Annotated in this window: 45 protein-coding genes and 2 tRNA genes (2 of these 47 cut by a window edge); 31 read left to right on the plus strand and 16 right to left on the minus strand. The window is 71.3% G+C overall.

Annotated features, from left to right (window positions below):
- From EXU48_RS18740 to EXU48_RS18770, 7 genes are all read left to right on the plus strand, one after another.
- Window positions 1–906: the 3' portion of a DUF58 domain-containing protein gene (locus EXU48_RS18740; protein ID WP_133109222.1), read on the plus strand. Its footprint begins 351 nt before the window's first position; only the last 906 of its 1,257 coding nucleotides appear in the window; its start codon lies off the left edge, out of view; it ends in the stop codon at window positions 904–906.
- Complete coding sequence (locus EXU48_RS18745) at window positions 903–3,173, plus strand: transglutaminase family protein (RefSeq protein WP_133109223.1); 2,271 nt, start codon at window positions 903–905, stop codon at window positions 3,171–3,173. Before EXU48_RS18740 ends, EXU48_RS18745 begins: the two co-directional genes overlap by 4 nt.
- Before the next feature lie 46 nt (window positions 3,174–3,219).
- Complete coding sequence (locus tag EXU48_RS18750) at window positions 3,220–4,536, plus strand: lactate racemase domain-containing protein (protein ID WP_133109224.1); 1,317 nt, start codon at window positions 3,220–3,222, stop codon at window positions 4,534–4,536.
- Entirely contained in the window at window positions 4,482–6,146 is a 1,665-nt protein-coding gene (locus EXU48_RS18755; RefSeq protein ID WP_133109225.1) for an FHA domain-containing protein, read from the plus strand. The genes EXU48_RS18750 and EXU48_RS18755 overlap by 55 nt, the downstream gene beginning before the upstream one ends.
- Before the next feature lie 156 nt (window positions 6,147–6,302).
- On the plus strand, window positions 6,303–8,042 hold the full coding sequence (gene leuA, locus EXU48_RS18760; RefSeq protein WP_235857135.1) for a 2-isopropylmalate synthase: 1,740 nt from the start codon (window positions 6,303–6,305) through the stop codon (window positions 8,040–8,042).
- 887 nt (window positions 8,043–8,929) lie between these two features.
- Window positions 8,930–9,661 carry a DNA repair protein RecO gene (gene recO / locus EXU48_RS18765; RefSeq protein WP_235857136.1) on the plus strand — a complete coding sequence of 244 codons (732 nt, stop codon included), beginning with the start codon at window positions 8,930–8,932 and terminating at the stop codon, window positions 9,659–9,661.
- Complete coding sequence (locus EXU48_RS18770) at window positions 9,658–10,461, plus strand: isoprenyl transferase (RefSeq protein ID WP_133109227.1); 804 nt, start codon at window positions 9,658–9,660, stop codon at window positions 10,459–10,461. Before recO ends, EXU48_RS18770 begins: the two co-directional genes overlap by 4 nt.
- A 160-nt stretch (window positions 10,462–10,621) precedes the next feature.
- Here EXU48_RS18770 and EXU48_RS18775 read toward each other — a convergent pair whose 3' ends face one another.
- The 5 genes from EXU48_RS18775 to EXU48_RS18795 are packed head-to-tail and all read right to left on the minus strand — an operon-like array spanning window position 10,622 to window position 14,354.
- Window positions 10,622–11,272: a DedA family protein gene (locus EXU48_RS18775; protein ID WP_133109228.1), complete on the minus strand. Its 651-nt coding sequence runs from the start codon at window positions 11,270–11,272 to the stop codon at window positions 10,622–10,624.
- Window positions 11,265–11,666 (minus strand): Fur family transcriptional regulator, encoded by a 402-nt coding sequence (locus tag EXU48_RS18780; RefSeq protein ID WP_133109229.1) that lies wholly within the window; start codon window positions 11,664–11,666, stop codon window positions 11,265–11,267. Before EXU48_RS18780 ends, EXU48_RS18775 begins: the two co-directional genes overlap by 8 nt.
- Before the next feature lie 2 nt (window positions 11,667–11,668).
- On the minus strand, window positions 11,669–12,595 hold the full coding sequence (locus EXU48_RS18785) for a metal ABC transporter permease (protein WP_133109230.1): 927 nt from the start codon (window positions 12,593–12,595) through the stop codon (window positions 11,669–11,671).
- Window positions 12,592–13,377, minus strand: a complete 786-nt coding sequence (locus tag EXU48_RS18790; RefSeq protein WP_133109231.1) for a metal ABC transporter ATP-binding protein — start codon at window positions 13,375–13,377, stop codon at window positions 12,592–12,594. Before EXU48_RS18790 ends, EXU48_RS18785 begins: the two co-directional genes overlap by 4 nt.
- Complete coding sequence (locus EXU48_RS18795) at window positions 13,374–14,354, minus strand: metal ABC transporter substrate-binding protein (RefSeq protein WP_235857137.1); 981 nt, start codon at window positions 14,352–14,354, stop codon at window positions 13,374–13,376. Before EXU48_RS18795 ends, EXU48_RS18790 begins: the two co-directional genes overlap by 4 nt.
- A gap of 219 nt (window positions 14,355–14,573) precedes the next feature.
- Here EXU48_RS18795 and EXU48_RS18800 point away from each other — a divergent pair, with 219 nt between their 5' ends.
- The 10 genes from EXU48_RS18800 to dusB all read left to right on the plus strand — a co-directional run bounded on the left by EXU48_RS18800 (window position 14,574) and on the right by dusB (window position 26,474).
- Entirely contained in the window at window positions 14,574–15,962 is a 1,389-nt protein-coding gene (locus EXU48_RS18800; RefSeq protein ID WP_133109233.1) for a glycine--tRNA ligase, read from the plus strand.
- 13 nt (window positions 15,963–15,975) lie between these two features.
- The gene (locus tag EXU48_RS18805; RefSeq protein WP_133109234.1) at window positions 15,976–17,316 is read left to right on the plus strand and encodes a YibE/F family protein; all 1,341 of its coding nucleotides are present in this window, start codon (window positions 15,976–15,978) and stop codon (window positions 17,314–17,316) included.
- 190 nt (window positions 17,317–17,506) lie between these two features.
- Window positions 17,507–18,532, plus strand: coding sequence for a LacI family DNA-binding transcriptional regulator (locus EXU48_RS18810; protein ID WP_133109235.1), 1,026 nt, complete (start codon window positions 17,507–17,509; stop codon window positions 18,530–18,532).
- On the plus strand, window positions 18,529–19,812 hold the full coding sequence (locus tag EXU48_RS18815) for an extracellular solute-binding protein (protein ID WP_133109236.1): 1,284 nt from the start codon (window positions 18,529–18,531) through the stop codon (window positions 19,810–19,812). Before EXU48_RS18810 ends, EXU48_RS18815 begins: the two co-directional genes overlap by 4 nt.
- 1 nt (window position 19,813) lies before the next feature.
- Window positions 19,814–20,719, plus strand: coding sequence for a carbohydrate ABC transporter permease (locus tag EXU48_RS18820; protein WP_235857138.1), 906 nt, complete (start codon window positions 19,814–19,816; stop codon window positions 20,717–20,719).
- A gap of 1 nt (window position 20,720) precedes the next feature.
- Window positions 20,721–21,560, plus strand: coding sequence for a carbohydrate ABC transporter permease (locus tag EXU48_RS18825; protein ID WP_133109238.1), 840 nt, complete (start codon window positions 20,721–20,723; stop codon window positions 21,558–21,560).
- A 9-nt stretch (window positions 21,561–21,569) separates the two neighbouring features.
- Complete coding sequence (locus EXU48_RS18830) at window positions 21,570–22,562, plus strand: glycoside hydrolase family 130 protein (protein ID WP_133109239.1); 993 nt, start codon at window positions 21,570–21,572, stop codon at window positions 22,560–22,562.
- Complete coding sequence (locus tag EXU48_RS18835; protein WP_235857139.1) at window positions 22,562–24,559, plus strand: hypothetical protein; 1,998 nt, start codon at window positions 22,562–22,564, stop codon at window positions 24,557–24,559. Before EXU48_RS18830 ends, EXU48_RS18835 begins: the two co-directional genes overlap by 1 nt.
- A 166-nt stretch (window positions 24,560–24,725) precedes the next feature.
- A complete protein-coding gene (locus EXU48_RS18840; RefSeq protein ID WP_133109240.1) occupies window positions 24,726–25,178 on the plus strand; it encodes a hypothetical protein in 453 nt (150 codons plus the stop codon).
- Between the two features lie 102 nt (window positions 25,179–25,280).
- On the plus strand, window positions 25,281–26,474 hold the full coding sequence (gene dusB / locus EXU48_RS18845; protein WP_133109241.1) for a tRNA dihydrouridine synthase DusB: 1,194 nt from the start codon (window positions 25,281–25,283) through the stop codon (window positions 26,472–26,474).
- Window positions 26,475–26,737: 263 nt separating this feature from the next.
- Here dusB and EXU48_RS18850 read toward each other — a convergent pair whose 3' ends face one another.
- On the minus strand, window positions 26,738–27,760 hold the full coding sequence (locus tag EXU48_RS18850; RefSeq protein ID WP_133109242.1) for a LacI family DNA-binding transcriptional regulator: 1,023 nt from the start codon (window positions 27,758–27,760) through the stop codon (window positions 26,738–26,740).
- Window positions 27,761–27,972: 212 nt separating this feature from the next.
- On the opposite strand from EXU48_RS18850, the gene EXU48_RS18855 reads away from it, so the two are divergent.
- The 3 genes from EXU48_RS18855 (at window position 27,973) to EXU48_RS18865 (ending at window position 31,905) form a co-directional block, all read left to right on the plus strand.
- On the plus strand, window positions 27,973–29,229 hold the full coding sequence (locus tag EXU48_RS18855) for a sugar ABC transporter substrate-binding protein (protein ID WP_133109243.1): 1,257 nt from the start codon (window positions 27,973–27,975) through the stop codon (window positions 29,227–29,229).
- A gap of 167 nt (window positions 29,230–29,396) precedes the next feature.
- On the plus strand, window positions 29,397–31,031 hold the full coding sequence (locus tag EXU48_RS18860; RefSeq protein WP_133109338.1) for an ABC transporter permease subunit: 1,635 nt from the start codon (window positions 29,397–29,399) through the stop codon (window positions 31,029–31,031).
- A 1-nt stretch (window position 31,032) separates the two neighbouring features.
- Complete coding sequence (locus EXU48_RS18865) at window positions 31,033–31,905, plus strand: sugar ABC transporter permease (protein ID WP_133109244.1); 873 nt, start codon at window positions 31,033–31,035, stop codon at window positions 31,903–31,905.
- A 41-nt stretch (window positions 31,906–31,946) separates the two neighbouring features.
- On the opposite strand, the gene EXU48_RS18870 is transcribed toward EXU48_RS18865, so the two are convergent.
- The gene (locus EXU48_RS18870) at window positions 31,947–33,674 is read right to left on the minus strand and encodes a glycoside hydrolase family 13 protein (RefSeq protein WP_133109245.1); all 1,728 of its coding nucleotides are present in this window, start codon (window positions 33,672–33,674) and stop codon (window positions 31,947–31,949) included.
- 94 nt (window positions 33,675–33,768) lie between these two features.
- Here EXU48_RS18870 and EXU48_RS18875 point away from each other — a divergent pair, with 94 nt between their 5' ends.
- From EXU48_RS18875 to EXU48_RS24825, 3 genes are all read left to right on the plus strand, one after another.
- A complete protein-coding gene (locus tag EXU48_RS18875; protein ID WP_133109246.1) occupies window positions 33,769–35,058 on the plus strand; it encodes a deoxyguanosinetriphosphate triphosphohydrolase in 1,290 nt (429 codons plus the stop codon).
- A 43-nt stretch (window positions 35,059–35,101) separates the two neighbouring features.
- The gene (gene dnaG, locus EXU48_RS18880; protein ID WP_133109247.1) at window positions 35,102–37,216 is read left to right on the plus strand and encodes a DNA primase; all 2,115 of its coding nucleotides are present in this window, start codon (window positions 35,102–35,104) and stop codon (window positions 37,214–37,216) included.
- 353 nt (window positions 37,217–37,569) lie between these two features.
- Window positions 37,570–38,571 (plus strand): hypothetical protein, encoded by a 1,002-nt coding sequence (locus EXU48_RS24825; protein ID WP_207947822.1) that lies wholly within the window; start codon window positions 37,570–37,572, stop codon window positions 38,569–38,571.
- A gap of 304 nt (window positions 38,572–38,875) precedes the next feature.
- On the opposite strand, the gene EXU48_RS18890 is transcribed toward EXU48_RS24825, so the two are convergent.
- Both EXU48_RS18890 and EXU48_RS18895 read right to left on the minus strand, forming a co-directional pair.
- Window positions 38,876–38,951: transfer RNA gene (locus EXU48_RS18890), tRNA-Asn, on the minus strand.
- A gap of 63 nt (window positions 38,952–39,014) precedes the next feature.
- Window positions 39,015–39,515 (minus strand): hypothetical protein, encoded by a 501-nt coding sequence (locus tag EXU48_RS18895; RefSeq protein WP_133109248.1) that lies wholly within the window; start codon window positions 39,513–39,515, stop codon window positions 39,015–39,017.
- 48 nt (window positions 39,516–39,563) lie between these two features.
- On the opposite strand from EXU48_RS18895, the gene EXU48_RS18900 reads away from it, so the two are divergent.
- Together EXU48_RS18900 and EXU48_RS18905 are read left to right on the plus strand one after the other, a co-directional pair.
- Window positions 39,564–39,637, plus strand: a tRNA-Ile gene (locus tag EXU48_RS18900).
- A 229-nt stretch (window positions 39,638–39,866) separates the two neighbouring features.
- On the plus strand, window positions 39,867–40,646 hold the full coding sequence (locus tag EXU48_RS18905; RefSeq protein WP_165962893.1) for a DNA/RNA non-specific endonuclease: 780 nt from the start codon (window positions 39,867–39,869) through the stop codon (window positions 40,644–40,646).
- Window positions 40,647–41,531: 885 nt separating this feature from the next.
- On the opposite strand, the gene EXU48_RS18910 is transcribed toward EXU48_RS18905, so the two are convergent.
- Entirely contained in the window at window positions 41,532–42,236 is a 705-nt protein-coding gene (locus tag EXU48_RS18910; RefSeq protein ID WP_133109250.1) for a hypothetical protein, read from the minus strand.
- Window positions 42,237–42,344: 108 nt separating this feature from the next.
- Here EXU48_RS18910 and EXU48_RS18915 point away from each other — a divergent pair, with 108 nt between their 5' ends.
- The 6 genes from EXU48_RS18915 to EXU48_RS18940 all read left to right on the plus strand — a co-directional run bounded on the left by EXU48_RS18915 (window position 42,345) and on the right by EXU48_RS18940 (window position 52,089).
- Entirely contained in the window at window positions 42,345–43,859 is a 1,515-nt protein-coding gene (locus EXU48_RS18915; protein WP_133109251.1) for an HD domain-containing phosphohydrolase, read from the plus strand.
- A 43-nt stretch (window positions 43,860–43,902) separates the two neighbouring features.
- Window positions 43,903–45,111, plus strand: coding sequence for an MFS transporter (locus EXU48_RS18920; protein ID WP_133109252.1), 1,209 nt, complete (start codon window positions 43,903–43,905; stop codon window positions 45,109–45,111).
- A gap of 40 nt (window positions 45,112–45,151) precedes the next feature.
- Window positions 45,152–48,778: a methylmalonyl-CoA mutase family protein gene (locus EXU48_RS18925; protein WP_133109253.1), complete on the plus strand. Its 3,627-nt coding sequence runs from the start codon at window positions 45,152–45,154 to the stop codon at window positions 48,776–48,778.
- Between the two features lie 411 nt (window positions 48,779–49,189).
- The gene (locus EXU48_RS18930; protein WP_133109254.1) at window positions 49,190–50,920 is read left to right on the plus strand and encodes a hypothetical protein; all 1,731 of its coding nucleotides are present in this window, start codon (window positions 49,190–49,192) and stop codon (window positions 50,918–50,920) included.
- A 63-nt stretch (window positions 50,921–50,983) separates the two neighbouring features.
- On the plus strand, window positions 50,984–51,469 hold the full coding sequence (gene def / locus EXU48_RS18935; RefSeq protein WP_133109255.1) for a peptide deformylase: 486 nt from the start codon (window positions 50,984–50,986) through the stop codon (window positions 51,467–51,469).
- A gap of 119 nt (window positions 51,470–51,588) precedes the next feature.
- Window positions 51,589–52,089 (plus strand): DUF3145 domain-containing protein, encoded by a 501-nt coding sequence (locus tag EXU48_RS18940; RefSeq protein WP_133109256.1) that lies wholly within the window; start codon window positions 51,589–51,591, stop codon window positions 52,087–52,089.
- Between the two features lie 145 nt (window positions 52,090–52,234).
- Here the strand turns inward: EXU48_RS18940 and EXU48_RS18945 are convergent, their stop codons facing one another.
- The 6 genes from EXU48_RS18945 to EXU48_RS18970 all read right to left on the minus strand — a co-directional run.
- Entirely contained in the window at window positions 52,235–53,479 is a 1,245-nt protein-coding gene (locus EXU48_RS18945) for a beta-ketoacyl-[acyl-carrier-protein] synthase family protein (protein ID WP_133109257.1), read from the minus strand.
- A gap of 89 nt (window positions 53,480–53,568) precedes the next feature.
- Window positions 53,569–53,817, minus strand: coding sequence for an acyl carrier protein (locus EXU48_RS18950; RefSeq protein WP_133109258.1), 249 nt, complete (start codon window positions 53,815–53,817; stop codon window positions 53,569–53,571).
- A 118-nt stretch (window positions 53,818–53,935) separates the two neighbouring features.
- A complete protein-coding gene (locus EXU48_RS18955; protein WP_133109259.1) occupies window positions 53,936–54,991 on the minus strand; it encodes a beta-ketoacyl-ACP synthase III in 1,056 nt (351 codons plus the stop codon).
- 68 nt (window positions 54,992–55,059) lie between these two features.
- On the minus strand, window positions 55,060–56,001 hold the full coding sequence (locus tag EXU48_RS18960; RefSeq protein ID WP_133109260.1) for an ACP S-malonyltransferase: 942 nt from the start codon (window positions 55,999–56,001) through the stop codon (window positions 55,060–55,062).
- 79 nt (window positions 56,002–56,080) lie between these two features.
- A complete protein-coding gene (locus tag EXU48_RS18965) occupies window positions 56,081–57,337 on the minus strand; it encodes a PucR family transcriptional regulator (protein WP_133109261.1) in 1,257 nt (418 codons plus the stop codon).
- A gap of 48 nt (window positions 57,338–57,385) precedes the next feature.
- Window positions 57,386–57,671, minus strand: partial view of a LuxR C-terminal-related transcriptional regulator gene (locus EXU48_RS18970; RefSeq protein ID WP_165962894.1) — the 3' portion only. 2,423 nt of this gene lie beyond the right edge of the window; 286 of the gene's 2,709 nt are visible here — the last part of the coding sequence; its start codon lies beyond the right edge, outside the window; its stop codon occupies window positions 57,386–57,388.

Below are 57,671 nucleotides of genomic sequence, written 5' to 3' on the forward strand. Positions count from 1 at the left end.
TCCCACTCGTCCGTGCTCCCGGCACGTATCGAGCTGCCGGTCGGCAGCACCCGCGCGAGCTTCGCCCTGCCCGGGCTGCCCCCCGAGGGAGAGCACGACGAACTGTTCGCGATCCCGACCACCCGCCGCGGCGTCATCGTGGTCGGCCCGGTGTCCTCGGTGCGCGGCGACCCGCTCGGGCTGATCCGCCGGTCGGTCCTGTGGACCGACCCGGAGGAGCTCTACGTCCACCCGCGCACGATCCGGATGGGCGGGTCGGCAGCGGGGTTCCTGCACGACCTCGAGGGCCGGGAGACCCGCGAGATCACGAACGCGGACCTGTCCTTCCACGCCCTGCGCGAGTACGTCCCCGGCGACGACCGCCGCTACGTGCACTGGCGGTCCTCGGCCCGCACCGGCACCCTCATGGTGCGCCAGTTCGAGGAGACCCGCCGCTCCCACCTGGTCCTGGCGATCTCGGCCCAGGACCGCGACTACGCGGACCCGGACGAGTTCGAGCTGGCGATCTCCGCCGTCGGATCCCTGGGCCTGCAGGCCCTCAACAGCGAGAAGCAGCTCACCGCGATGTCCTCGCACGAGGTGCTCCGCACCGCGGCGCCGCGGCCGTTCCTGGACGAGCTGACCCGGCTCGAGACCGTGAAGTCGCCCACCACGGTGGTGGAGATGGCCCGGACGATCACCAGGGACGTGCTCCGCGCGACGGTCGCCGTGATGATCTGCGGCTCCAGCGTGAGCGCCCGGGACATCCGGGCCGCCGGTGCGGTGCTGCCGGTCGGGGTGCGCGCCCTGGCGATCCAGACCCGGATCGGCGCGGAGCCGTCGGTGCACCGGCTCGGTTCGGTCACCGTCCTCGAACTGGGGGCGCTGGAGGACCTGCCCCGCGGCTTCCGGAAGCTGGAACGATGAGCGCCCCGGTCGCGGCCGTGGACCCGGTGGTCGACGCACCCGAACCCGCGCCGAGCGCCCCCCGCCCGACGTGGCTCACCTGGTTCACCCGGGCCAGGGTGGTCAACGCCGTCGTCCCGGTGGTGCTGCTCGCGATGGCGCTGGCACCCCTGCAGCAGGTCTACCTGACCCGGCACCTGTTCATCACGATCATCGGCGGCCTGCTCCTCGGCGGCGGCATCGCCGTCCTCGGCGCGATGCGCCGGCTGAGCACCCTGACCGTGCTCGCCGTCTCCCTCGTCGTGTTCTTCCTGTGCGGGGCCCTGGCCGCGCCGACCACCGCGATCGCCGGGATCCTGCCCACCCCGACCACGTGGCGGGTGATGGGCCTGGGCGTCGTCACCGTCTGGAAGTCCGTGCTGACGCTGGACCCGCCGCTGGGCACCGGGGGCGGACTGCTCCTGCTGCCCTACCTGCTGGCCTTCTTCGGCGCACTGATCTCGGTCACGGTCTCGCTGCGCGCCAAGCACTTCACGCTCAGCCTGATCCCGCCGGCCCTGGTCCTGATCGCCTCGATCCTGTTCGGGACCCGGCTGTCGGTCCTGGCCGGGGTGCTCGGCATCGCCGGGGTGCTGATCTCGCTGACCTGGGTGGCCTGGCGGGCGGACCGGCTGGAACCGAACCGCATCCTCGCCGCCTCGATCGTGCTCGGCCTCGCCGCGCTCGGCGGCACCACCGCGTCGGTGTTCGCGGCCCCGGACAACCCGCGCGTGGTGCTGCGTGACTTCGTCGACCCGCCGCCGGACCCGCAGGACTACTCCAGCCCGCTGGCCGGGTTCCGCAACTACGTCGACGAGCAGGCCGAGGAGACGGTGTTCACGGTGACCGGGCTGCCCGCCGGCACCGAGCGGATCCGCCTCGCGGCGCTGGACTCCTACAACGGCACGGTCTGGAACGTCGCCGGCGGCGACAACCCCGGCACCGGCGCCTTCATGCGGACCGGCGAGCGGATCGCCGTCGACGTCCCGGAGAACGCGGTGAGCACGTCGGTGAGCGTCGACGGATACCGCGGGGTGTGGCTGCCGAACGTCGGCAACACCCTCGACGTGGACTTCACGACGGGCGACGTCGACGCCCTCACCGACTCCTTCTACTACAACGCGACCACGGACACCGGCTTGGTCACCCGCGGGCTCGCCGAAGGTGACGGGTACGAGCTGGTCTCGGCCCCGGCCGCCGAGGCTCCCAGCGACGTCACCCAGCTCGTGGCGTCCCGGGTCGCGCAGCCGTCGCCGCGGTCGGTGCCGGACATCGTCGGCTCCCTCGCCGGGCAGTGGGCCGCGGACGCCAACTCCGACTACGCCAAGGTCGAGGCGCTCGCCAGCGCGCTCAGCACGCAGGGCTTCTTCTCCCACGGGCTCGTCGGTGAGGTGCCGTCCCGGCCCGGCCACGGCGCCGCCCGGCTGCTGAGCATGTTCGAGGGCGATCAGATGGTGGGCGACGCCGAGCAGTACGCCGCCGTGATGGCCCTGATGGTCCGCGAGCTCGGCTACCCGGCCCGGGTCGTGATGGGCTTCGAGGTGCCCACCGGTGCCGACGCCGGCGCGGTCGCGATCACCGGCGAGAACGTGACCGCCTGGGTGGAGGTGCCGTTCGACGGGGTCGGCTGGCTGCCGTTCTTCCCGACCCCGGACGAGGACCAGATCCCGCAGAGCGAGGACCCGGACCCGGTGGACCGGCCCCAGCCGCAGGTGCTCCAGCCGCCGCCGCCCCCGCAGGAGCCGCCGGACGTGCCCCCGCAGGACCGCGACGACGCCGACGTCGAGGACCAGCAGACGAAGGACGAGGAGTCGTTCGTGCGCTGGCTGCTCATCGGCGCCGCCGTGGGCGGGCCGATCCTGCTGCTGCTCAGCCCGTTCATCGTGATCGCGGCGATCAAGGCCCGACGGCGTAAGCGACGCCGGGTGCGCGGCGTACCCGTGCAGCGCATCGCCGGGGGCTGGTCCGAAGTCGAGGACCAGGCGGTCGACCTGGGGGTCACGCACGGGCCGGGGGCCACCCGGCGGGAGGCTGCCGGCGCCTTCGACGAGGCGTTCCCGGCAGCGGGCACCGCGGTCCTGGCCCGGCGCGCGGACGCGAGCGTGTTCGCGCCGGATCTGGCCGGCGAGGACGAGGCGGTGGCGTACTGGCGGGACGTCCGTGGCGCCACGGACCGCCTGCGTCACGGCGTGAACCGGCGTCGCCGGTTGCGGGCCAGGTTCTCGCTCCGGTCGCTGCGCCGTCGATAGGCGGATCTGTCAGACCGGGTACCGCGCGTCCGACTATGGTGTGCCCATGGTGTGGTTCCAGGAGGAGAAGCGGTGGATCTCGCGGCCCGAGATCGAGTCACTGTGTGACCGGTTGCTGGACGAGGCGAAGCCGCGGTTGCAGATCACGTCCTACCAGCGGGTGCTGCTGCTGCCGCCGGACATCACCCGCGCCCACGCCGGCGTCGGCTGGATGACCGAGTACCTCTACCACCGCCTCGACGAGGCCGGCGCCGAGGTCCACGTGATCCCCACGCTCGGCCAGCACGTGCCGCACACACCGCAGGACAACACCTGGATGTTCGGGTCCATCCCCGAGGAGCGCATCCACGCCCACGACTGGAAGAACGGCGTCACGAACGTCGGCACGGTGCCGGCGGAGTTCGTCGCCGAGCGCACCCACGGCGCCGTGGACTGGGAGATCCCGGTGGACCTGAACACGATGACGGTCACCGAGCAGTGGGACCTGATCATCAACATCGGGCACGTGGTGCCGCACGAGGTGCTCGGGTTCGCGAACCACAACAAGAACTACTTCATCGGGCTCGGGGGCAAGCGCACCCTCGGGGCCTCCCACATGGCCTCGGCGGTGTACGGGATCGAGAACAACCTCGGCAACCTGCTCACGCCGGTGCGGGCCTGCTTCAACTACGCGGAGGAAAACTTCCTCGGCCACCTGCCCGACGTCTACCTGCAGGTCGTCATGGACTACGACTCCAGCGGCGCTCTGGCGCACTCCGGCGTGTTCGTCGGCGACGACGTGGAGACCTACGTCGCCGCCGCCCGGTCCAGCCTGAGCCAGAACATCACCCAGTTCGACGAGCCCGTGGACAAGATCGTGGCCGTCATGCAGGAGGACGAGTTCCGGGCCACCTGGGTCGCGAACAAGGCGGTGTACCGCACCCGGATGGCGATGGCCGACGGCGGCGAACTGCTGGTCATCGCGCCCGGTGTGGAGCGGTTCGGCGAGCAGCCCGAGGTGGACGCGCTGATCCGCAAGTACGGCTACCTCAGCAAGGACGAGGTGCTGGAGCTGTACAAGACCGAGGCGGACATGCAGGACATCCCGCACGGCACGGCGCACCTGGTGCACGGCTCGTCCGAGGGTCGGTTCCGGATCACGTACGCGCCCGGGCACCTGACCAAGGAGGAGATCGAGTCGGTCGGGTACGGCTACCTCGACCTGTCCGAGGCACTGGCCCGGTACGACCCGGCGGTGATGAAGGACGGCTGGAACACGATGCCCGACGGTGAACGGGTCTTCTACATCTCCACACCGTCGGCCGGCCTGTGGGCCACGCGGGAGAAGCTGTCCCAGCGCGCCGAACACGAGCAGCACTCCTGAACGGCGGACCGACCCTGCATCCCGCACCCGCTCACCAGCGCGCCCGTTTCAGCCTGACCGCAGGCGCGGCCGAGTACCTCGCCGCGCCCGCGGACCGGAGTCTGTGGCCGGACACCTGGACGCTGCAGCGGATCCGGCGGGACGCCCTCGGCGCGCTCGTCCGGGTCTACTGCGGCTGGCCCCGCACCATCGCCGCCGCCGCCGCGGTGCTCCTCGGGGCCGGCGGTGGCTTCCTCCTGATCCAGGGCCACGACGCGATGGACGTGACCGGGCTGATCTCCCGGATCGCCGGTCTCGTGCTCGTCGTGGCCGCCGTGGCCTTGGGGGGCTACGTGCTGTTCACCGGCGCGCGTCTGGTCGCGGCCATGTCCGCCTGGGGGCGGATCCGGCCCCAGGACCGCGTGGTCACGACCGGGACCCTGTTCACGCCCGCGTTCGTGGTCCGGGTGGTCGGGGCCGTGGCTGCGCTCGCCGGCGCGACCGTGCTGATCGTCCGCCAGCTGGACCCGGAGACCGCCCTGCCTGCGTTCGGGGCCGTGGCCATCATCGCGACCGGGATCATCGCCGGGCTCGGGTTGCTCGGCTCGGTGCTGGCCGTGCTGCTCGGACAGCGGGCGCCCAGCGGACCGGGGACCACGTCGCCCCGCGGCGCCGCGGCGGGCAGCCAGTACGAGCCCGGCGCGAGCCAGTACGCGCCCGGGGCCGGCCAGTACGCGCCCGGTGCGAGTCAGTACGGTCCCGGCGGGTACGCGTCGGCCGGAGCGGGCGCGTCGGCCGACCCGCCCCAGTGGCAGCCCGGGCCGGACCAGCCCGTGGGGCCGTCGGACCCCGCCGACCAGCAATGGGCGCAGCCGCCGCAGCCGGGCATGCCCGACCAGCCTGGCGGGTATCAGGGCGCAGCCGAGCCGTGGGCACAGCCGCCGCAGCCGGGCGTGCCCGACGGGCCGGACGGGTATCAGAGCGCGGCCGAGCCGTGGATGCAGCCGCCACAGCCGGGCATGGCCGACCAGCCGGGTGGGTATCAGGGCGCGGCCGAGCCGTGGGCGCAGCCGGGACAGCCCGGCCCGTCGGACGCCGAGCCGTGGGCGCAGCCCCCGCCCGCGCACCCCATGACCACCGGACACGATCCCGCGACGGCCGGACCTGCGCCGTCGGCGGCCGTAGCGCCAGCGGAACCGGCCCTTGACGGCGACGACGACATCGAGCACACCCGCCTCGTGCACCGGAACCTGCCCCCGCCGGCCAAGGAGGACGTGACCCGCGCCGTCCGGGCACCGGAGATCCAGGTGCTCCTCTCCGACGGCCGGCACCTGCCCCTGAACGCGACCACGCTCCTCGGCCGGGCACCGCAGGCACGCACGAGCGAGCAGGTGGAGGGACTGCTGGAGGTGGACGATCCCGCCGTCTCGAAGACCCACCTGTCGGTGCGGATCGAGGGCAACAAGGTCTGGGTGACGGACCGCGCGTCCACGAACGGGACCATCCTCAAGGGCCCCGGCGGGGACGAGACCGAACTGGAGCCGTGGCTGGAGACCGCCGTCGCCATCGGCGCCACCGTGCACTTCGGGCACGTGGTGCTCTCGGTGCTGCTGGACGAGGCCACTGGCTGAGCCGTCCGGTTCCCGCGCCCGCGGGGTGGGTTACACTGCCAGACATGCGCGCAGTCCGCTTGCTCCTTCCGTGCCGCGGCGAGGCCCTCTAGGCCGATCCTCGTCGCGGAGTTGTGGTGCCCGGCCCCCACAGCCGAACCAGCGACAAGGACGATCATGAGCAAGCGCACCACCTACGGGATGCCCGTAGCGAAGTACATCCCGTTCCACGACACGAACGCCGTGGACCTGCCGGACCGCACCTGGCCGGGTAAGCGGATCCAGGTGGCCCCTCGGTGGCTGTCCACCGACCTGCGCGACGGCAACCAGGCCCTCATCGAGCCGATGGACCCCGAGCGCAAGCGGAAGATGTTCGACCTCCTGGTCCGGATGGGCTACAAGGAGATCGAGGTCGGGTTCCCGTCGGCGTCGCAGACGGACTTCGACTTCGTCCGGTCGATCATCGAGGATGACGCGATCCCCGAGGACGTGACGATCTCGGTCCTGACCCAGGCCCGCCAGGAACTGATCGAGCGGACCGTGCAGTCCGTGATCGGCGCCCACCACGCCACCGTGCACCTGTACAACGCGACCGCGCCGGTGTTCCGGGACATCGTGTTCCGCAACGACAGGGACGCCACGAAGGAACTCGCCACCGCGGGCACCCAGCACGTCATGGACTACGCGGAGAAGCTGCTCGACCCGGGCACCGAGTTCGGGTACGAGTACTCGCCGGAGATCTTCATCGACACCGAGATCGAGTACGCCCTCGAGGTGTGCGAGGCGGTCATGGACGTCTGGAGCCCGGAGGAGGGGCGGGAGATCATCCTGAACCTGCCGGCCACCGTGGAGCGTGCCACCCCGAACGTGTACGCCGACCAGATCGAGTGGATGAGCCGGCAGCTGAGCCGCCGCGAGAACGTGTCGCTGTCCGTGCACCCGCACAACGACCGGGGCACCGCAGTCGCGGCCGCCGAACTGGCCGTGATGGCCGGTGCGGACCGGATCGAGGGCTGCCTGTTCGGTCAGGGGGAGCGCACCGGGAACGTGGATCTGGTCACCCTCGGCCTGAACCTGTACTCCCAGGGCGTGGACCCGGGCATCGACTTCTCCGACATCGACGAGATCCGCCGCACGGTCGAGTACTGCACCCGGATGGACGTGCACCCGCGTCATCCCTACGGCGGCGACCTCGTCTACACCGCGTTCTCCGGCTCCCACCAGGACGCGATCAAGAAGGGCTTCGCGGTCCGGGAACAGGAGATCGAGCAGGCCGGCGGGGACGACGCGGACGTCGTCTGGACCGTGCCGTACCTGCCCGTGGACCCCCAGGACGTCGGCCGCAGCTACGAGGCCGTGATCCGGGTGAACTCCCAGTCCGGCAAGGGTGGCGTGGCGTACCTGCTGCAGAGCTCGCGCAACCTCGACCTGCCGCGTCGGCTCCAGATCGAGTTCTCCCGGATCGTGCAGCGGCACACCGACGCCTACGGCGGCGAGATGAGCGCCGAGCGGCTCTGGGAGATCTTCTCCGACGAGTATCTGCCCGCCACCGAGGACAACGGCCTGACGGCGTGGGGCCGGTTCGCGCTGCACGCCACCCAGGTCTCCTCGGCCGGCGACGGCAGCGACGACGTGCTCACCGCCACCCTGCGTGACGGAACCGACGACGTCACCGTCCAGGCCCGGGGCAACGGCCCGGTCGACGCGTTCGTGAGCGCCCTGTCCCAGCGGGACGTGGCGGTCTCGGTGCTCGACTACGCCGAGCACGCCCTCTCCGGCGGCGGTGACGCCGCCGCGGCCGCCTACGTCGAGTGCGAGGTGGACGGCCAGGTGATCTGGGGCGTCGGCATCGACCCCTCGATCACCACGGCCTCGTTCAAGGCGATCATCTCGGCGGTCAACCGCGCCGTGCGCTGACCCGCTTGCTGCCGGTCCGGGGACGGAGGGTTTCGCCGCACGGTGCACGCGGTGATCCCTTCGGCCGCCGCCGCGCGACGGCCACCTCGGTCGGCTGACGCCGTTTCCCTCGGTCGGCTGACGACGGCCACCTCGGTCGGCTGACGCCGTTCCCCTCGACCACGTGCCGACCGTCCACCCCGTCGGTCGGCCGTCACCAGCCGCCGGCGCCCGCCTCACCACGGCGGGCGACCGGTACGGGCCCTCGCGTCGCGACCCACCACCCCCGCGCCGCACGCGAGGTACCCGCGTGAGAGCGCCGCCCCGGCCCATCCGGCCACCGGGCGGCGCTCTCGCCATGCCGTCGCCGAGCCCGCCCAGCCCTCGCCCTGGGTGAGGGTGCGATGGTGGTTGCCGTTTCGTCACTCTCGGCGGTGCCGCGGTGATCGAGCCCGTCGTCCGCGCGTCCGGAGGGATGCTGAGGCGGCGCTGCCGGCGGGCGCGCGGGCGGCGGGTGTGCGTCGTGGATGTGGTGTCAGCGCGTTGGTGCGGGTCAGCGAGTGTCTCCGGTGTGCTGTGCACGATCAGATCCGTCGTGGGCGCTGGGTGCGTTCGGCCCGATAAGGGGGTGTGGTGCGCGCTCGCAGCGCCACACCCCGCTTCACCCTCGGCCGGTGCCCGCCCGTTCGGGTCCCTTGTGGTGTGATCGCGACGTGTCGGGCGCGTCGTTGTCGCACCGTTACGGTGTCGCGGCCCTGGGGCGAGCGAGGAGGAGGGTGGGCCTGGGGTGCGGCGTGCCAGGGTCGAGGTGGGTGTGCGTCATCTGATGGCACCACCACACACCTGACGCACACCCCGGGCGCGCGTCGGGTCGGCCCGATGTCGGTGCGATGGGGGAGAATGTCCGGGTGAAGCTCTACCGGGACGAGGCCGTGGTGCTGCGTACCCGCAAGCTCGGGGAGGCGGACCGGATCCTCACGCTGCTCACCCGCGCGCACGGGCAGGTGCACGCGGTCGCGAAGGGGGTTCGGCGCACCTCCTCGAAGTTCGGCGCTCGCCTGGAGCCGTTCAGCGTCATCGACCTGCAGCTCTACGCGGGGCGAAACCTCGACGTCGTCACCCAGGTGGACACGCTCGCCCCGCATGGCCGGGCGATCAGCGGTGACTACGGCCTGTTCACCACGGCGACGGCGATGGTCGAGACCGCGGAGCGGCTCACCGAGATCGAGCGTGAGCCGGCCACCCAGCAGTACCTGCTGCTGGTCGGGGCACTGCGGTCCCTGGCCGAGAAGGTGCACGCCTCCAGCCTGGTGCTCGACTCCTACCTGCTGCGCGCCCTTGCGATCGCCGGGTGGGCGCCCACGTTCTCCGAGTGCGCCCGCTGCGACGCGCCCGGCCCGCACCGGGCCTTCGTGGCGCCGATGGGCGGGATCGTGTGCCCGAGCTGCCGACCGCCCGGTGCCGCGGCACCCGCCCCGGAGACGGTGGGCCTGCTCGGCTCCCTGCTCGCGGGGGACTGGCCGCACGCGGACATCAGCCACGAGCGGCACCGCAAGGAGGCCTCCGGACTGGTCGCGGCGTACACCCAGTGGCACCTGGAGCGACAGTTGAAGTCGCTGCGGCACGTGGAGCGGGCGTGAGGGCCGCCGAGCCCGTCGCCCCGCCGCCGCACCCCACCGGTGCCCGCCCGCCGGAGGTGCCCGCAGCCCTCGTGCCCAAGCACGTGGCGATCGTGATGGACGGCAACGGCCGGTGGGCGAACGCTCGCGGGCTGACCCGCAACGAGGGGCACGCCGCGGGTGAGGCCGTGCTGCTGGACATGGTCGCCGGGGCGATCGAGATCGGCGTCACCCACATCAGCGCGTACGCGTTCTCCACCGAGAACTGGAAGCGGTCGCCGTCCGAGGTCCGCTTCCTGATGGGCTTCAACCGGGATGTGCTGCGCCGGCGCCGGGACCTGATGAACTCCTGGGGGGTGCGGGTGCGCTGGGCGGGCCGGCGCCCGCGGCTGTGGCGCTCGGTGATCAACGAACTCGAGGAGGCCGAGCGGCTCACCACGGGGAACTCCACCTGCACGTTGACCATGTGCGTGAACTACGGCGGCCGCGCCGAGATCACCGACGCCGTGCGCGCGATCGGCCGTGAGGTCGCCGCCGGCCGGCTCGACCCGGAGAAGATCACCGAGCGCACCGTGGCCCGGCACCTCGACGAGCCGGACCTACCCGACGTGGACCTGTTCCTGCGCACCTCCGGGGAGCAGCGCGCCTCGAACTTTCTCATCTGGCAGTCCGCCTACGCCGAGATGGTCTTCATCGAGAAGACCTGGCCGGACTGTGACCGCCGGGACCTGTGGGACGCCGTGGTCACCTACGCACGCCGGGACCGGCGCTACGGCGGTGCGGTCGACCGGCCGGGGGAGGCCGGCGGGCCGAAGGCCTGAGGCGCACCGCGCCGGGCCGCGCCGCCGGACGGCGCCCGCGCCACCGGAGATGGCCCGCGTCCTGCCAGCCAGGGCCCGCGCTCCAGACGGCGCCTGCACTGAAGGGCGCCACCCGCGCTGACGGGCGCGGCCCGCGTTGCCAGATGCCCGGGGCCGAGGGTCAGCGACGCTCGGCGCCGGACCCCTCCTCGGCCGGCACCGCCGGCCGAGCCGGCTGCTGCGTCTCGGACCCGACCACCTCCTCGAAGGTGTCGATCACGCCGTCGTCGGCTCCGCCGTCGGGCAGCGCCCCCGCCGGCACCACGGAGCCGCCCGCACGGCGGCGCCGTCGCACCACGAGCGCGACCACACCGACCACGATCGCGACCACCAGGGCGCCGATCACGGCGAGGCCGAGTGGGCTGCCGGCGGCCGCGGCGAGGGCCGCCTCCCAGACCGCGAATCCGATCGTCGCGTAGATCGCGCCCCACGCGATGGCGCCGGGGATCTGCGCCAGCGTGTACTTCCACCAGGTGATCCGGAGCACGCCCGCGCCGGCCTGCACCATCGACTGGAACCCGACCGTCAGGTAGCACACGGGCACCGCGAACAGGCCCCAGCGGCGGATCGCGCGGATGCCGGCGTCCGCGCCGCCACCCTCCAGCCAGGTGTGCGCCCGCAGTGCCCAGCCCTGCGTGGGGTGGGTGCGCCGCAACGCCTGCTCGGTGACGATCCGGCCCGCCCAGTACATGCCCTGCCCGCGCAGCATCGCGCCGCAACTGAGGAGGGTCATGGTGAGCCAGAACGGGAGTTCGGCGAGGAAGTCAGGCATCGTGGGATCCACGGCGCGCGCACTGCGCGCAGGTGCCGAACAGTTCGGCGGTGTGCTCGACGTCGACGAAGCCGTGTGCCTGCCCGACTTCGGCCGCCCAGTGCTCAACGATGGCGGCGTCCAGCTCCACGGTCCGGCCGCAGTCCCGGCAGACCAGGTGATGGTGGTGCACCTGCTTGCGGCAACGACGGTACAGCGACTCGCCCTCGGCATTGCGCAGCACGTCCACGTCGCCGTTCTCGGCCAGGGTCTGCATGGTGCGGTAGACGGTGGCCAGTCCGACCGAGTGGCCGGCCTCGCGAAGCATCTCGTGCAGCTGCTGCGCGCTGCGGAAGTCGTCGGTGTCGGCGAGGAGCTCGCCCACGGCCGCGCGCTGGCGGGTCATGCGTTGCATCGTCACTCCCGAGCACCGGCCTTGCTGACGTTGACGTCGTCATCCATGTCCGGATGAGGATCGGCGGCGCGCCCCCGCCCGGCGCTCAGCAGCGGACGGACGGCCGCTACTACAGCGTAGACGCAGATCGCCAGGACAACGATCGTCGCTCCCGGCGCGAGCCGCTGGAAGAACGTGATCACGAGGCCGATGACGCACACCGCGGCCCCGACTCCCATCGCCGTGAACATGGTGCGCCGGAACGAGGACGTGACCAGTTGGGCGATGGCGACCGGCACGATCATCAGCGCGCTCACCAGCAGCAGCCCGACCACGCGCATCGAGACCGTCACGGTCAGCGCCGCGACCACGGCGATCAGGATGTTCAGGACCTGCACGGGCAGGCCGGTGGACCGGGCGAACTCCTCGTCCTGGGAGACCGCGAACAGGGCGGTCCGCAGCCCGATGCCGACGGCCATGATGACGGCGGCCATCACGATGGTCATGATCAGGTCGCCGGTGGTGATGGTCGCCAGGGAGCCGAACAGGTAGCCGGTCAGGTTCGCGTTCGTGCCGCCGGCGATGCTGATGATGACGACGCCGCCGGCGATGCCGCCGTAGAACAGCAGGGCGAGCGCGACGTCACCGCTGGTGCGCCCGCGGGAGCGGACCACCTCGATGAGGATGGCACCGATGACGGCCGCGACGACGGCGCCCAGCACCGCGTAGGCGTCGTTCGGTTCGGCGCCGGTCCAGGAACCGACGAGCCAGCCCATGGCGACGCCCGTGAGCGCGACGTGACCGACGCCGTCGCCCAGCAGGGACAGCCTCCGCTGCACCAGGTACGTGCCGATCACCGGCGCGGCCAGGCCGACCACGAGGGCGGCGAGCAGGGACCGCTGCAGCATCGGGCTGGAGATGACGGCGATCAGTTCGTCGAGCAGGTTCATGGCAGCGACCTCGGGGTGACGGCCTCGTGGACGTCGGCTCTCTCGTGGTGGCCGTGGTCGAGATGGACGTGTTCGTGGTCCGCGTCACCGTGGCCGGGCGCCGGCGCCGGGATGCCGCCGTCGTGTGCGACCTGGCCGTGGCGCAGCACGACGCACCGCTGGATGAGCGGACGGATCGGGCCGAGCTCGTGAAGCACGATGCCCACGGTGATGCCCTCGGACTGGAGGGTGGCCAGGAGCCTGGCGAAGGTCTGCTGGGTGGGGCGGTCCACCCCGGCCATCGGCTCGTCGAGGAGCAGCAGATCCGGGCGGCGCACGAGGGCGCGGGCGATCGCCACCCGCTGCTGCTGCCCGCCGGAGAGCTGGTGCAGAGGGCTGTTCGCGCGATCGCCGAGGTCGACGGACTCGAGTGCGGCCAGGCCCCGGGCGCGCCCGCCCCGGGGGACGTGCCAACGCCGGTCGTTGAGCAACCCGGTCAGGACCACCTCCAGGGCGGTGGCGGGGATACCGGAGCCGACGGCGGCGCGTTGCGGCACGTAGCCGATCCGCGGCCAGGGGATCTGCCGCCGTTGGGTGCGCACGGAGGTCCCGAACAGGCGGGCGTCGCCGCCGGTGATCGGGACCAGGCCGAGCAGGGAGCGCATCAGCGTCGACTTGCCGGAGCCGTTCGCGCCGAGGAGGGCGACGACCTCGCCCTCACCGACGGTCAGGTTGATGCCGCGCAGGATCGTCGCGGAGCCCAGGTCGACCCGCAGGTCCGTCACCGAGATGAGGTCGCTCATGCGCAGCCGAGCGCCCCCGTCAGTTCGTCCAGGTTGGTTCGCATCACCGAAAGATAGTCCTGTTCGGGATCGGTCAGCCCTTCGATGGGGTCGAGGACGCCGACGTCGATGCCGAGATCCTCGGCGAGGACCTCCGCGACCTTCGGGCTGACCAGGGTCTCGGTGAAGATGGTGGTCACGCCCGCGTCCTCGACGATGTGACCGATCTCGGTGAGTCGGGCCGGTGCGGGCTCGCTCTCGGGGTCCAGGCCGGAGATGCCCACCTGGGTCAGGCCGTACCGGTCGGTGAGGTAGCCGAACGCGGCGTGCGAGACCACGATGACGTCGCGCTCGCAAGTGCCCAGCGCGGCGGTGTACTCCTCGTCGAGGCCGGTCAGCTCCGCGGTGAGCGCCTGCGCGTTCGCGGAGTAGGTCTCGGCGTTGTCCGGGTCGGCCTCGGCGAAGGCGTCCGCGACGGCGTCGGTGACGGCCGCGAGCCGGGTCGGGTCGAGCCAGAAGTGAGGGTCCTCGCCCTCGAGGGAGTGGTCGTGCCCGTCATCGGCCCCGTGCTCCTCCGCGTGCTCGTCGTCGTGCTCCTCCGCGTGCTCGGACTCCTCGCTCCCGTGGATCACCAGGTCGGCCGTATCGGCCGCGTCCAGGAGCGACGGGCCGTCCGTCTCGGCCAGGGCGTCGTCGACCGCGGGCTGGAACCCGGACAGGTACACCACGACATCCGCGTCCTCCAGGCTGAGCACGTCGACGGGGGAGAGCTCCAGGTCGTGCGGCTCCGCGCCGGCCGGCGTCAGGTTCGAGACCTCGACCAGGTCACCGCCGACCTGCTCGGCCACGAACTGCAGCGGGTAGAACGTGGTCAGCACCGTCGGCACGCCCGCCGGGCCGCCTGTCCCGCTGTCCGATGCTCCGCCACAGCCGGCCAGCACCAGGGCGGTCACGGCGGTCAGGGCGGGCAGGGCGAGGGCTCGGCGAGCGATGTGCATGGGAACCATTCTCACTTGCGGTTCGCGATGGTGTCAAAGTGACCTGCGCCTCAGCCCGACGGCGTGCGGGACTGCCCGACGGCACAGGGGGCCTGCCCGAACGCGGCCGGGCGGCCACCGGCGGGTAGCCTGTCCGTGGGTCTCGCCCAGGCCAGCCAGGCCCGGGCCCGCACGTCCGGAGCCAGCCAGGCCCGGACACACATCCAGGAGTGAGTTCAGTTGGCCAAGGAGCCGTCCCGTCTCGATGCCGTCGTCAACCTCGCCAAGCGCCGGGGGTTCGTGTTCCCGTCCGGCGAGATCTACGGCGGTACCCGCTCCGCCTGGGACTACGGACCGCTCGGCGTCGAGCTGAAGGAGAACATCAAGCGGCAGTGGTGGCAGAACATGGTCCGCGGCCGCGACGATGTCGTCGGCCTGGACTCCATGGTGATCCTGCCCAAGCAGGTGTGGGTCGCCTCCGGCCACGTCGGGGTGTTCACCGACCCGCTCACCGAGTGCACCTCCTGCCACCGCCGGTTCCGCGCGGACCACCTCGAGGAGGAGTACGAGGAGAAGAAGGGCCGCGCCCCCGAGAACGGCCTGGCGGACATCGCCTGCCCGAACTGCGGCACCCGCGGCCAGTGGACCGAGCCACGCGACTTCAACATGATGCTCAAGACCTACCTCGGCCCCGTCGAGGAGGAGTCCGGCCTGCACTACCTGCGCCCGGAGACCGCCCAGGGCATCTTCGTGAACTTCGCGACCGTGATGGGCGCCGCGCGCAAGAAGCCGCCGTTCGGCATCGGCCAGATCGGCAAGTCCTTCCGCAACGAGATCACCCCCGGGAACTTCATCTTCCGCACCCGTGAGTTCGAGCAGATGGAGATGGAGTTCTTCGTCGCCCCCGGGACCGACGAGGAATGGCACCAGTACTGGATCGACGCGCGCACCGACTGGTACACCGACCTGGGCATCGCACGGGACAACCTGCGCCACTTCGAGCACCCCAAGGAGAAGCTCTCCCACTACTCCAAGCGGACCGTCGACATCGAGTACCGGTTCGGGTTCCAGGGCAGCGAGTGGGGCGAGCTCGAGGGCATCGCGAACCGCACCGACTTCGACCTGACCACCCACACCGAGCACTCGGGCCAGGACCTGTCCTACTTCGACCAGACCACCGGCGAACGTTGGGTGCCCTACGTGATCGAGCCCGCGGCCGGCCTGACCCGCTCGCTGATGGCGTTCCTGGTCGAGTCCTACCACGAGGACGAGGCGCCGAACGCGAAGGGCGGCGTCGACAAGCGCACCGTGCTCCGGCTGGACCCGCGGCTGGCCCCGGTCAAGGCCGCGGTGCTGCCGCTGTCCCGCAACGAGCAGCTCTCCCCGGTCGCCAAGGACCTCGCCGCGGAGCTGCGCAAGAACTGGAACGTCGACTTCGACGACGCCGGCGCGATCGGTCGCCGCTACCGCCGCCAGGACGAGGTCGGCACCCCGTTCTGCATCACGGTGGACTTCGACACCGCGGACGACCAGGCCGTGACCATCCGCGAACGGGACTCCATGACCCAGGAGCGGGTCGCGCTCGACCAGGTCTCCGGTTACCTCGCGGCACGCCTGATCGGCGCCTGAGCGCACGGGCCCGATGAGTCACCAGCACACCGAGCTCGACCCCGAGCGTGACCTCGGCGTCAGCGGTGCTCGTCGGGCCCGCCGCATCCTCGCGGCCTGCGTCCTGCCGCTGCTGATCGCCACGATCATCGGCCTGATCGCGCTGTGGCCGCGCGGCGACACCCCGATCGGCTCGCTCGAGAACCCGGTCGAGGGCCCGAACTTCACCACCGCCACCGTGGTGGAGGTGACCGGCGTCCTCGGCGAGGAGGTACGCGCGGAACTGCACGACGGCACCGGTCGCATCGTCCCGGTCCAGGTCCCGCCGGAGATCGTGGAGGCAGGCATCGAGGTCGGCGCGCAGATGCGGATCTTCTTCACCGCCAGCGCGCTCGGTTCCGGCAGCCCGTACGTCTTCGTCGACTTCGTGCGTGACGTGCCCCTGATCATCCTGGGTGTCCTGTACGCCCTCGTGGTGCTCGCGGTCGCCCGGCTGCGAGGGTTCATGGCGATCGTCGGGCTGCTCGCGAGCCTGGCCGTGGTCGGCGTCTTCCTGATCCCGGCGCTGATGGCCGGCGGCCCGCCGCTGCTCGTGACGCTCGTCGGCGCCAGCGCGATGATGTTCTTCGCCGTCTACCTCGCGCATGGCATCTCGATCCGGACCACGACGGCGCTGCTCGGCACCTTCCTCGGCCTCGCCGCCACCACCGCGCTGGCCGCGTGGGCCACCGGTGCGGCGAGTCTGACCGGCGCCAACTCCGACTCCTCGCTGGTATTGAACTCGGTGCTGCCCGGGGTAAATCTGCGCGACATCCTGCTCTGCGGCATCGTGATCGCCGGGCTCGGCGCCCTCAACGACGTCACCATCACGCAGGCCTCGGCCGTCTGGGAGCTGCGTGCCGCCTCCCCGGACGCCCCGCTTCGCCAGGTGTTCGCCCGGGCGATGCGGATCGGCCGCGACCACATCGCCTCCACCGTCTACACGCTGGCGTTCGCCTACGTCGGCACGGCGCTGCCGGTGCTGATGATCGTGATGCTCTATGACCGCTCCCTCGGCAGCACGCTCACGGCCGGTGAGATCGCCGAGGAGGTGGTGCGGACCCTGGTCTCCTCGATCGGTCTGGTTCTGGCCATCCCGGCGACGACGGCGATCGCGACGCTTCTGGTGCGGTCGTCGCGGGCGCGCGACCGGTTCGCCGTCCTCGCGACCTCCGACGGCGATGGTGCGGTCCGTACGGAGCCCGCCGACGGCGATGGTGGGGTCCGTGAACAACTCGCCGACGGCCGTGGCGCCCACCGGGCCCCGGGTGCTCACCGTGCCGACGGCCCCGGTGCCGCCGAGAACCGTGCCGGGCCGGACGCCGTCGACCGGTAGTTCTGGACGCCAGCACGCCGCCCGCGCGGCGACGTAGGCCTGCGCGCCCGAAGCAGGACGTCCTGTCGGACTGCCTCGGGCGGGACGGACTGCCCCGGCGGGAATCGCATCGTCAAACCGGTTGACCGACGATCGTCAAACCGGTTAGCCTGAGGCCCTCAGAGCGGAACTCAGTGTCGAGGAGCTTGATGTGGCGAAGCCGACGATCGGTGACGTCGCCCGCGTGGCGGGCGTCACCCGGGCGACGGTCTCGCACGCCTACAGCGGCAAGCGACCGATCTCGGCGCCGACGAAGGAGCGCGTGTTCGAGGCGGCCGAGTCCCTCGGCTGGGTACCCAGCCACAGTGCCCGCGCGCTCGCGACCAGGCGCGCGAACGCCGTCGGGATGGTGATCGCCCGCGACCCGGGCGTGATCGCCTCGGACTCCTTCTTCCCGGCGTTCATCGCCGGGCTCGAGTCGGGGCTCGCCGATGCCGAGGTGGCTCTGTTGCTGCAGGTGGCGGCGTCGCGGTCCGCGGAGGAGCGGGCCTACCGGTCGATGGCGCACGGCAAGGCGGACGGCGTGATCGTCGTGGACCTGCGCCGCTCGGACTGGCGGGTCCCGTTCCTGGCCGACCTCGGATCGACGGCGGTGCTCCTGGGCGCCTACGAGCAGGAGAGCCCGTTCTCCTGCGTCCGCAGCGACGACGCGGTCCAGGTCCGCCAACTGATCGACCACCTGCGTGGACTCGGCCACGAACGGATCGCGCTCGTGTCCGGTCCTCTCGACTACGTGCACTCGCACGCCCGGGCCCGCGCCTACGTCGCGGAGGTGGGCTCGGAGGAGTTGCTGCGGGAGGGCGACTTCGGGGCGGCCAGCGGCCGTGACCTCACCGCGGACCTGCTCGACCTGGCGGACCGACCCACCGCGGTGCTCTACGCCAACGACACGATGGCGATCGCCGGCCTTTCCCTGGCACGCAGCCGCGAGTTCAGGGTCCCCGACGACGTGGCCCTCGCGGGCTTCGACGACGATCACCTCTCCGCGCACCTGTCCCCGGCCCTGACCTCCGTCGCGACCGACCCGTTCCGGCGTGGTCGGATCACGGCAGAGGTACTCCTGGCCGACATCGACGGCGCCACCCCACGGTCCGTCGAGCTCGACTGCAACGAACTGCGACTGCGCGCCAGCACAGCCGCGCCAGCACCAACAATCGCTCAAGGAGGAGACCGATGAAGAAGACCACACGTACGCTCGCGGTGATCGGGGCCGTGGCCCTGCTCGCCGCCGGATGCTCCGGAGGTGACGGAGGTGACGGCGGCAACGGCGGCGACGCCGGCGGCACCGGGCCGATCGACATCTGGCTCTCGAACAACGAGGCCGAGCTCGCCTGGGGCAACGCCGTCGTGGAGGCCTGGAACGCCGAGCACCCGGACGAGCAGGTGACCGCTCAGGAGATCCCGGCAGGGGCGTCCTCCGAGGAGGCGATCACCGCGGCGATCACGGCCGGCACCGCGCCATGCCTGGTCTACAACATCGCCAACGCCGCCGTCTCCGGCTGGGTCCGCCAGGGTGGCCTGGTCAACCTGTCCGAGTTCGAGGACGGGGACTCCTACATCACCGACCGCGGTGGCGAGAACGTCACCAGCTACCAGACCGACGGGGCTTTCTACCAGCTCCCGTGGAAGTCCAACCCGGTGATGGTCATGTACAACAAGACCGTCTTCGCGGCCGCCGGGCTCGACCCCGAGAACCCCGGGATGGCTACGTTCGACGAGTTCCTCGACGGCTCCCGGCAGATCGTCTCCTCCGGCGCGGCACAGAGCGCCATCTGGCCCTCACCGACGAGCGAGTTCTACCAGCCCTGGTTCGACTTCTACCCGCTCTACCTCGCCGAGACCGGCGGCACGATGCTCGTCGAGGACGGCGCGGCCACCTTCAACTCCGACGAGGGTCGGACGGTCGCGGAGTTCTGGGCGACCATGTACTCCGAGGGGCTCTCGCCGCAGGAGGCGTCCACGGACGACGCGATGTCCGCGGGCACTACCGCGATGCAGCTCGCCGGGCCGTGGGCGATCGCCTCGTACGCCGAGAGTGTCGACGTCGGGTTCATGCCGGTGCCGTCCTCCAGCGGGGCGGAGGACGTGTTCACGTTCGCCGACTCCAAGAACATCTCGATGTTCACGGCATGCGAGAACCAGGCCACCGCCTGGGAGTTCCTGAAGTTCTCCACGAGCGAGGACAGCGACGGCCAGCTCCTGGAGAACACCGGGCAGATGCCGATCCGCACGGACCTGGCCACCACGTTCGGCGACTACTTCGCGGCCAACCCGATCTACGAGTCTTTCGCCAGCCAGACCGAACGCGTCGCCGACGTGCCGAGCATCGACAACTCGGTCGAGGTATGGCAGGTGTTCCGGGACGAGTACTCCTCGGCGGTGATCTTCGGCAGCGAGTCCGTCGATGACTTCCTCACCAACGCCGAGACCGAGATCAACGGCCTCGTCGGCGGCTGACGTGACCACGACGACCCGGCTGCGCACCCCACGCCGTCCGTGGTGGGGTGCGCAGCCGATCGGCACCCTGTTCGCGCTGCCGTACCTGGTGTTCGTCGTGGTGGTGTTCGTCTACCCGTTGTTCTTCGCGGTCTACATCGCGTTCCACGACTACATCTTCACGGCGCCGGGGGTCTCGGTGCCCACCCCGTTCGTGGGGTTCGACAACTTCGTCGACGTCCTCACCGACTCGGCGGTCCTCGAGGCGTTCCGGAACACCGGCGTGTTCCTGGTCATCTTCGTACCGCTCACCGTGGTGCTCTCCCTGGTGCTCGCCACGGCCCTGAACGCGGGGATCCGGTTCGTCTCGGCCTACCGGGTCGCGTTCTACGTGCCGTACCTGACCGCGAGCGTGTCCCTGGTGGGCGTCTGGATGCTGTTGTTCTCCCAGAACGGGCTCATCAACACGGTCCTCGGGCCGCTCGCGCCCGACCCGTCCTGGCTCGTGAACTCGGGGCTGGCGATGCCCACGATCGCCCTGTACGTCACCTGGAAGCAGCTGGGCTTCTACATCCTGCTCTACCTCGCTGCCCTGCAGAACATCCCCAAGGAGCTGTACGAGTCCGCCGCCACCGACGGCGCCACCATGCGCCAGCGGTTCCTGAACGTGACCGTGCCCGGCGTCCGGACCACCACCACCCTGGTGCTGATCCTGGCGATCATCCTCGGCGCGAACCTGTTCACCGAGCCCTACCTGCTCACCAACGGCGGCGGGCCCGACGGCGCGAGCACCACGCCGGTGCTGCTCATCTACCAGAAGGGCATCCAGCAGCAGAACCCGGACACCGCGTCCGCGATCGGGATGCTCCTCGTGGTCGCCGTCGGGCTGCTGTCCCTGGCCGCCAGCCGCCTGAACCGGGAGACGTGACATGAGGACGAAGCGCAGAACCATCGGTTGGTGGCGCTACCTGCTGCTCACCCTGGCCGCACTGGCGTTCGCGTTCCCGTTCTACTTCATGGTGGTCGGTGCGTTCCAGGTGAGCCCCACGAACTCGCCGGCCTCGCTGGTGCCGACGGCCGGCTGGACCACCCAGAACTTCTCGGCCATCAACAGCCGGCTCGACCTGGTCGGCTCGCTGCTCAACTCGCTGATCTTCACGACCGGTGTGCTGCTCGGCACGGTCGTGTTCGGGCTGCTCGCCGGGTACGCCTTGGCCCGCCTGGACTTCCGGGGCAAGTCGGCCACCTGGGTGCTCATGCTGCTCATCCAGATGGTGCCGTTCCAGCTCCTGATGATCCCGCTGTACGTCCAGGTGACCCGCACCTACGGCCTCGGGGACAGCTACCTCGGGATGATCCTGCCGTTCGCGATCAACACCACGGCCGTGTTCATCTTCACCCAGTTCTTCCGCGCCCTCCCGCAGGAGGTCTTCGAGGCCGCCCGGATCGACGGCGCGAGCGAACTGCGGATCCTGCGGTCGGTCGCAGTCCCGCTCGTGCGGCCGGCCCTGGTCACCGTGCTCCTGGTGACGTTCATCGGCCCGTGGAACGAGTTCCTGTGGCCGTTCCTGATCACCAAGGACGTCACCATGCAGCCGCTGGCCGTCTCGCTGGCGAACTACATCAGCAACGTGGCCCAGTCCACCGCGAACGCGAACGGGGCGATCCTCGCCGGCGCCGCCACCCTGGCGTTCCCGGTGGTCATCCTGTTCTGCATCTTCCAGCGCTACTTCACCGCGTCCGAGATCGGCTCCGCCGTCAAGGGCTGAGAGGAATCCATGTTCACCGAGGCCGCCTTCCCGTTGGGCCCGTTCGTGCCCTACGACGGCAACCCGATCCTGCGCCCGAAGGGCGACAGCTGGGAATCGTCCAACCTGTACAACCCCGCCGCCCTCGTGGACGGTGACGAGGTGCTGCTGCTCTACCGGGCGCACGCCGAGGACATCGTCTCCCATATCGGCCTGGCCCGAAGTTCCGACGGGTACACGTTCGAACGCGAGGACGCGCCGATCTTCTCCCCGGAGGAGGACTACGAGCGGTTCGGTGCCGAGGACCCACGGATCGTCCTGATCGAGGGCACCTACTACCTGACCTACACCGGGTGGGACCGCCGCAGCGCGCAACTGTGCCTGGCCACCTCGACCGACCTGCGCACCTGGCGCAGGCACGGCCCGATCTTCGACGACTTCGACACGTTCGCGACCGTCGACCCGCGCGGGCACAACTGGTCCAAGGCCGGAGTCATCGTCCCGATGAAGATGCAGGGCAGGTGGTGGATGTACTTCGGCGAGGGGGCGATCTACTGGGCCACCAGCGACGACCTGATCCACTGGACGCCCGGCACGCCCGACACCGAACCGATGTACGCCCCCACGCCCGGCTCCTTCGACGCCGACCTCGTCGAGATCGGCACCTCCCCGGTGCTGTCGGCGAACGGGCTGCTCGTGTTCCTCACGAACGGGGCGACCCGCACCGTGCACTCCGACGGCCGGGTGGACGTGGACTACCGCTGCGGCCAGATCGCCATCGACCCGGACGACCCGACCACCGTCATCGCCCGGATGCAGGTGCCGTGGCTGCGCCCGCAGACGTTCGAGGACCGGCACGGCCTGGTCTCCAACGTCACGTTCGTCGAGGGCCTGGTCTCCTTCCACGGCAAGTGGTTCGCCTACTACGGGCAGTCCGACACCACGCTCGCCGTCGCCGTGCACGACCCCGCCCAGCCCTGGGGTGCGCAGCTGCGCACCGCCCTCGAACCCAAGGAGCAGTGATGCTGACCTCCCGCCGTACCTTCCTGGCCACGCTCGCCGCAGCGGGCGCCGCCGGTGCCGTCGGCGCCGACGCCGCGGCCGCCGTCGCCCGGCCTTCCGGCGGACCCACCCGCTTGACCAACCTCGACCACCTGCGGTTCCTGCTCGACGAGGTGCCGCTCACGCCGTCGACGGCGCACACCACCTTCCGTATCGACGCGGAGCCGGTCGCGTTGGCGCCCTGGACGTACGCGGACGCCGACGGCGGATCGTTCCGTCGGGTGGGCGGCGGGACCTTCGATCCGGCCACCGGCTACTACGGCCAGGGTGCGTTCAACGCCGACGACATCGCCCGGGCCGCCGTCGTGTTCCTGCGCGACTGGCAGGCCTCGGGGGACACCCGCAGCCGCACCCACGCCTACGAGAACCTGCGGGCCCTGGCCTACCTGCAGACCGTCGACGGGGCCAACGCCGGCCGGGTGGTCCTCTGGCAGCAGTTCGACGGCACCCTGAACCCGAGCGCGGAACCGGTCGAGCTGCCCGACCCCTCGGACTCCGCGGAGTCCTACTGGCTGGCCCGCACGGTCTGGGCCTTCGGCGAGGGGTACGCCGGGTTCGCGGGTGAGGACCTCGAGTTCGCCGCGTTCCTGCGCGACCGATTGCACCTGGCACTGGACGCCCTCGAGGAGGAGTCGCTGTCCCGGTACGGCGAGTTCGTCACGAGCGACGGCGTGGACCTGCCGGCCTGGCTCATCAACGGTGGCGCCGACGCCACCGCCGAGGCCGTGCTCGGTCTGGTCGCGGCGCACGCGAGCGGGCCCGACGACCGGGTCGGCGCCGCCCTCGAACGCTACGCCGAGGGCATCGCGGCCATGGGCACCGAGAGGGCGCAGTGGCCGTTCGGGGCGGTCCTGCCCTGGACCGGGTCCCTGGGGTTCTGGCACGCCTGGGGTGGCGCCGCGCCCGAGGCCCTCGCGCTCGCCGGCGACGCACTGGGCCGCGACGACCTCCTCGAGGTCGCGCTCGCGGACGCCGGCACGTTCACCCCGCTGGTGCTCTCCAGCGGCGGACCCAACAACGCCTGGGCGCCGCTACCGGCCGAGGCCCAGATCGCCTACGGCGCGCACGGGCGGGTCGCTGCTGCCCTGGCCACGGCCGACGCCGGCGGTGGACCCGGGCTCCGGGAGCTCGCCGGCCTGGCGGCCGGCTGGTTCTTCGGCGCGAACACCGCCGGCACCGTCGTCTACGACCCGGCCACCGGCGTCACGTTCGACGGCGTCGAGACGGACGGGCGGATCAACCGCAATTCCGGTGCGGAATCGACCATCCACGGCCAGTTGACCATGCTCGCCCTGGACGCCCACCCGGACGTGGCCACGCTCGCTCGCTCGATCACGTCCCTGCGTGCGTACTCCGGAGTCACTGCGCTCGACGCCGAGACCGCCAGGTTCAGCTCCGGGTGCACCGTGGTGACGCCGAGCGGTGGGGCCTGGATGGGCGAGGGAAACCTCTCCGGTGGCGCCTACCTGCAGGTACCGGCAGGGGAGTGGGTCGAGTTCGACCTCGACGCCGAGGACGAGACGTTCGTCTACCCGATCGTGTGGCGCCACGAGGCCGCGGCCGGTGCCGCCCGATGGAGCATCGTCGGTGGGCCGGACCTGGGCCTCACCTCCAACGGCGGCACCGGCGCGGCCGGCCTGACCGAGGTGCCCGGCAGCCTCGTCCCGCAGGCGCTCGACGAGCCGGTCCCGGCCGGGGCCGTCACCGTCCGCTGCGAGAGCGACGGCGACCTACGGCTCGACGCGCTGCTGCTGCGCCCGCACGTGGCCGCCGCGCACTACGACACGACCGGCGCCGACGTGGTGCTGTATGTGAACGCCGGCGACCGGGTCACCCTGAGTCCTGCGCTCGCCGGCGGCACGGCCCGCGCGTACACGAGCACGGGCAAGCAGCGCGGCCAGATGCGCGCCGGCCGCAAGGTTCGCGTGGTCGAGGGCGGCTTCACGATCAGCCGCTGAATTTCCTCCGGTGCGCTGACGTCCCGACGGGATGTGTGCCTTGTCTGCGGAGGTTGTGGATCTGAGTCCTCCGTGCCATGGTTCGGCCATCAGGCCACCAATACAGGAGTTGATCTTGCGACGCTGCAAGGCCGTTTCGTCGGTTCCCGGTCGCCCTGGCTGAAAATTGAATGACGATATTCAGCCGGTCAAGGCCCGCGAGAGTTCCCGAGCGTCGAATCCCACTTTCGGCTCGGCGTGGCTGAAGGACGAGATGAGCCGAGGGAGTGGCGTACCTGACGAGGTCTCGAGCAAGAGACTGCGTCGTGGTTTGGTTGTCCTCGCCGCGATCCTCACCATGGTGCTCGCGGTGGTCTGGATCGTCGTGGTTCCCCGCGAGGCCATCTGCCCCGCGGCTGGTGGCCCTGCTTCTTGCACACAGGAGACAAGAACGGCGGCCGGCTTGCGGTGGAGTTTCGTGATCGTCGCCTGCTACGTCGTCGCGACGTCCGTGCTGCTGATTGGACGTCGCTCTCTTCGCGTCCTACTGCCGACGACAGTCGCCGTCTTCCTCCTGGTCTGTTTGTTCGCACTGGGCATGGTGTCTTCGTCGACCGGATTCGCAATTCAGCGGTGGTAGGTCGGCCACGGCGGTTGGGGCGACCCCGCGCGTTGGCGAGATCACAGCGCGAGCGAGCCCACGCCGTCGGGCATCGACCGGGACACCTGAGACAATCGGGAGGTGACCTCCCTGCAGATCGGGCCCATCGAGGTGGGCACCCCGGTGATCCTCGCGCCCATGGCGGGGGTCACGAACGCGCCGTTCCGGACCCTGTGCCGGGACGCCGCGGCCGGTGCGCTGCCGTCGGAGCGGGCGGCCGAGCTCGAGGGGAACCCGGCGCCGGTCGGCCTGTACGTCGCCGAGATGGTGACCTCCCGAGCGCTGGTGGAGCGAACCCCGGAGTCGATGCGGATCATCTCCCACGACGAGGGCGAGGGGGTGCGCAGCGTGCAGTTGTACGGCGTCGATCCGGCCACCGTGCGGGCCGCGACGCGGATGCTCGTCACCGAGGACCGCGCCGACCACATCGACCTGAACTTCGGCTGTCCGGTGCCCAAGGTGACCCGCAAGGGCGGGGGCGCGGTGCTGCCGTGGAAGAGCGAGCTGTTCACGAGGATCGTCACCGCGGCCGTCCAGGCCACCGAGGGCTCCGACGTGCCGGTCACCGTGAAGATGCGGATGGGCATCGACGCCGACCACCTCACCTACCTCGACGCCGGCAAGCGCGCCCAGGACGCGGGTGTGGCCGCCGTCGCGCTGCACGCCCGCACTGCCGCCGACTACTACTCCGGCACCGCCCACTGGGACGCGATCGCCGCGCTCAAGGAAGCCGTGACCGATGTGCCGGTGCTCGGCAACGGGGACATCTGGTCCGCCGAGGACGCGCTCGCCATGGTCGCGCACACCGGGTGTGACGGAGTCGTGGTCGGGCGTGGTTGCCAGGGGCGGCCGTGGCTGTTCGCCGACCTCGTGGCCGCGTTCGCCGGGTCCGACGACCGGATCCAGCCGGGCCTCGGCTACGTGACGAACGTGATCCGTCGGCACGCCGACCTGATGGTGGCGCACTTCGGCGAGGAGCTGAAGGCCTTGCGGGAGCTGCGCAAGCACATGTCCTGGTACCTCAAGGGGTATGTGGTGGGCGGCGAGGCCCGGGCCGCGCTCGGCATGGTGTCCACCCTCGACGAGCTCGACGAACGCCTCGGCGCGCTCGAGCTCGCGCAGCCGTACCCGGGCGAGGGCGCCGAGGGACCGCGCGGGCGGGCCGGCACCCCGAAGGTGCCGCACGTGCCGCAGGGCTGGCTGGACTCGCGCGCCATCGACGCCGGACTGCGCGAGATGCTCGCCGAGGCCGAGCTCAGCGTCTCCGGCGGCTGAGGAGGCGCCGGCCCAGCCCTGAGACCTCAGGCCTCAGAGCTCAGGCCTCAGACGAGAGTGTCATCCTGCGGCTGATCGGCTCCATCGGCCGCACAATCGCTCATCCGGCGGGTGCGACCGGCCCAGGGGTTCGGCCGAGCGAGTCCTTGTGCGGCGGATCCGGGCCGTCGACCGCAAGATCGCACCTTCGCCGGCGCCGAGCGGGCCCGGGTGAGCGGGTCTGGGTGAGCGGGTCTGGGTGAGCGGGGCAGCCGAGGCGTGCGTCAGGACCGGCGCGGGCACGCGCCCGTGGAGTCCCGAACGATCAGTTCCGGACTGAACAGCAGCTCGGTGCGGGGCGGGTTGGTGCCGGCGATCTCGGCGAGCATGGTGTTCACCACGGCCATCGACATCGCATCGACACTCTGACGGATCGTGGTCAGCGGCGGGTCCGTGAACGCCATCAGCGACGAGTCGTCGTAGCCGACCACGGAGACGTCCTCCGGCACGGACAGCCCACGCGAGCGGACCGCCCGGATCGCGCCCAGCGCCATCAGGTCGGACCCGCAGACGATCGCGGTGTGACCGCTGTCGAGCAGTTCGGAGGCTGCCGCCTGGCCGCCCTCCACGGTGAACAGGCTGGTCGCGATGTGCGGCGCGGCGTCGGCGATGCCGAGCCGCTCGGAGAGCGCGCGGCTGAACCCCTCCACCTTGCGAGCCGCCGGCAGGAACCGTTGCGGCCCGACCGCCAGGCCGATCTTGGAGTGCCCCTGGGAGATCAGGTGCCGGACCGCCAGGTCCATGCTGCCGACGTCGTCGGAGGAGATCGCCGGGGCGTCGAGCTCGGCCACGTAGCCATTCACGAGTACCAGCGGGGTGCCCAGGCTGCGCAGCCGGTGATAGCGGTCCATTCCGGCCTGGGTGTCCGCGTGCAGGCCGGAGACGAAGATGATCCCGTCCACCCCGTGGTCGAGCAGCATCTGCACGTACTCGTCCTCGGTGGTGCCCCCGGGCGACTGGGTGCACAGCAACGGGGTGTACCCGGCGTGGGCCAGCGCGGACTCGATCTTCTGCGCGAAGTTCGGGAACACCGGGTTGGTCAGTTCCGGCACCACCAGGCCGATCAGGCCCGCGGATCGGCGGCGCAACTTCTCCGGCCGCTCGTACCCGAGCACGTCCAGCGCGGCGAGCACGGCCTGACGGGTCTCCGCGGAGACGCCGGCCTTGCCGTTCAACACCCGGGAGACGGTGGCGGTGCTGACGCCGGCCTGGTCGGCCAGATCGGTGAGCGTGGTGCGCGTGGGCACGGGACCTCCCTGTCCTCGTCTGCGGTCCTCCGGAACGGTACTGGGTCCGGGGGGAGCGCCGTGACAACGGTTCTGTAACAAGACCCTGAAAGTTACAGCAAGGACTTGCAAGATCCAAGCCGCAACGGTTACGGTCTCGTCATCCGGGCGACGCTGCGGCCAAAGCCGCCCCGCGATCGCCACACGTGTGGACACATTTCAGGAGAGATCGGATGCGACGGAGCATTGTCATCACCGCAGCGGTGGGCCTCACCATGGCCCTGGCTGCCTGCGGTGGCGGATCGGGCAGCGGTGACGAAGAGACCACCGGCGCCGAGGAGACCACCGAGGCGGGTGAGTCGGCGGGCACCCTCACCATCTGGGCGGACGAGTTCCGCGCCGCCGCCCTGACCGACATCGTCGCCCAGTTCGAGGAGGACAAGGGCGTCACGGTGGAGATCGTCGAGAAGAACTTCGACGACATCCGCCCCGAGTTCATCACGCAGGCACCCACCGGCGAGGGCCCGGACATCATCGTCGGCGCCCACGACTGGGCCGGCGAGCTCGTCACGGATGGCCTGGTCTCCCCGGTGGAGCTCGGCGACGTCGCCGCGGACTTCGCCGAGGTGGCCGTGTCTGCCTTCACCTACGAGGGCTCGGTCTACGGGGTGCCCTACGGCATCGAGAACGTCGCGCTGGTGCGTAACAACGCCCTCGCCTCGGACACCCCGGCCACCTTCGACGAACTGATCGCCCAGGGCGAGGCCACCGGCGCCGAGTACCCGGTGCTGATCCAGATGGGCGAGGAGGGCGACGCCTTCCACATGTACCCGCTGCAGACCTCCTTCGGCGCCCCGGTGTTCGCCACCGACGAGTCCGGTTCCTACATCCCCGAGCTCGCGCTCGGCGGTGCCGAGGGAACCGCGTTCGCGGAGTACCTCGCCTCGATCGGCCAGGCGGGCTCCGGCGTCCTGGACACCGCGATCACCGGCGACATCGCCCGCGAGGCGTTCGCCAACGGCGAGTCCCCGTACATCATCACCGGCCCGTGGAACATCGCGCCGTTCACCGACGCCGGCGTCGACCTCACCGTGCTGCCGATCCCGAGTGCCGGTGGCCAGCCCGCCGCACCGTTCGTGGGCGTGCAGGGCTTCTACGTGAGCGCGCACTCCGAGAACGGCATCCTCGCGAACGAGTTCCTCGTCAACTACGCCGCCACCGAGGACGTCCAGGTCGCGATGTACGAGACCGGTGGACGGATCCCGGCGCTGACCGCCGCGGCGGAGGCCGTGGGCGACGACCCGGTCGCGGCCGGCTTCACCGCCGCCGGCGAGATCGGCGTGCCGATGCCGTCGCTGCCGCAGATGAACTCCGTGTGGGCGTTCTGGGGCGTCACCGAGGCGAACCTGGTCTCCGGCGTCGCCACCGACCCGGCCGCGGACTGGGCCACGATGGTGGAGAACATCCAGGGCGCGATCGACGCGGCCTGATCCCACCATGGGTGGGCCGGCCGTGACGGGCGGCCGGCCCACCCCCCAACCCGCGATCCGCACCGCCGCCCGGATGTCCCGGGGCGCCGGTGCGCTGCTGGTCCTACAGTTCAGACCCAGGCGCGCGAGGTCGCGCGCCACGGCCCGGGAGGCACCCCTTGGCACGCATGAAGGGCCGCGACGCGGCGGACACGACCGACGCCCCGCCGCCGAGCCCGGACGAGGTGGCGGCCGCCGAGCGTGCGGCAGCCGGGCGCGGCACCACCTCCCACGCCCGCGAGATGGGCCCATACTTCGTGGTCAAGCTCGTCCTGCTGGCGCTGATCGACGCGTTCGGCCTGTTCGTGATCTTCTCGTCCTGGCAGGTCGAGCACTGGGGCATCCTCGCCTCGATGGTCGCCATCCTGGTCGTGGTGAACTGGGTCTACTTCTCGAGGCGGATGATCGCCGCGAAGTACCTCTTCCCCGGCCTGGTCTTCCTGCTCGTCTACCAGCTGTTCACGATGGGCTACACCGCCTACATCAGCTTCACGAACTACGGCACCGGCCACAACGCCACCCGCGAGGACGCGGTCGCGGCGAACCTCGCGCAGAACGAGAGCCGGGTGCCGGACTCGCCGAGCTATCCGCTCACCGTCGTCACCACGCCCGACGGCGAACTCGGCTTCGCGATCGTCGACGACGGTGAGGTGCTGGCCGGCACCGCGGAGCAGCCGTTCGAGGAGTCGCCGGATGCCACGGTGGCCGATGGCGACGTCACCGAGGTCCCCGGGTACGACGTCCTGAGCTTCGCCCAGATCCTCGAACAGCAGAACGAGATCACGAACCTGCGGGTCGGCTTCGCCGACGCCGACGAGGGCAGCATCCGCACCCAGGACGGCTCCACCGGATACCTGTACCGGTCCGTCCTCACCTATGACGAGGCCACCGGGGCGATCACGAACACGGACACCGGCGTCGTCTACACCGACAACGGCGAGGGATCGTTCCAGGCCGAGGACGGCTCGACACTCCTGGTCGGCTGGCGCGTGGCGGTCGGGTTCGACAACTACACGGCGATGTTCACCGACTCCCGGCTGAGCGGTCCGTTCCTGTCCGTGCTCGCGTGGACGTTCGCGTTCGCGATCCTGTCCGTCGGCACCACGTTCTTCCTCGGTCTGTTCCTCGCGATCGTGTTCAACCACCCGGCGGTGCGGGGCCGACGGGTGATCCGGTCGCTGCTGATCCTGCCGTACGCGTTCCCCGGCTTCCTCTCCGGGCTGGTCTGGGCCGGGCTGCTCAACCGCCGGTTCGGGTTCATCAACGAGGTACTGCTCGGCGGGGCCGAGATTCCCTGGCTGACCGACCCGTGGCTGGCCAAATTGTCCGTGATCGGGGTGAACCTGTGGCTCGGCTTCCCGTACATGTTCCTCATCGCCACGGGCGCCCTGCAGGCCATCTCGACGGACATGTACGAGGCGGCGCGGATCGACGGTGCCGGGGCCGGCAGGGTGTTCCGCTCGATCACCCTGCCGTTGCTGATGATCTCCCTGGCTCCCCTGCTGATCGCCTCGTTCGCGTTCAACTTCAACAATTTCAACCTGATCTTCTTCCTGACCGAGGGCGGCCCGAACTTCCCCGGCTCGCCGATCGCGGTCGGCGCCACGGACATCCTGATCTCGATGGTCTACTCGGTGGCCTTCGAATCGGGCACGCAGCAGTTCGGCCTGGCCTCTGCGATGGCGATCATGATCTTCATCATGGTCGGCGTGATCTCGTGGCTCGGCTTCAGACAGACCCACAAGCTCGAGGAGGTGATCTGACATGGCTGCCGAGACCTTCGTGCAGGTCCGGGGTCGCCGCTGGTGGCGTGAGATCAGTTGGCGCTACCTCGTGGCCGCGGTCGCGATCGTCTACGCCGCGTTCCCGATCGTCTACGTGCTGTCCGCGTCGCTGTCCGCGCGGGGCACGCTGACCGGGTCGAACGAGCTCTTCGCGGACGTCACCACCGTCCAGTACGACGCCCTGTTCCAGACGCTCTTCCCGCAGTGGATGGTCAACTCGCTCGTGATCGGCGGGGTGACCGCCGTGGCCACCGTGCTGATGGCGTCCGCCGCGGCCTACGCGTTCTCCCGGTTCCGGTTCGCCGGCCGCCGCGGTGGTCTCACGTTCCTGCTCCTGGTCCAGATGTTCCCGCAGATGCTCGCGTTCATCGCGATCTTCCTGCTGCTGCTGAGCCTGCGGGACGTGATCCCGATCCTCGGCCTCAACTCCCGGCTCGCACTGATCTGTGTCTATCTCGGCGGGGCGCTCGGCGCGAACACGTTCCTGATGTACGGGTTCTTCAACTCGGTCCCGAAGGAACTGGACGAGGCCGCCAAGATCGACGGCGCCGGGCACGCCCGGATCTTCTTCACGATCATCCTGCGGCTGGTCGCACCGGTGCTCGCGGTGGTGGCCCTGCTCTCCTTCGTCGGCACGTTCTCGGACTACATCATCGCCGGCATCGTGCTCCAGGATCAGGACAAGCTGACCATCGCGGTGGGCCTTTACCAGTTCATCGCAGGCCAGTTCGACGCCCGCTGGGGCATCTTCGCCGCCGGGGCCACGATCAGCGCGCTGCCGATCGTGATCCTGTTCCTGTTCCTGCAGCGCTACATCGTCGGCGGCCTGACGGCCGGGTCGGTCAAGGGCTGACGCCGCCGTTCGGACACGATGCCCGACGGCGGCCGGTCGCCTCAGCTTTCGAGCACGCCCCACACGGCGGTGTCGGCGGGCACAGCCTGGTGCCCCAGTTCGCCGCGCAGCTCGCCGCTGGCGAGGATCACGTCGAACCCGTCGGGCAGCGGGATCGGCCCGTCGCTGAGGTTGACCGCCACGATGACCTGCCGGTTCGTGAACACCAGCAGCCCGTGGTCGGGGCCCCAGGGGCCCTCCACCCAGGCCAGGGACCCGGTGCCGAGGTCGAAGTCGCGGCGCAGCCGCAGCGCCTTGCGGAAAAGTTCGTAGCTCGAGCCGGCCACGCCCTTCTGGGCGTCGAGCGCGAAGCCCGCCCACGCCGTCGGCTGCGGGAGCCAGGAGGCGCCCGTGGGGGAGAACCCGAACGCCGGGGCGTCGGCCTCCCACGGCAGCGGCACCCGGCACCCGTCCCGGCCCTTCTCGGTGTGTCCGGACCGCCAGTAGGCCGGGTCCTCGCGGACGTCGTCGGGCAGGGCCGTGTGCTCGGGCAGCCCGAGCTCCTCGCCCTGGTAGATGTAGGCCGAGCCGGGCAGTGCGAGCATCAGCAGCGCGGCCGCGCGAGCCCGGCGTGCACCCAGTTCTGCGTCGGGCTGGGGGTCGTCGGCGCCGATCCCGTTCGGGCCCTTCCCGGTCTCCGGCAGGCCGAGCCGGGACGTGGCACGGACCACGTCATGGTTGGACAGCACCCAGGTGGTCGGTGCCCCGACCGAGTCGCAGGCGGCCAGCCCCTCGGTGATCGAGTCCTTCAGGGCGTGCGCGTCCCACTCGGTGCACAGGAAGTCGAAGTTGAACGCCTGATGCATCTCGTCGGGCCGGATGTAGCGGGCCATCGCCTCGTCGGTGTCGGCCCAGGCCTCGGCCACCAGGGCACGGTCACCGTCGTAGCCGGCGAGCACCTGGTGCCAGTCGCGATAGATCTCGTGCACCCGGGGCTGGTCCCACATCGGCGCGGGGCCCACACCCTCCTCACCGGCGTCGTCACCGGCGATCATCTCGGCGTGCCCGGCCCAGTCCTCGAACCCCTGGTCCTTGATGAGGCCGTGGGCGACGTCCACCCGGAAGCCGTCCACGCCCCGGTCCAGCCAGAACCGCAGGATCGCCTCGAACTCCGCGCGGACCTCCGTGTTCTCCCAGTTCAGGTCCGGCTGGTGCACGTCGAACAGGTGCAGGTACCACTGGCCGGGAGTGCCGTCCGGCTCGGTGACCCGGGTCCAGGCCGGCCCGCCGAAGACGCTGCGCCAGTTGTTCGGCGCCTCGGACCCGCCCGACCCGCGACCGTCCCGGAAGATGTACCGGTCCCGCTCCGGGGAACCGGCCGGGGCGGGCAGGGCCGCACGGAACCAGGTGTGCTCATCGGAGGTGTGGTTCGGGACCAGGTCCACGAGCACCCGTAGTCCGAGGGTGTGGGCCCGCTCGAGCAGGGCGTCGGCATCCTCGAGGGTCCCGAACCGCGGGTCCACCTGCCGGTAGTCAGCCACGTCGTAGCCCGCGTCGTGTTGGGGCGAGGTGTAGAAGGGGGAGAGCCAGAGGGCGTCCACGCCGAGCCGGCTCAGGTGGCCCAGGCGGGCGGTGATGCCCGGGAGGTCGCCGATCCCGTCGCCGTCGGAGTCCGAGAAGGACCGCGGGTACACCTGGTAGATCACCGCGCTGCGCCACCACTGACCGCCGGGGTCGTCCGCCCGGTGGATGAGGGTGGTACGAACGTCGGGGGAGTCCTCGGTCAGCATTCGGCCATTCTCATCCCGCCCGGGCCCGGAGGGAAATCGGCGGAACATCCACGGGCCAGACGGCCCGATCGCGCATCGCCAGTAGTCTGAGGCCGTGCCGGCCCAACCCCAACGCCTCATCGGAGGCTACGACGCCGCGGACACCGACCGTTGGCTCGCCGAGCCGGGCAAGTCCGCCGCCCGCAGCCCCTTCGAGCGGGACCGCGCCCGGGTGGTGCACTCCTCCGCGCTGCGCCGGCTCGGTGCGAAGACGCAGGTGCTCGGCCCCGGCACGGACGACTTCGCCCGGACCCGGCTGACGCACTCCCTCGAGGTTGCGCAGGTGGGCCGAGAACTGGGCAAGTCCCTCGGCTGCGACCCGGACGTGGTCGACACCGCCTGCCTCGCGCACGACCTCGGGCACCCGCCGTTCGGGCACAACGGCGAGGTCGCACTCGCCCAGGTCGCCGCGGGCATCGGTGGGTTCGAGGGCAATGCGCAGACCCTGCGCCTGCTCACCCGGCTCGAGCCGAAGGTGTTCACGCCCGACGGCGTGGGCGTGGGTCTGAACCTGACCCGCGCCAGCCTGGACGCGGCCACGAAGTACCCCTGGTCGGCGGCGGACGCCCCGTTGCGGGCGGACGGGACGCCGTCGGGCAAGTTCGGCGTCTACGCCGGCGACGCCCCCGTCTTCGCCTGGCTGCGCGAGGGCGCCCCGGCGGGCGTGCGGTGCATCGAGTCGCAGGTGATGGACCTCGCCGACGACATCTCCTACTCGGTGCACGACGTCGAGGACGCGGTGTTCTCGGGCCGGGTTGACCTGCGCCGGTTGGGCGAGGAGTCCTCGCGCGAGCGGATCATCGCCCAGATCCGCGACTGGTACGCCCCGCCCCTGTCCGACGAGGTCCTGCTCGCCGCGATGGACGAGCTCGGCTCGCTCGACTACTGGGTGCACCGCTACGACGGCACCCGCCGCGGACTGGCCGCCCTGAAGGACATGACCAGCCAGCTCATCGGCCGGTTCTGCGACTCCGCCGCCCGGGCCACTCGCGCCACCTACGGCGACGGCCCGCTGATCCGCTACGACGGCAACCTGATCGTGCCCGATCACGTCCTCGCCGAGATCACCGTGCTCAAGGGGGTCGCGGCCGCGTTCGTGATGGCCCCGCGCGAGGACGACCCGGTGTTCCGGCGGCAGCGCCTCATCCTCACCGACCTGGTCGCGGTCCTGTACGACCGGGCCGAACTGGCGCTCGCCGAGATCTTCGCGGAGGACTGGTCCGAGGCAGGAGACGACGACCTCCGGCTGCGGGTGGTCATCGACCAGGTCGCCTCGCTCACGGACCTGTCCGCGCTCCAGTGGCACGCCCAACTGTGCGGGCCGGACGCGGGCACCGACCTCTGAGTCGCCGCGCGGGTCCCCGCCGGTTCCGGCTTAGACTCGGCCCATGGCAGGCCTGATCCGACGCGAGGACATCGCCGCCGTCCGCGAACGGGCCCGGATCGAGGAGATCGTCGGCCAGCACGTGACCCTGCGCAGCGCCGGGGTCGGGTCGATGAAGGGCCTGTGCCCGTTCCACGACGAGCGCACCCCCTCCTTCCACGTGCGCCCCCAGCTGGGCCTGTGGCACTGCTTCGGCTGCGACGAGGGCGGCGACGTCATCTCGTTCGTGCAGAAGATCGACCACCTGACCTTCACCGAGGCGGTCGAGCACCTGGCCGGCCGGGTCGGTCTGCAACTGCGGTACGAGGACGACGGCGGAGCTAACCGTCCGCGCGAACAGCCCGGTCGGCGACAACGGCTGATCGAGGCACACCGCCTCGCGGCGGAGTTCTTCGTGGACCAGTTGGCCACGCCGGAGGCGGACACGGCGCGGGCGTTCCTGGCCGAGCGCGGCTTCGACCGGACCGCGGCGGCCACGTTCGGCGTGGGGTACGCCCCGAAGGGTTGGGACAACCTGACCCGGCACCTGCGTGGCAAGCACTTCACCGAGGCGGAGCTGACGGCGTCGGGCCTGTTGTCCCAGGGCAACCGGGGCTCCTACGACCGGTTCCGAGGGCGCCTGATGTGGCCGATCCGTGACCTGTCCGGGGACGTCGTCGGGTTCGGCGCGCGCAAGCTGTACGAGGACGACCCCGGGCCCAAGTACTTGAACACCCCCGAGACCTCGATCTACAAGAAGTCCCAAGTGCTGTACGGGATCGACCTGGCCAAGCGCGAGATCGCCAAGTCGAAGCAGGTCGTGGTGGTCGAGGGCTACACCGACGTGATGGCGATGCATCTGGCCGGCGTCCCGACCGCCGTCGCGACCTGCGGGACCGCGTTCGGCACCGACCACATTCGGGTCGTGCGGCGACTGCTCGGTGACACCGCCGACGCCGCGGCCGGGGTGATGCTCGCGACCGGCGGGGCCCGCGGCGGCGAGGTGATCTTCACGTTCGACGGCGACGCGGCCGGGCAGAAGGCCGCGTTGCGGGCGTTCTCGGAGGACCAGCGGTTCGCGTCCCAGACGTTCGTGGCGGTGGAGCCGAGCGGCATGGACCCGTGCGACCTGCGGCAGCAGCGCGGTGATGCGGCGGTCCGGGAGCTGGTCGGCGGGCGTGAGCCGCTCTTCGAGTTCGCGATCCGGTCCGTGCTGCGGCAGGTGGACCTGAACACCGCCGAGGGCCGGGTCGCCGGCCTGCGCGCCGGCGTGCCGGTCGTGGCCCGGATCCGGGACCACGCCCTGCGCGGGGAGTACGCGCGCGAGCTCGCCGGGTGGCTCGGGATGGACGAGGCCTCGGTACGGCGCGACGTGACCCGGGCGGCGCGCAACCCGGCACCGGCCCCGGCGACGGCGGGACGGCCCGGGGTGGACGGCGCCACCAACGGTCGTGGCCAAAGTGGGGCGCCCGGTGGGCGCGAGGGCGGTGGTGGGTCGCAGGAAGGTCGCGGTGCCTACGGCGGTGGCCGGGACGGTCACGGTGGTCCCCAGAACGGGCGGCCGGACGGGCCGGACTCCCGTGGTGGGTTCGCGGGGCCGGGCTCCGAGTACGGCGCGAGCCACCGCGACGACCCGGTGGCACGGCTGGAGCGACAGGTCCTCGAAGTGGTGCTGCAACTGCCGCAGTTCGCGTTGGCGACCTCCTTCGACGAGCTCGGCGCGGACACGTTCGTGGTGCCCGCTCACCGTGCCGTGCATGACGCGATCCGGGCGGCCGGGGGAGTGCGCGCCTTCGGCGAGCTCGCCGCGGACGCCTCGGCCCGCGGCGCAGGCGGGGAGGCCAACGCGCGGGCCGCCGCGACGTGGAACGAGCAGGTGCGCGAGGCCGCGATCGGTCCGGTCGCAGTGCTCGTCACCGAGCTGGCGGTCGCGCCGCTGCCCGAGGACCGTCCCGAGGCGCTCGGCGGCTACGCGAAGGGAGTGCTCGTGGCGTTGCTGCGCCTGGGCGTCACCCGGGAGATCGCCGACGCCAAGGGCCGACTGCAACGGATGGACCCGACCGACGAGACATACGCCGCGACCTTCGGCCGTCTGCTCGAACTGGAGGAACGCCGTCGCTCCCTGCTCAGCGACGCCTGAGCCGGACGGGTAGGACTACCCGGTCGCTGCGATGCACCGTCCAGCCGTGGGGCATAGGGTTCTGAACCATGAGTGAGAATCCGCCGCAAGGACAGGGCGGCACATCCGACCCCTCGGGGGAGGGTGGGCAGCCATCGGAGCCGCTCGGAGGAACGCCGCCCGGGGCCGGCCAGTCGTCGCTCCCGCCGGAGGCGTTCGAGGAGACGACGTTGTACAACCCGAGTCCGTACGGCGCCGGCTCACAGCCGGGCCCCGGGCAGCAGATGCCGCCGGGCCAGCCTGGATACGGGCAACCGACACCCCCGCCGGACCAGCCCGGTGCCGGGACGCAACAACCGATGGGAGCACAGGCCATGGGCCAACCTGACTACGGGCAGCAGCCCGGTTACGGGCAACAGCCCGGCGGACAGCAGCCGGGGTACGGGCAGCAGCAGCCCGGCTACGAGCAGGGCGCACAGCAGCCCGGGTACGGACAGCAGCCCGGCGGACAGCAGCCGGGCTACGGGCAGCAACAGCCCGGCTACGGTCAGCCCGACGCGGGCGCCGGTGGCTACGGCCAGTCCAGCGGTGGCTACGGCCAGTCCAGCGGTGGCTACGGCCAGTCCAGCGGCGGTTACGGGCAGCAGCCCGGCTACGGCCAGCAGCCCGGTGGCTACGGTCAGCCGGGAGGCTACGGGCAGCCCGGCGGTGGCTACGGTGGCGGACAGCCGCCGCAGGGCCCCAAGCCCTGGTACGCCCAGTGGTACACCTGGGTGGCCGCCGTCGTCATCATCGCCCTCATCGGCGTCGCGGTGTTCTTCGCGACCCGGGGCGACGGCGGGGAGGACCCGACCGCCGACCCCACGACGACCAGCGCGCCGCCGACGGACGAGCCGACCACGCAGGAGCCGACGGACGAGCCCACCACCGAGGAGCCGACCGATGAGCCGACGGACATGCCGACGGCCTCCGGCGACATCATCCCGTTCGGGGAACCCGGCATCATCGGGGACTGGGAGATCACGCTGAGCGACTTCGTCCCGGACGCGAACTCCGCGGTCACCGGGGAGGGGTCCGCGCCCCCGCCGGACGGCTTCAGGTACCTGATGGTGCGCGTGAACGCGACCAACACCGGTTCCGCGGAAGCCACCCTCTGGGAGAGCATCAACGTCGGCTACCTGTCCAACGACGGTGAGGTGTACGGGAGTACCAGCGAGATCGTGCCGGACGACGTGTTCAGCCTCGATCCGGTTCCGGCCGGTGGCAACGCGTCCGGTAACTGGGGCTTCGAGGTCCCGGTCGCCGACGACGGCCAGGGTGGCTGGGGCATCATCATCGACGACGGCACCACGATCTACTTCGACGCGGCGCCCTGATCGGCATGCCGCAGACGAGGTAACTCCTCGAGTCGAACCACGCGGGGCGTGACTCCCACCCGGGGGTCGCGCCCTGCGGCATGCCCGGGCTGCTCGGTGGTGACCCGCCTCGCCCTGCGTGTGGCGAGCATCACGATCGGGCCCGGCGTCGGCGTACCCGGACCCGCCGAGACCGCACGTTCGCCCTCGAGACCGACCCTCCTAGGAGCAGGTCTCGGAGGCGAAGGCGCGGTCTCGGCGGTCGGGCCGTGGTGCGGGCCCGAACTGAGAAGGCCCGGAATCACGTGGATTCCGGGCCTTGCGCTGGCTCCCTCGACTGGACTCGAACCAGTAACCGTCCGATTAACAGTCGGATGCTCTGCCAATTGAGCTACGAGGGATCGCGCTGAGAATACTAACAGTCCCGCGGGGGTGCTCCGGCCCGCCGTGGCACCTCGTCCGGCTCAGGCATGGAGCCCGACGGCGGTCCGGATGCGCTTCTCGAGGTCGGCGATCTGGGCCTCGAGAGCCGGGCCGCGGCGCACCTTCCCGGAGGACGTCACCTGGGAGAACAGCTCCCCGTCCGGCCCCCGCCGGATGGCCGCGCGCAACTGGCCGCCGCCGGCCGCCTTCTCGGTGATCACCTGCACCAGGGAGTGCTCCACCTGTTCCCGGATCAGCAGCGGGAACCGGGCCGGGACGTCCTCGGTCAGGTCCAGCCGGGTCGGGGCGGCGCCGTCCACCCAGGTCAGGGTCATCGCGTTCGCCTCACCGTCCCAGTCGCCATGGTCCACGTCCGACCAGGGCCGGTGCAGCACCAGCTCGTCCTCGGTGACCACGAGCAGACCGGCACCGGCGAGCACGGCCCAGCCTCCGCCGTCGAGCGCCTGGACGAGGAGGGGACGGACCCCGGCGGGCATCTTCCCGGCGGCCGCTGTGGGCAGGGATTCGCGTGATCGAGCCATGCCCTGACGCTAACCCAACGCGGGTGCGGATACGCTAGTGCGCCGTCGGCCCCAGTAGCTCAGCCGGTCAGAGCAGCGGACTCATAATCCGTCGGTCGTGGGTTCAAGCCCCACCTGGGGCACCTGTCGTCTCCGCTCGAAGCAACGTTTCGGCGTGCCGCCGCCATCGCGTGAGGGTGGTCAGGTCACGGGTGTGGCCGAATCCGTCACCGGTGCCCTCCGTAGAACGCTCCGAAGGTGCTCGAACCCATGTCCCAAGAATTCTGCGTGCCCGGAGGGGCGAGCCTGTCTGCCCGGAACAGTTCCTCACCGCGCTGGAGCCGACGCGGGCAGCGGGCCAGCGTGGGCGTCATGGAGCGTGTGAGGACTGGGGTGCGGCCCGACCGGGTTCCGCGCGGCGCCGGTGGTGCCGCCAGGCTCTCCGAGTTCCCGGACGCGGTCGCGCTGATGCAGAGGGCGTTGGGGAACCGGGGGACGGAGGCCCTGCTCGCGCGCGCCGGCCTGTCGGCCGGGGCGCGCGCTACCGCGCCTGCGGTGCAGCGCCTGACCGCCGTCGCCGCGAGAAGTGAGGACGCTGAGCCGGATCCGCAGGTGCAGCGCGGCAAGACCACTCCGCAGACGCGACGTGCCGCCTTGATCAAACGGGGTCTGCTGACCACGACGAGCTTCGGCAAGGGGAGTTTCCCGGTGAAGACTGGGCCGAAGAACGTCCATAAGTACAGCAGACACAAGCACGACGGACGCAAGTACTACTTCGCACACGCGAAGAATCGGACCGGGAAGGTCTCAGGGCCTCTCGTCCTCGTCCGCGGTGGGCGGAGCGCGACGATGAAGGTTCCGAACAAGCGCAAGAGCGACGCGTCCGGCCACCTGATCGCGCACTCGCTCGGGGGCCCGCCGAGGTTGCTGGCGAACTACGTCGCGATGAACAGGAAGATCAACTCCGCCGGTGGCGACTGGGGCCGGCTCGAACAGGTCATCAGGGACCGCCTACGGGTCAAGGGCACCAAGTGCTGGATGTCGGTGCGCCCGGTGTACGGCGCCAACGTCAACAGGCCCACCTCCATCGTCGTCAAGCTCCGGTTCAACCGCAGCCCGCACGTGATGGTGGCAACCATCCTCACGCCCTGACCGGATCGCGGTCGCCGAGGCGCGCGGGTGCACCGGCGGCGACTCGGTTGCTCGGCTCGAGTACACCGAACCAGGCCTCTCAACGCGGGCGAACCCTCAGCTCCCCATGGACGGAGCCTCGCCACGGAGGGTGAGTCTCGCCCGATCGAGTGAGAACGCGCTCGTGCCGATCATCTGACGCTCGGGAAGGCGATCATCGACCTCTGGCCCCTCGAACGGCGTCAAGTCGATTGCCGGTCCGCTCTGTGTCGTGGCTGCGCAACTCCCGCGAGCGTTCAACCTGACCTCGCGAAGGGTAGTGAGGTGAGGAGGATCGAGCGAGCATCGCGATCGCGAGGGTGCCGTCACTCAGGTCGATCGCTGCGCCCGTGCGGGCCATGGTCAGGTTGCCTGATTCCAGCTCTTCGACCAATCGATGGCCCGCTTGGGACTCGAAGACGCCGTCCGGGCTGAGGCGGGCTTGACCTCCGGACGGGCGCACCTCCTCGGCTCGAAGAACTCCTCCAGGAGGCGACTCGCCGGAACGGACCCGCCCACGATCACTGACCTCGAGGGTGGCTTCGCGGGGCGCGGTTCTGCGGCGCACGGCCGTGTCGCGCCGTGCGATGACACCTTCGCGTGGGCGGAGCGGCGACGAGCGGGTCCAGTCGCTCTCTGCTTCCGGCAGAGCGGTCGGTGTCCCCGCCCCGGTGAAACCCAGTGGTGCTCGTCCTTACCTGCGACTCGGCCGGCTCCGGCCACGCATCCGTAGGGACCGGGCGACCGGCCCGGTTGTGACAACTCCCCGGGCCCGACGGGTCGGGCACGGGGAGCGGGACGCGGTGCGGGCACCGGACCAGGCGGGGCGCAGCAGGTCCGGGACCGGCGCCGTAGCCGGCCCGGCGGTCAGCGGATGCCGGCCTGCTGGTCGTACCAGGTGCGGGAACTGTTCACGACCGCCAGTGCGGACGCGATGATCACCCAGACCACGCCGAGGCCGAGCTGGGCGTCGCTCGAACCGGTCGCGACCGAGACGATGCTCAGCAGCGTGTAGAGCCCGCCCATCACGGCCAGGCCGATGGCGGCGCCCTTCTTCCCGCGCCACATCAGCGCGGCGAGCACGATCACCCCGGCGGACCAGAGCAGGAGCACGATCCCCAGGCCCACGACGAGGCCGCCGGCGCCGGGCAGCATCTCGGCCACCTCGGGGTTGTTCGCGATGGTCCCGCCGAGGATGGCGATCAGGAGGCCGAACAGCACCCCGAGGCCCCCACCGATCCAGCTCAGGATCGCCGACGCCTTGACCGTCCCGGGCCGCTCCGGCGGCAGTCCGCCGTAGGGTGCACCGCCGTAGGGGTTGCCGAACTGGCCACCGGGCGCGCCGTACTGGCCCGCGCCGACCTGGTTCGCGCCGTACTGGCCCGCCGGTGTCGACGGGAACTGTCCGGGGGCCGGCGGCACGGGGGGTGCGCCGCTCGGCTGGCCGTAGCCGCCACTCGACTGGCCGTAGCCACCGGGCTGTTGACCGTACCCGCCCTGCTGCTGGCCGTAGCCCCCCTGGCCGGGCTGCGGTTCGGGCGGTCCGTACGGGCCTGCGGGTGGGTTGGTCACGTTCGTTCCCCTTGTGGTCGGTGGTGTGCTGGTCCGGCCATTGTGTCGCATCGGCCCCGGCGGCGGCGGGAACTGGCCGACCGGTCGCCCCCGTGCCACCGTGGACCCATGTTCCGGCTGCTCGGCGTTCTCGGTGGGCTGTCCGGCGCGATGGACCTGGGCTCGGGTGCCCCGCTCGACGCGTCGCTGATCCGGTGCGTCCTCGCGGGACGACTCGCCCGCGTCCTCGGCTGCGGGGATGAGGAGGTCAGGACCGTGCTCTACACGGCGCTCCTGGAGCATCTCGGCTGCACGGCCGCGGCACCGGAGTCGGTGCGGGCGTTCGGCGACGACATCTCCCTGGTCCGGTTCAACTACCTGGCCGACATGTCGCGGCCCCTGGACGTGGTGCGCACCCTGGTCCCCGGGGTCAGCGCCGCGGCCGGACGCAGCCGGATCGGCACGCTGCTGACGGTGATCCGAACGGCAACGGACGTGATGGCGCCGACCGCCACCTGCGAGGTCGCCCGGGACGCGGCCCGGCGCCTCGGGCTCCCGGGGGACGTCGACCGCAGCCTGGCGTCGGTCACCGCGATGTGGGACGGCCGCAGTGCCCCCGCCGTGGCCGGCGCCGAGATCCCGCTGGCGACCCGAATCACACACGTGGCCGATACTGCCGCCCTGTTCCTGGGAACCGCCGGGGTTCCGGCCGCACTCGAGCAGGTCGGCGCTCGCGCCGGGCGTCAGCTCGACCCGGATCTCGCCGCCGCGCTCACCCCCGACCTCCTCGAGGGACTCGACGAGGTCGACCCACACCGTGCCGTCCTCGACCTCGAACCCGACCCGGTCCGCCTGATCGACGACGCCGCCCTGGCCACGGTCGCCCGCACCCTGGGTGACCTCGTCGACCTGAAGAACCCGTGGCTGCACGGGCACTCCGCCGCCGTGGCCGAGTTGGCCGGCGCCGCCGCCGATCACCTCAGGCTGCCCGGAGCGGACCGGGTCCGGCTCGCCGGTCACCTGCACGACCTCGGCCGGATCGGGGTCTCGGGGCGGGTCTGGGCCAAGCCGGGCCCGCTCTCCGCCGCCGAGCGGGACCAGGCCCGTCTGCATCTGTACTACTCCGAGCGTATCCTCAGCCGAGTCCCGGAGCTCGGCGACATCGCGGCCCTCGCCGCCCAGCACCACGAGCGGTGTGACGGCAGCGGGTACCACCGCGGACTCCGCTCGCCGGACCTGTCCCTGGCCGCCCGCGTCGTCGCGGCCGCGGACCGGTACCGCACCGACGTCGAGGGTCGGCCGCACCGGGACGCACTTCCGCCGGAGGCAGCCACGGCGAACCTCGCAGCGCACGCCCGCGCGGGCCGGCTCGACCCGGACGCCGTCGGCGCCGTCCTGCGCGCCGCGGGGCAGCGGGAGACCGCGTCGCGAACCGGGGTGGCGGGACTGACGGACCGGCAGGTCGAGGTACTCCGCCTGCTCGCCCGCGGGCTGAGCAACCGAGAGATCGCGGACCGGCTGCACATCTCGTCGCGCACGGCCGAGCATCACGTGCAGGACATCTACACGCGGATCGGTGCGAGCACCCGTCCGGCCGCCGCGCTGTTCGCCATGGGACACGGACTGCTCGAGCGACCCTGGTAGGTCTACCCATGTGCGGCCCATCGGCCCGCGCAACCCTTACCGCATGTCACACACCGTCCTCACCGTCCCACCGCAGCGACTGTTCACCCGGCCGTTCCTCATGCTCGGGGTCGCCGACCTCGCGTACTTCACGTCCGGCGGGCTCGCGATCTATGCGCTGCCGATCTACGTCACCGGTCCGCTCGGTGGCGACGACGCCGCCGCCGGGCTCGCGTTCGGGGCGTTCGCCGTCACCGCGCTCGTGCTGCGTCCCTGGGCAGGTCGGCTCTCGGACTCCCGTGGCCGCCGGCCGCTGCTCGTGGGCGGTGCCCTGATCTGCGCGCTCGCGACGCTACTGCTGCCGCTGGCCACCCACCTGGCGGCCGTCGTGGCTCTGCGCCTGGTCCTCGGGGCGGCCGAGGCGGCTTTCTTCGTGGCCGCGATCGCGGCACTCGCCGACCTCGCCCCGCCGAGCCGGATGGGCGAGGCGCTCAGTTACAACTCGCTCGGGCTGTACTTGGGTCTGGCCCTCGGGCCACCACTGGGGGAACTACTCGTGCGGGTCAGTGGCTTCCCGGCGGCGTGGCTGACCGCGGCCGGGCTGGCCCTGGGTGCCGCCGCCATCGCGGGCAGCATCGGCGAGACCCGGACGGCGATGGTGCCCGATGGCGTCCCGCGCTCGCTCATCCACCGGCCGTCGGTGCCGGTCGGGCTCGCGTTCCTGACCTCGATGGTCGCCGCCGGCGGCTTCCTCGCGTTCGGGGCGCTGCGCGCCGGTGAGGTCGGGCTCGGCGTGGCGAGCCTGCCGCTGTTCGTCTACGGCATCGTCGTCGTCACCGGCCGGATCGCGTTCGCGAAGGTACAGGACCGGCTGCCGCCGCTGCGGCTCGGCGCCGCCGGCCTCGGCGGGATCGGGGCGGGTCTCGTGGTCATGGCCGGGTGGGGTACGCCAACCGGGCTGATCGCCGGGTCGGTGCTGCTCGGGCTCGGGGTCACGTTCACGACACCGGCGTTCTTCGCCGCCGTCTTCGCGGCCGCCCCGCCGGCCGAGCGGGGCGCGGCGTCCGGCACCCTGAGCGCGTTCCTCGACCTCGGCCTCGGCCTCGGACCGATCGCCCTCGGCCTCGTCGCCGAGGCCGCGGGCATCACGTGGACCTTCGCGATCGCAGCAGGCATCGCCGGTCTCGGTGCGGCCTGGTCGCTCCTGCTCGGCGTCCGGCGGGCCGCCGCCCGGTCGGCAGGCACCGCGCAGGGACCTCCTCCGGGGCGTTGATACGATCGAGTAGTTCCGCCCGGCGTCGTGTGGAGGTTCCATGGGTGTGCTGACCGACTCCGGTGACGTGTCCGCCAGGTCGCAGGATCCGGCGGCGACACCGCTGCGGTTCGTGACGGCGGCGAGCCTGTTCGACGGCCATGACGCCGCGATCAACATCATGCGCCGCCTCATCCAGGCCGCCGGCGCCGAGGTGGTGCACCTGGGACACAACCGCTCCGTGGACGACGTGGTCCGGGCCGCCCTCGCCGAGGATGTCGACGCGATCGCGATCTCCTCCTACCAGGGCGGGCACCTGGAGTACTTCCGGTACCTGGTCGACCGCCTGCGCGAGGCCGACGCCGGCCACGTGCGCGTGTTCGGCGGTGGCGGGGGCACCATCACCCCGGCCGAGATCGCCGAACTCGAGGCCTACGGCGTCGAACGGATCTATCACCCCGACGACGGCATGCAGCTCGGCCTGCAGGGCATGATCGACGACGTCATCGCCCGCACCCGGGCCCATCGCCGTCCCTCGTCGATGCCCGACGGCGTCCCGTCCGTCGACGACGACGTCGCCATCGCGCGCACGATCAGCGCCGTCGAGGACGGCGTCCTGGCCGAGCCGGAGCTCGCCGCCGTCCGGGCCGACTGGGCCGCGGCCGCGGCCGGCCGGGTGGTCCCGGTCCTCGGGGTCACCGGCACCGGCGGCGCCGGCAAGTCCTCGGTGATCGACGAGCTCCTGATCCGGTTCCTCGCCGCGTTCGACGACCTCCACATCGCGGTGCTGTCCGTCGACCCGACCCGCCGCCGCACCGGCGGAGCCCTGCTCGGCGACCGGATCCGGATGAACGCCCTGCGCTCGGACCGCATCCACCTGCGCTCGATCGCGACCCGCAGCCGGCACACCTCGACCGCCGCCATGCTCGGGGACTGCATCGCCCTGTTGAAGGCCGTCGGCTTCGACCTCGTCATCGTCGAGACCGCGGGCATCGGCCAGTCGGACTCCGCGATCGTGGAGCTCGTGGACCTCCCGGTCTACGTGATGACCAGCGATTACGGCGCCGCGAGCCAGCTCGAGAAGATCGACATGGTCGACTTCGCGGAACTGATCGTGCTGAACAAGTACGACCGCCGCGGCGCCCCGGACGCGCTGCGCGACATTCGCAAGCAGTGGCGCCGCAACCGGGTCGCGTTCGACCTCCCGGTCGACCAGGTCCCGGTGCTGCCGACGATCGCGAGCCAGTTCAACGACCCCGGGGTCACCGCTGTCTTCGAACGGCTGCGGGCGATGCTCGCCGCCCATGTCGAGGCGGCCGACGGCGGAGCCCGCCTCGCGTTGGACGCTCACCCGGGTGGGGGCGAGGCCGGTGGGGAGCCCCGCTCCGCGGCGCTCATCCCCGGGGCGAGGGTGCGCTACCTCGCCGAGATCGCCGAGGCCGGTCGTGGTCTGCGCGACCGCGTCGCGCTCGACGTCGAGACCGCGGACGCGGCGCAGGCCTACTGGCGCGCCCTGCGCGACCTCGGGGACCCCGCGCTGCCCGAGGCCCTCGCGCCCTACCGCACCGCCGACCTCGGCAGTGCCGACCCTGCCCACCATGCCGGCCCAGCCCGCCCCGCGACCGACGGGGCCGTTCGCACCGACGGTGCGGACGCCGTCGGGCACTCGACCGAGCAGTCCGATCGACCGACCGCGGCGAGCGTGCCTACGGCCGGCAAGGGCGTCGTCGGGTACCCGACCGACCCCACCCTGCTCGCGCTGCGCCGGGCCTACACCTCCGCCGTCGGGCGCCTCGGTGAGGATTCGCGCGAACTCCTGCGCAGCTGGCCCGGCCGGCTCGCGGCGATCACCGCGGAGACCGGTGGCTACCGGGTCCGGGGCATGGACATCGAGGTGGCGAACCGCTCGACCTCCCTGTCCGGCACGCCGATCCCGAAGGTCGCCGCGCCGACCTACCGGGGCTGGGGGGACCTGCTCGCCTTCCTGCACCACGAGAACCTGCCGGGTGCGTTCCCGTACACCGGCGGCGTGTACCCGTACCGGCGCACCGGGGAGGACCCGACCCGGATGTTCGCCGGCGAGGGCACGCCCGAGCGCACGAACCGGCGGTTCCACTACCTCAGCGCCGGTCAGGAGGTCGCGCGGCTGTCCACGGCGTTCGACTCGGTGACCCTGTACGGGGAGGACCCGGCCACCCGCCCGGACATCTACGGCAAGGTCGGCAACTCCGGCGTGAACGTGCCGACGCTGGACGACATGAAGAAGCTGTACTCCGGTTTCGACCTGTGCGCGCCGACCACGTCGGTGTCGATGACCATCAACGGGCCGGCACCGACGATCCTGGCCATGTTCTTCAACGCGGCCATCGACCAGCAGGTCGAGAAGTACCTGAGGGCCGACGGCGAACGGTGGGCGGCCGCGCAGGCTCGCCTCGAGCAGGTGCGGGGGTCGGCGCCCGTTTACATGGGCGACCTGCCGCCCGGGCACGACGGGCTCGGGCTGGCCCTGCTCGGGGTCACCGGGGACCAGCTCGTGGACGCGCAGACGTACGCACGGATCCGGCTCGAGACGCTCGCGGCGGTCCGCGGCACCGTGCAGGCGGACATCCTCAAGGAGGACCAGGCGCAGAACACGTGCATCTTCAGCACCGAGTTCGGGCTGCGGATGATGGGGGACATCCAGCAGTACTTCATCGACACCGCGGTGCGGAACTTCTACTCGGTGTCGATCTCGGGCTATCACATCGCCGAGGCCGGGGCGAACCCGATCACCCAGCTCGCGTTCACGCTCGCGAACGGGTTCACGATCGTCGAGTACTACCTGGCCCGGGGCATGAGCATCGACCAGGTCGCCCCGCACCTGTCGTTCTTCTTCTCCAACGGGATGGACCCCGAGTACGCCGTGATCGGACGCGTCGCGCGGCGGATCTGGGCGCGGGCGATGCGGGACAACTACGGCGCCGGGCCGCGCAGCCAGATGCTGAAGTACCACGTGCAGACGTCGGGCCGGTCGCTGCACGCGCAGGAGGTGCAGTTCAACGACATCCGCACCACCCTGCAGGCGCTGTACGCGATCTTCGACAACTGCAACAGCCTGCACACGAACGCCTACGACGAGGCCGTCACCACCCCGACAGAGGAGAGCGTGCGCCGGGCGGTGGCGATCCAGATGATCATCAACGCCGAGCTCGGGCTGAACCGTACCGAGAACCCGTGGCAGGGCAGCTTCATCATCTCCGAGCTCACGGACCTGGTCGAGGAGGCCGTGTATGCCGAGTTCGAGGCGATCAGCGACCGCGGTGGCGTGCTCGGGGCGATGGAGACGATGTACCAGCGGGGTCGGATCCAGGACGAGTCGCTGCTGTACGAGACCCGCAAGCACGACGGTTCCCTCCCGATCATCGGCGTGAACACGTTCCTGCCCCGGCAGGACCCGGGCCGGATCGCGGCTGAGATCGACCTGATCCGCAGCACCACCGCCGAGAAGGAACAGCAGATCACCGAGGTCGCTCAGTGGCAGGGTGCGCGCAACCCCCTGGCGCCGGCCGCGCTCGAGGATCTGCAGGCCGTCGCGCGCGGCGGCGGCAACCTGTTCGAGGCGCTCATGTCCGCCGTCCGGACGCACTCGCTCGGGCAGATCACGCACGCGCTCTACCTGGTCGGCGGGGAGTACCGGCGGAACATGTGAGCGGACAGAGGTGCCCATCGCGATGACCCGGCGTCACGGGGGTGCGTACCCCTAGACTGGGCCGGAAAAATCGAACCGACCGGGTGCGCTCGCGCGTGTTCGGATCTTGAGGGGATCGGCATGGCATATCGCTACAACTCGCCTCCTGGATGGCCGACGCCTCCGGAGGGCTGGACGCCACCACCGGGGTGGCAGCCGGACGCGTCGTGGGGACCGGCGCCCGAGGGGTGGCAGTTCTGGCTCGACGAGGAGACCGGCGCCCCGCCGGCGACTGCCGCGACCGAGGCCGGCGCCGGTGCTGCCGCTGGCGGCGCTGCCGCTGGCGGCGCTGCCGCTGGCGGCGCTGCCGCGGATGCGATGTCGTCGGACTCGACGGGATCGGGCGCCGGCGCGTTGGACGACTCAGCTGCCATGCCCGACTCGGATGCGACCGTCGTGCGCCCGGCGATGCCGCCGGCCGGTGCGATGTCCGAGTCGGCCGACGCCTCGCAGGCCCCGGACGCGCCGGGATCCGGCCACCCAGCCGACCCCCCCGATCCCTCCGCGGACTCGGCGACGCCGCGGTTCGGCGGCGACGCGACGCCGCGGTTCGGGGAGCCCGGAACATCGGACGCTGCCGGCCCGTTGCCGGCGAACGACGAGCCGACCACCCTCTTCACCCCCGGCGCCCACGTCGCCCAGCCGGAGCAGCCTGGCCAGCACGGTCAGCACAGCCAGCAAGGTCAGCAGACCGATGGGTTCGGCGGTGCCGGTGGTGCGCCGTCCTACGGGGGCGCAAGTGGTGCGCCCTCGTACGGAGCGGCCAGTGGTGCGCCCTCCTACGGGGACGGGAGTGGTGCGCCCGGCCAGAGCGACCAGCAGGGCCCCTCCTACGGCGGTGCGGCCGCCGCGGGGGCCGCTGCCGGTGCTGCGGACTCCCAGTTCGGGCCGCCGCCGCCCTCCTACGGCGGTGAACCGCAGACCCAGGCGTTCGGTCAGACCCCGACCCAGGAGTTCGGTCAGTCACAGGGCCAGCAGTTCGGTCAGGGCGCCGGCCAGCAGCCCGGCCAGTACGGCGAGCAGCCCGGCCAGTTTGGCCAGCAGCCCGGCCAGTACGGCCAGGCGTCGGCCGCTCCCGGCTACGGCCAGGGCGCGCAGCAGCCCGGTCAGCACGGTCAGTACGGCCAGGCGTCCGCGCCGGGTTATGACCAGTCGGCGGGTCAGTATGGCCAGGCGTCCGCGCCGGGCTACGACCAGTCAGCGGGTCAGTATGGCCAGGCGTCCGCGCCGGGCTACGACCAGTCAGCGGGCCAGTACGGCCAGGCCGCGAGCGCCGGCGCTGCGGCTGGCTACGGCGGCGGCCAGCCGCCGTCGAACAGCATGTACAACTACGCACCCACCTCCGGGCTCGACCAGGGCGGTAGCTCCCCCTACACGACCGGAGCCGCAGGCTACGGCGGCCCGCCCGGGCCGGGCGCTCCCGGCGGCAAGAACCGGACCGGGCTGATCATCGGGATCATCGCGGCGGTCGTGGTGCTCGCCCTGGTCATCTTCTTTGCGGTCCGGGCGATCTCGGGCGGCGGCGGCGACACGGACGGCACCCCCACGCCGGAGCCGACCGCGAGCACCGTGGAGCCCACGGACGAGCCGACCGATCAGGCGACCGATGAGCCGACGGACTCCACCACGGTGGCCCCGCCGTCGGGCGACTTCGCGGACCTCACCGGCTCGGACCCCGCGATCGTGAGCGAGAACGGCGTCCCGGTCGTCGAGGTCCGGCTGCTCGAGGCGCAGACGAACTGGCAGCCGAGCGGGAACGCGCTGCTGTGCTCCGAGCCCGAGTCCGGGCAGTACCTGGGCCTGCAGTTCGAGTTCACGACGCTGCCGGAGCTCGCCGACACCGACGACGGGTACTACACGTTCATCGGCTTCGAGCTCGGCGCCCAGACCGCAGCCGGTGGGGAGTTGGAGACCAACGCCTTCTCGGGGCTGTTCTGCCTGGACGAGAGCCAGCAGACGCCGTCGGAGATGCAGCCGGGCCAGACCTACACCGGTTGGGCTGTCCTGGACGTCTCGACCGATGTCGCGTCCGTGACCTGGTCCGACTGGCTGGACTTCACCGGCAACGCGCCGACCTACCGCTGGGTCCTGGCCGACCAGTAGGGCCGCCGTTGTGAGGGGCGCCGGGGCACACCTGGCGCCCCTCCCGCATGGAAGGATCGAGTCATGGCATTCCGTGGCATCCGCGTGATCGGTGACCCCGTGCTGCGGACCCCGTGCGAGGAGATCACCAGGATCGACGACCGGGTCCGGGCGCTCGTGGCCGACCTGGTCGAGACGGTCGACGCCGAGGGCCGCGCCGGTCTGGCAGCGAACCAGATCGGGGTCAGCCTGCGGGCGTTCTCCTGGAACCTCGACGGCGAGGTCGGCTACGTCCTGAACCCCCGCCTGGTGAAGGTGTCCGAGGGGATCCAGGACGGTGACGAGGGCTGCCTCTCGGTGCCCGGCCTGTGGTTCCCGACGCGACGCGCGACGTACGCGAAGGTCGAGGGGATCGACCTTGACGGCGCTGCGGTGACGGTCGAGGGAGAGGGTCTGATGGCCCGGTGCCTGCAGCACGAAGTGGACCACCTCGACGGCAGGCTGTACCTCGACCGGCTCGACCGTGACGTCCGCAAGGGGGCCATGCGTCAGGTGCGGGAATTGATGTGAGGTGCACAAACGCCCGTCTTTAGGGCATTATGGGCATGGAAGCCGTGTGCATTCCTGAAGGTGACTGACCGAGATCGTTGGGGAAGACGTATCTCGAACAGAAACAGGAGGGGATGGCAATGACTGGTGTGAGCACCCGCGGCGTCATTTTCGTGCACTCCGCACCCCGGGCCCTGTGCCCGCACGTGGAGTGGGCAGCAGGCTCCGTGCTGGATGCGCGCGCGTCCTTCGACTGGACCCCGCAGCCGGCCGCGCCGGACCTGTTCCGCGCCGAGTTGTCCTGGACCGGGCCCGCCGGCACCGGCGCACGCCTCGCCTCCGCTCTGCGGGGCTGGACCCACCTGCGCTACGAGGTCACCGAGGAGCCCAGCCTCGGCGTCGACGGCGGCCGCTGGAGCCACACCCCGGACCTCGGCATCTTCCACGCCCAGGTGGACGTGCACGGCAACGTGGTGGTTCCGGAGGACCGGATCCGTGCCGCGATGGCACACGCCGAGGAGCCGGCGCGGATGAAGCACGAACTCGACCTGGCCCTGGGACAGGCCTGGGACGACGAGCTCGAACCGTTCCGGTACGCCGGCGCCGGCGTACCGGTGCGCTGGCTCCACCGGGTCGGCTGACGCGCCGCCCGCGCACCGCGCCCCAGAATCCGCTGAGATCGCACCTGAGCACCTGAGATCGCACTGTGCGCCAGTGCGATCTCAGGTGCTCAGGTGCGATCTCAGCGACAGAGCGGCCCAGGTGCGATCTCAGCGCCAGAGCGGGTCAGGCGTTCGTGAACACCAGGGTGGCGTTGTGCCCGCCGAACCCGAACCCGTTGTTGACGGCGGCGATGTCGCCGTCGCGCAGCGCACGGGGCGAATCCCGGACCAGGTCGATGGGGAGATCCGGTTCCGGGTCGGAGACGTTGATCGTGGGCGGGGCCTGCCGGTCCACGATCGCCATGATCGTGAAGATCGACTCCAGCGCCCCGGCTCCGCCGAGCAGGTGCCCGGTCATCGACTTCGTGGCCGAGACGGTCACGTGGTCCGCGTCGTCGCCGAGGGCGCGGCGCATCGCCTTGGCCTCGACGCCGTCACCCGCGGGGGTGGAGGTGGCGTGCGCGTTGACATGCACCACGTCCGCGGCGCTCACGCCGGCGTTCGCCAGGGCGAGCCGGAAGGCCCGCTCCTGCCCGGCGCCGGTCGGGTCGGGAGGTGCCACGTCGTAGGCGTCCGACGTCATGCCGAGGCCGGCCACCCGGGCGTAGATCCGCGCACCGCGGGCGATCGCGTGGTCCTCGCGCTCGAGCACGATGACACCGGCGCCCTCGCCGAGCACGAACCCGTCCCGGTTCACGTCGTAGGGGCGCGAGGCGCCGGCCGGGTCGTCGTTGCGGGTGGACAGGGCCTGCATCTTCGCGAACGAGGCGATCGGCAAGGGGTGGATGGCGGCCTCGGTGCCGCCGGCGACCACCACGTCTGCCCGGCCGGTGCGGATCATCTCCAGGCCGTAGCCGATGGCCTCGGCACCGGAGGCGCACGCGGACACCGGCGTGTGTGCGCCGGCCTTCGCGCCGACCTCGATCGACACGTACGCGGCGGGGGAGTTCGGCATCAGCATCGGGACTGTCAGCGGGAGCACCCGCCGCACGCCCTTGTCCCGGATGGTGTCCCAGGCGTTCACGAGCGTGATGACCCCGCCGATGCCGGAGGCGATCACGGCACCGATGCGTTCGCCGGGAAGTTCAGGCGACCCGGCGTCCGCCCAGGCCTCGCGGGCCGCGATCATCGCGAACTGCGCGCTGGGGTCCATCCGGCGGGTCTCGGGCCGGGAGAGGATCTCCTCGGCGGGCACGGCCAACTGGCCGGCGAAGGTCACGGGCAGTTCGTACTGGCTCACCCAGTCCTGTTCGAGGGTACGCACGCCGGATTTGCCGGCGAGGGCGGCGGCCCAGCTCGTGGGGACGTCACCACCGAGCGGTGAGGTCGTTCCGAGGCCCGTCACAACTACGTTCGGCTGATCGCTCATCTACGTGACTCCAAGACTATGAACGGGGGTGGCCGCGCCGGGCGTGCGGGTCACGCACGCCCGGCGGCAACCAGGGGTCGGGACGAGGTTCAGGCCTGGGCCTGCGCGATGAAGCTCACGGCGTCGCCGACGGTGTTGAGGTTCTTGACCTCTTCGTCCGGGATCCGGACCTCGAACTTCTCCTCGGCCAGGGTGACGATCGTCATCATCGACAGCGAGTCGATGTCGAGGTCATCGGTGAACGACTTGTCCTTCTGGACGGCGTCCGCGGGCAGTCCCGTCTCGTCGTTCACGATCTCGGCCAGACCGGCCAGGATGTCCTCTTCGCTGTGCGCCATGCTTGCTCCATTCTCAGGGTTTCATACGGGTGGGGACCAGTGTCCCCGACGCCACGGTGGCGGTGCCACTGCGGCGCGCTGGGCCGCCCCGACTCGGGTCGGACGAGCCCCAGCAGGATCAGGGCAGGACCACGACCTGCGCGGCGTAGGCCAGCCCGGCACCGAAGCCGATCTGCAGGGCGATGTCCCCGCCCTTCGCCTGGCCCTCGCGGAGCAGGCGCTCGGTGGCCAGCGGGATGGACGCGGCCGAGGTGTTGCCGGTGTCGGCGATGTCGCGGCCGACCACGATGTCCTCGCGGAACTTGATCAGCTTCAGCAGCTGGTCGGTGATCCGCATGTTCGCCTGGTGCGGGATGAACACGTCGATGTCCTCGAGCTGCAGGCCGGCGGCGTCCACGGCGCGGCGGGCGATGTTGGGCATCGAGGAGATGACCCACTTGAACACGGTCGGGCCCAGCTGGCGCAGCGTCGGAGTGGTCATCTGGGAGACCTCCTCGGCGGTCTCCGGGGTCTCCGGGACCGGCTCGCCGAGCTCCTCGCGGCGATAGTCCAGCCAGGAGTGCGTCTGGTAGATGACCGACGACTGCGAACCGTCGCTGCCCCAGACGGTCGGTCCGATACCCGGGGTGTCCGAGCGGCCGACCACGGCAGCGCCCGCGCCGTCACCGAGCAGGAAGGAGATCGTGCGGTCGGTCGGGTCGATGAAGTCGCTCATCTTCTCGACGCCGATCACGAGCACGTTCTCCGCGGTCCCGGCCCGCACCAGCGCGTCGGCCTGTGCGATCCCGTAGCAGTAGCCGGCGCAGGCCGCGGACACGTCGTAGGCCGGCGCCGGGGTGGCGCCGATGGCGTCGGTCACGATCGTGGCGAGCGAGGGGGTCTGCTCGAAGTGGGTCACGGTCGAGACCAGCACGGCGTCGAGGTCCGACCCGGTGAGCCCGGCCTTGTCGAGGGCGTCGTTCGCCGCGTCGACCGCGAGATCCTTGATCGTGACGCCCGTGGCGGCCCGCGCCCGCGTCCGGATGCCGGTGCGCTGCTGGATCCACTCGTCGGAGGAGTTGATCGGGCCGACGATGTCGTCGTTGGGGACGAGCTCGCTGCCACGCGAACCCCCGACGGCGAGGATGCGGCTACCGAGGACTGGCGTGGGTTGCGCGAGGGTCGGCTTGGTCATCGGGGCTCCTGAGTGGTCGGGTCGTGCGGAAGGGGAGGTGGCGGCCGGGGTGGGCCGGCGCAGGCCGGTCAGCCGTGATGGCGGGCGATCAGGTCCGCCGCGGCGTCGAGGTCGGCGGGCGACTTCAACGCGATGGTCTCGACGCCGCGCATCGTCCGGCGGGCGAGTCCGGTGAGGACCCCACCGGGGGCGAGTTCGATCGCGGCCTGCACGCCGCGCTCGACGAGCGTCTGCTGGCACAGGTCCCAGCGCACCGGTGCCGAGATCTGGCGGACCAGGGCGGCCAGGGCGTCGGCACCCGAGGCGACGGCGGCGCCGTCGGCGTTCGAGAGCAGGGTCAGTCGTGGGTCGGCCGGGGTCAGGGCGGCGGCGGCAGCGGCGACGGCGTCGACGGCGGACGCCATGTAGCGGGTGTGGAACGCACCGGCGACGGCCAGGGGGATCACCCGGGCCTTCGCGGGCGGCTCCGCGGCGAGGGCGGCCAGGGCGGGCAGGGCTCCGGCGGCGACGATCTGCCCGCCGCCGTTGACGTTCGCGGCGACCAGGTCGTACGCGCTCAGGGTGTCCAGCACGTCGCCGGCGTCACCGCCGACCACGGCGGACATCCCGGTGGGTTCGGCGGCCGCGGCATGCGCCATGGCCGAGCCGCGGACCGCGACCAGACGCAGGGCGTCGGTGGCGGGCAGGACCCCGGCCGCGGCGACCGCCGCGAACTCTCCGACGGAGTGTCCCGCGGTGGCAATCGCCCAGCCGTTGACGTCGCCCACGCGTGCCTGCAGGGCGCTGAGCGCGAGCAGCGAGGTCGCCACGATGAGGGGCTGGGCGACTGCCGTGTCCTTGATCGTGTCTGCGTCCGCCGTCGTGCCCAGGGCCCGCAGGTCCAGCCCGACGGCGTCGGCGTAACCGTCGAGTTCGTCCGACAGTGAGCCGGTGGTGCCGTCGAGCTCGAGCCATGGGGCGAGCATGCCGGGGGACTGGGCGCCCTGACCAGGGCTGAGGACTGCGATCACCGTTCCACTCTTCCTTGTGCGATCCCGCCGCTGCGGGCGACGGATCGCACGAAGCTCCGTCGGGGGGATTGTGCGATTCCTACAATGGCACGGTTTCGGCGAGGCGGCCGATCGCGATGGCGATCTGGAGCACGAATCCCTCCCGTGCGTGGGTCGGGTCCCAACCGGTGATCGTGGCGATCCGCTTGAGCCGGTACCGCACCGTGTTCGGGTGGACGTACAACTGGCGCGCGGTGGCCTCGAGGGAGCGGCCCTCGTTCAGGTACACCGAGAGCGTCTCCAGGAGCGGTCCACCCACCCCGAGCAGCGGACCGTAGACGTCCGCGAGCAGGGTTCGGTGCGCGTCCGGGTCCCCGAGCAGCATCCGTTCGGGGAGCAGCTCGTCGGCGAGCACCGGGCGCGGCGCGGACGGCCACGCCGGGACCGCCTGCAGCGCGGACAGGGCGGCCCTGGCGGAACGACCGGCGTCGGCCAGTTCGCGAACCTGAGGACCGATGACCACCGGCCCGGGGCCGAACCGGGGGAGCAGCTCCTCCGCCTGTTGCCGCAGGTTGCCTGTACCGCCGAGAACCACGATCAGCCGGCTGCCCTGGAGACCCACGAGCGCGTCCTGGGCGGTGCGCCGGGCCGCCCGGCGCAGTTCCGCGGTGCCCACGTCGTCGAGTTCGCCCTCGATGGTGCCGACCAGAACGAGGGTGTTCCCGCGGCCGGCCCAGCCCAGGGCGGCCACGCGTGAGTGCAGGGAATCGTCGGGGTCGCCGCGCAGCAGCGAGTCGACCACCAGCGCCTCCAGGCGGGCGTCCCAGGCGCCGCGGGTCTCCGCGGCCCGCGCATAGACCTCGGCGGCCGAGAAGGCCACCTCCCGGGAGTAGAGCAGCACCGATTCGCGCAGGGTGGAGTGCTGGCCCGGCGCGGCCAGTTGTTCGGTGTGCTCCTCGACGATCTCCACGACGATTCGGACCAGTTGCAGGGTGTGCTGCAGGGAGATCGACCGGGTCAGCTCCGGCGGCGCGGCACGGAAGATCTCGGCCGCGTTGTAGGAGCCGCGCCCCGGGTTCTCGTACCAGGCGATGAAGTTCGCGATGCCCGACTGCGCCACCAGACCGATCCACGAGCGGTCCTCGGCCGTCAGGGCCCGGTACCACGGGAGTTCCTCGTCCAGGCGGCGCATGGCCGCGGCCGTGAGCAGGTCCGTGCCGTGCCGTAACCGCCGGACCATCTCGGCCGTGGCCGGTCGCTCCGGGGCAGGCTCGGCAACCGCCTCGTCCGATCCCGGACCCGCTTCGTCGACCGACGCCGAGGACGGCGTTCGGTGCGTGGACACCTTGCGACTCATGGGCCTGAGGATACGGTGTCGTTTGTGGAAAGCCCACAAACGACGCGGTCAGAGGAGCCCGTGCTCGCGACCTTCCCGGATCGCGGCGAACCGGCCTGAGACGCCGAGCTTGCGGTACACGGCGCCGAGGTGCGTCTTGATCGTGTTGACGCTCACGCCCCGAGCGGCGGCGATCTCCTTGACGGACAGTGGTGAGGGCAGGTCGCGCAGCAGTTCGATCTCTCGCGGGCTGAGCGTGGAGATGTCGGCCAGTTCGGAGCGTTCGGGCTGCTCCCGCTCGAGCAGGGCGGTGACGAAGCCCTCGCTGTGGCCGAAGCGCCCTTGGTGCGTGCGC

The organism is Occultella glacieicola, from assembly GCF_004353825.1.
Classification (GTDB): Bacteria; Actinomycetota; Actinomycetes; order Actinomycetales; family Beutenbergiaceae; genus Occultella; species Occultella glacieicola.

Coding starts and splice junctions, on each gene's coding strand:
- EXU48_RS18780 (WP_133109229.1), bottom strand. CDS start 11,666: ATGCAACGCATGACCCGCCAGCGCGCGGCCGTGGGCGAGCTCCTCGCC.
- EXU48_RS18895 (WP_133109248.1), bottom strand. CDS start 39,515: ATGGCTCGATCACGCGAATCCCTGCCCACAGCGGCCGCCGGGAAGATG.
- EXU48_RS18805 (WP_133109234.1), top strand. CDS start 15,976: ATGAGTCACCAGCACACCGAGCTCGACCCCGAGCGTGACCTCGGCGTC.
- EXU48_RS18790 (WP_133109231.1), bottom strand. CDS start 13,377: ATGAGCGACCTCATCTCGGTGACGGACCTGCGGGTCGACCTGGGCTCC.
- EXU48_RS18835 (WP_235857139.1), top strand. CDS start 22,562: ATGCTGACCTCCCGCCGTACCTTCCTGGCCACGCTCGCCGCAGCGGGC.
- def (WP_133109255.1), top strand. CDS start 50,984: ATGGCATTCCGTGGCATCCGCGTGATCGGTGACCCCGTGCTGCGGACC.
- EXU48_RS18855 (WP_133109243.1), top strand. CDS start 27,973: ATGCGACGGAGCATTGTCATCACCGCAGCGGTGGGCCTCACCATGGCC.
- EXU48_RS18750 (WP_133109224.1), top strand. CDS start 3,220: ATGGTGTGGTTCCAGGAGGAGAAGCGGTGGATCTCGCGGCCCGAGATC.
- EXU48_RS18915 (WP_133109251.1), top strand. CDS start 42,345: ATGTTCCGGCTGCTCGGCGTTCTCGGTGGGCTGTCCGGCGCGATGGAC.
- EXU48_RS18940 (WP_133109256.1), top strand. CDS start 51,589: ATGACTGGTGTGAGCACCCGCGGCGTCATTTTCGTGCACTCCGCACCC.
- EXU48_RS18950 (WP_133109258.1), bottom strand. CDS start 53,817: ATGGCGCACAGCGAAGAGGACATCCTGGCCGGTCTGGCCGAGATCGTG.
- EXU48_RS18825 (WP_133109238.1), top strand. CDS start 20,721: ATGAGGACGAAGCGCAGAACCATCGGTTGGTGGCGCTACCTGCTGCTC.
- dnaG (WP_133109247.1), top strand. CDS start 35,102: ATGGCAGGCCTGATCCGACGCGAGGACATCGCCGCCGTCCGCGAACGG.
- EXU48_RS18785 (WP_133109230.1), bottom strand. CDS start 12,595: ATGAACCTGCTCGACGAACTGATCGCCGTCATCTCCAGCCCGATGCTG.
- EXU48_RS18905 (WP_165962893.1), top strand. CDS start 39,867: ATGGAGCGTGTGAGGACTGGGGTGCGGCCCGACCGGGTTCCGCGCGGC.
- EXU48_RS18870 (WP_133109245.1), bottom strand. CDS start 33,674: ATGCTGACCGAGGACTCCCCCGACGTTCGTACCACCCTCATCCACCGG.
- EXU48_RS18930 (WP_133109254.1), top strand. CDS start 49,190: ATGCCCGACTCGGATGCGACCGTCGTGCGCCCGGCGATGCCGCCGGCC.
- EXU48_RS18925 (WP_133109253.1), top strand. CDS start 45,152: ATGGGTGTGCTGACCGACTCCGGTGACGTGTCCGCCAGGTCGCAGGAT.
- EXU48_RS24825 (WP_207947822.1), top strand. CDS start 37,570: ATGGGCCAACCTGACTACGGGCAGCAGCCCGGTTACGGGCAACAGCCC.
- EXU48_RS18815 (WP_133109236.1), top strand. CDS start 18,529: ATGAAGAAGACCACACGTACGCTCGCGGTGATCGGGGCCGTGGCCCTG.
- EXU48_RS18920 (WP_133109252.1), top strand. CDS start 43,903: ATGTCACACACCGTCCTCACCGTCCCACCGCAGCGACTGTTCACCCGG.
- EXU48_RS18865 (WP_133109244.1), top strand. CDS start 31,033: ATGGCTGCCGAGACCTTCGTGCAGGTCCGGGGTCGCCGCTGGTGGCGT.
- leuA (WP_235857135.1), top strand. CDS start 6,303: ATGAGCAAGCGCACCACCTACGGGATGCCCGTAGCGAAGTACATCCCG.
- EXU48_RS18945 (WP_133109257.1), bottom strand. CDS start 53,479: ATGAGCGATCAGCCGAACGTAGTTGTGACGGGCCTCGGAACGACCTCA.
- EXU48_RS18830 (WP_133109239.1), top strand. CDS start 21,570: ATGTTCACCGAGGCCGCCTTCCCGTTGGGCCCGTTCGTGCCCTACGAC.
- EXU48_RS18795 (WP_235857137.1), bottom strand. CDS start 14,354: ATGCACATCGCTCGCCGAGCCCTCGCCCTGCCCGCCCTGACCGCCGTG.
- EXU48_RS18965 (WP_133109261.1), bottom strand. CDS start 57,337: ATGAGTCGCAAGGTGTCCACGCACCGAACGCCGTCCTCGGCGTCGGTC.
- EXU48_RS18860 (WP_133109338.1), top strand. CDS start 29,397: ATGAAGGGCCGCGACGCGGCGGACACGACCGACGCCCCGCCGCCGAGC.
- EXU48_RS18955 (WP_133109259.1), bottom strand. CDS start 54,991: ATGACCAAGCCGACCCTCGCGCAACCCACGCCAGTCCTCGGTAGCCGC.
- EXU48_RS18775 (WP_133109228.1), bottom strand. CDS start 11,272: ATGCCTGACTTCCTCGCCGAACTCCCGTTCTGGCTCACCATGACCCTC.
- EXU48_RS18745 (WP_133109223.1), top strand. CDS start 903: ATGAGCGCCCCGGTCGCGGCCGTGGACCCGGTGGTCGACGCACCCGAA.